At 67.7% G+C, this 55,720-nt stretch carries 53 protein-coding genes, 1 tRNA gene and 1 riboswitch (1 of these 55 cut by a window edge); of the genes, 28 read left to right on the forward strand and 26 right to left on the reverse strand.

What is annotated here, in order from left to right; genetic code table 11:
- The coding region (locus tag AQY21_RS05530; protein ID WP_203416402.1) for an aminopeptidase P family N-terminal domain-containing protein at window positions 1-414 on the reverse strand (414 nt) is incomplete at its 3' end.
- A 103-nt stretch (window positions 415-517) separates the two neighbouring features.
- Between AQY21_RS05530 and AQY21_RS05535 the strand changes: the two genes are divergently transcribed.
- Window positions 518-1,417, forward strand: coding sequence for a LysR family transcriptional regulator (locus tag AQY21_RS05535; protein ID WP_058096817.1), 900 nt, complete (start codon window positions 518-520; stop codon window positions 1,415-1,417).
- Between the two features lie 151 nt (window positions 1,418-1,568).
- Here the strand turns inward: AQY21_RS05535 and nrdF are convergent, their stop codons facing one another.
- From nrdF to AQY21_RS05565, 6 genes are all read right to left on the reverse strand, one after another.
- Window positions 1,569-2,540: a class 1b ribonucleoside-diphosphate reductase subunit beta gene (gene nrdF / locus AQY21_RS05540; protein WP_058096770.1), complete on the reverse strand. Its 972-nt coding sequence runs from the start codon at window positions 2,538-2,540 to the stop codon at window positions 1,569-1,571.
- Window positions 2,541-2,602: 62 nt separating this feature from the next.
- Window positions 2,603-4,729 carry a class 1b ribonucleoside-diphosphate reductase subunit alpha gene (gene nrdE, locus AQY21_RS05545; protein ID WP_058096771.1) on the reverse strand — a complete coding sequence of 709 codons (2,127 nt, stop codon included), beginning with the start codon at window positions 4,727-4,729 and terminating at the stop codon, window positions 2,603-2,605.
- Complete coding sequence (gene nrdI / locus AQY21_RS05550; protein ID WP_058096772.1) at window positions 4,711-5,127, reverse strand: class Ib ribonucleoside-diphosphate reductase assembly flavoprotein NrdI; 417 nt, start codon at window positions 5,125-5,127, stop codon at window positions 4,711-4,713. Before nrdI ends, nrdE begins: the two co-directional genes overlap by 19 nt.
- A gap of 9 nt (window positions 5,128-5,136) precedes the next feature.
- Window positions 5,137-5,358, reverse strand: a complete 222-nt coding sequence (gene nrdH / locus AQY21_RS05555; RefSeq protein ID WP_011750601.1) for a glutaredoxin-like protein NrdH — start codon at window positions 5,356-5,358, stop codon at window positions 5,137-5,139.
- A 92-nt stretch (window positions 5,359-5,450) separates the two neighbouring features.
- Window positions 5,451-5,643, reverse strand: a riboswitch (cobalamin riboswitch).
- 180 nt (window positions 5,644-5,823) lie between these two features.
- Window positions 5,824-6,648: a DUF6635 family protein gene (locus tag AQY21_RS05560; protein WP_058096773.1), complete on the reverse strand. Its 825-nt coding sequence runs from the start codon at window positions 6,646-6,648 to the stop codon at window positions 5,824-5,826.
- A gap of 60 nt (window positions 6,649-6,708) precedes the next feature.
- Complete coding sequence (locus AQY21_RS05565) at window positions 6,709-7,728, reverse strand: YeiH family protein (RefSeq protein ID WP_058096774.1); 1,020 nt, start codon at window positions 7,726-7,728, stop codon at window positions 6,709-6,711.
- A gap of 102 nt (window positions 7,729-7,830) precedes the next feature.
- On the opposite strand from AQY21_RS05565, the gene AQY21_RS05570 reads away from it, so the two are divergent.
- The gene (locus AQY21_RS05570) at window positions 7,831-8,733 is read left to right on the forward strand and encodes a LysR family transcriptional regulator (protein ID WP_028712314.1); all 903 of its coding nucleotides are present in this window, start codon (window positions 7,831-7,833) and stop codon (window positions 8,731-8,733) included.
- Window positions 8,734-8,839: 106 nt separating this feature from the next.
- Here the strand turns inward: AQY21_RS05570 and AQY21_RS05575 are convergent, their stop codons facing one another.
- A complete protein-coding gene (locus AQY21_RS05575) occupies window positions 8,840-10,159 on the reverse strand; it encodes a C4-dicarboxylate transporter DctA (RefSeq protein WP_058096775.1) in 1,320 nt (439 codons plus the stop codon).
- A 181-nt stretch (window positions 10,160-10,340) separates the two neighbouring features.
- Between AQY21_RS05575 and AQY21_RS05580 the strand changes: the two genes are divergently transcribed.
- The 3 genes from AQY21_RS05580 (at window position 10,341) to AQY21_RS05590 (ending at window position 14,122) form a co-directional block, all read left to right on the forward strand.
- Window positions 10,341-11,237 carry a LysR family transcriptional regulator gene (locus AQY21_RS05580; protein WP_058096776.1) on the forward strand — a complete coding sequence of 299 codons (897 nt, stop codon included), beginning with the start codon at window positions 10,341-10,343 and terminating at the stop codon, window positions 11,235-11,237.
- Between the two features lie 51 nt (window positions 11,238-11,288).
- Window positions 11,289-11,849: a DinB family protein gene (locus AQY21_RS05585; RefSeq protein WP_058096777.1), complete on the forward strand. Its 561-nt coding sequence runs from the start codon at window positions 11,289-11,291 to the stop codon at window positions 11,847-11,849.
- A 146-nt stretch (window positions 11,850-11,995) separates the two neighbouring features.
- Window positions 11,996-14,122 (forward strand): DEAD/DEAH box helicase, encoded by a 2,127-nt coding sequence (locus AQY21_RS05590; protein WP_082657993.1) that lies wholly within the window; start codon window positions 11,996-11,998, stop codon window positions 14,120-14,122.
- Here AQY21_RS05590 and AQY21_RS05595 read toward each other — a convergent pair.
- The 6 genes from AQY21_RS05595 to AQY21_RS05620 all read right to left on the reverse strand — a co-directional run bounded on the left by AQY21_RS05595 (window position 14,119) and on the right by AQY21_RS05620 (window position 19,140).
- Window positions 14,119-15,357 (reverse strand): Hsp70 family protein, encoded by a 1,239-nt coding sequence (locus AQY21_RS05595; protein ID WP_058096779.1) that lies wholly within the window; start codon window positions 15,355-15,357, stop codon window positions 14,119-14,121. The genes AQY21_RS05590 and AQY21_RS05595 overlap by 4 nt on opposite strands.
- Window positions 15,358-15,420: 63 nt before the next feature.
- Window positions 15,421-16,158: a sulfite exporter TauE/SafE family protein gene (locus AQY21_RS05600; protein WP_058096780.1), complete on the reverse strand. Its 738-nt coding sequence runs from the start codon at window positions 16,156-16,158 to the stop codon at window positions 15,421-15,423.
- Between the two features lie 165 nt (window positions 16,159-16,323).
- Window positions 16,324-16,749, reverse strand: coding sequence for a heme-binding protein (locus tag AQY21_RS05605; protein ID WP_058096781.1), 426 nt, complete (start codon window positions 16,747-16,749; stop codon window positions 16,324-16,326).
- A 27-nt stretch (window positions 16,750-16,776) separates the two neighbouring features.
- A complete protein-coding gene (locus tag AQY21_RS05610; protein WP_082657991.1) occupies window positions 16,777-17,988 on the reverse strand; it encodes an MFS transporter in 1,212 nt (403 codons plus the stop codon).
- Window positions 17,985-18,458: a nucleoside deaminase gene (locus AQY21_RS05615; protein WP_058096782.1), complete on the reverse strand. Its 474-nt coding sequence runs from the start codon at window positions 18,456-18,458 to the stop codon at window positions 17,985-17,987. Before AQY21_RS05615 ends, AQY21_RS05610 begins: the two co-directional genes overlap by 4 nt.
- 10 nt (window positions 18,459-18,468) lie before the next feature.
- Complete coding sequence (locus AQY21_RS05620; RefSeq protein ID WP_058096783.1) at window positions 18,469-19,140, reverse strand: ankyrin repeat domain-containing protein; 672 nt, start codon at window positions 19,138-19,140, stop codon at window positions 18,469-18,471.
- 325 nt (window positions 19,141-19,465) lie between these two features.
- Between AQY21_RS05620 and AQY21_RS05625 the strand changes: the two genes are divergently transcribed.
- Window positions 19,466-20,854 (forward strand): L-cystine transporter, encoded by a 1,389-nt coding sequence (locus AQY21_RS05625; RefSeq protein WP_058096784.1) that lies wholly within the window; start codon window positions 19,466-19,468, stop codon window positions 20,852-20,854.
- A gap of 232 nt (window positions 20,855-21,086) precedes the next feature.
- On the opposite strand, the gene AQY21_RS05630 is transcribed toward AQY21_RS05625, so the two are convergent.
- Window positions 21,087-22,553, reverse strand: coding sequence for a PLP-dependent aminotransferase family protein (locus AQY21_RS05630; RefSeq protein WP_058096785.1), 1,467 nt, complete (start codon window positions 22,551-22,553; stop codon window positions 21,087-21,089).
- A gap of 62 nt (window positions 22,554-22,615) precedes the next feature.
- Window positions 22,616-23,995, reverse strand: coding sequence for a hypotaurine--pyruvate aminotransferase Tpa (tpa, locus tag AQY21_RS05635; protein WP_058096786.1), 1,380 nt, complete (start codon window positions 23,993-23,995; stop codon window positions 22,616-22,618).
- Between the two features lie 335 nt (window positions 23,996-24,330).
- On the opposite strand from tpa, the gene AQY21_RS05640 reads away from it, so the two are divergent.
- The 8 genes from AQY21_RS05640 to AQY21_RS05675 all read left to right on the forward strand — a co-directional run bounded on the left by AQY21_RS05640 (window position 24,331) and on the right by AQY21_RS05675 (window position 32,438).
- On the forward strand, window positions 24,331-25,542 hold the full coding sequence (locus tag AQY21_RS05640) for an ABC transporter substrate-binding protein (RefSeq protein ID WP_152988119.1): 1,212 nt from the start codon (window positions 24,331-24,333) through the stop codon (window positions 25,540-25,542).
- 66 nt (window positions 25,543-25,608) lie between these two features.
- A complete protein-coding gene (locus tag AQY21_RS05645) occupies window positions 25,609-26,463 on the forward strand; it encodes a branched-chain amino acid ABC transporter permease (RefSeq protein WP_082657992.1) in 855 nt (284 codons plus the stop codon).
- A gap of 2 nt (window positions 26,464-26,465) precedes the next feature.
- On the forward strand, window positions 26,466-27,437 hold the full coding sequence (locus AQY21_RS05650; protein ID WP_238986697.1) for a branched-chain amino acid ABC transporter permease: 972 nt from the start codon (window positions 26,466-26,468) through the stop codon (window positions 27,435-27,437).
- Window position 27,438: 1 nt separating this feature from the next.
- Window positions 27,439-28,206, forward strand: coding sequence for an ABC transporter ATP-binding protein (locus AQY21_RS05655; protein WP_058096788.1), 768 nt, complete (start codon window positions 27,439-27,441; stop codon window positions 28,204-28,206).
- Window positions 28,203-28,907, forward strand: a complete 705-nt coding sequence (locus AQY21_RS05660) for an ABC transporter ATP-binding protein (protein ID WP_058096789.1) — start codon at window positions 28,203-28,205, stop codon at window positions 28,905-28,907. The genes AQY21_RS05655 and AQY21_RS05660 overlap by 4 nt, the downstream gene beginning before the upstream one ends.
- Before the next feature lie 11 nt (window positions 28,908-28,918).
- Window positions 28,919-30,178, forward strand: coding sequence for a Zn-dependent hydrolase (locus AQY21_RS05665; RefSeq protein ID WP_238986698.1), 1,260 nt, complete (start codon window positions 28,919-28,921; stop codon window positions 30,176-30,178).
- Window positions 30,175-31,659: a M81 family metallopeptidase gene (locus AQY21_RS05670; RefSeq protein ID WP_058096791.1), complete on the forward strand. Its 1,485-nt coding sequence runs from the start codon at window positions 30,175-30,177 to the stop codon at window positions 31,657-31,659. Before AQY21_RS05665 ends, AQY21_RS05670 begins: the two co-directional genes overlap by 4 nt.
- Window positions 31,660-31,667: 8 nt before the next feature.
- Window positions 31,668-32,438, forward strand: a complete 771-nt coding sequence (locus tag AQY21_RS05675; RefSeq protein WP_058096792.1) for a FadR/GntR family transcriptional regulator — start codon at window positions 31,668-31,670, stop codon at window positions 32,436-32,438.
- 37 nt (window positions 32,439-32,475) lie between these two features.
- On the opposite strand, the gene ssb is transcribed toward AQY21_RS05675, so the two are convergent.
- Window positions 32,476-32,976 (reverse strand): single-stranded DNA-binding protein, encoded by a 501-nt coding sequence (gene ssb / locus AQY21_RS05680; protein ID WP_058096793.1) that lies wholly within the window; start codon window positions 32,974-32,976, stop codon window positions 32,476-32,478.
- Between the two features lie 211 nt (window positions 32,977-33,187).
- Between ssb and AQY21_RS05685 the strand changes: the two genes are divergently transcribed.
- Window positions 33,188-33,835, forward strand: a complete 648-nt coding sequence (locus AQY21_RS05685) for a lytic transglycosylase domain-containing protein (RefSeq protein ID WP_058096794.1) — start codon at window positions 33,188-33,190, stop codon at window positions 33,833-33,835.
- 59 nt (window positions 33,836-33,894) lie between these two features.
- Here AQY21_RS05685 and AQY21_RS05690 read toward each other — a convergent pair whose 3' ends face one another.
- Both AQY21_RS05690 and hemB read right to left on the reverse strand, forming a co-directional pair.
- On the reverse strand, window positions 33,895-34,467 hold the full coding sequence (locus tag AQY21_RS05690) for a YSC84-related protein (RefSeq protein WP_058096795.1): 573 nt from the start codon (window positions 34,465-34,467) through the stop codon (window positions 33,895-33,897).
- A 71-nt stretch (window positions 34,468-34,538) separates the two neighbouring features.
- Window positions 34,539-35,537, reverse strand: coding sequence for a porphobilinogen synthase (gene hemB / locus AQY21_RS05695; protein WP_058096796.1), 999 nt, complete (start codon window positions 35,535-35,537; stop codon window positions 34,539-34,541).
- Window positions 35,538-35,698: 161 nt separating this feature from the next.
- Between hemB and AQY21_RS05700 the strand changes: the two genes are divergently transcribed.
- Together AQY21_RS05700 and mfd are read left to right on the forward strand one after the other, a co-directional pair.
- Window positions 35,699-36,265: a hypothetical protein gene (locus AQY21_RS05700; protein WP_058096797.1), complete on the forward strand. Its 567-nt coding sequence runs from the start codon at window positions 35,699-35,701 to the stop codon at window positions 36,263-36,265.
- Window positions 36,266-36,307: 42 nt separating this feature from the next.
- Window positions 36,308-39,772: a transcription-repair coupling factor gene (gene mfd / locus AQY21_RS05705; RefSeq protein ID WP_058096798.1), complete on the forward strand. Its 3,465-nt coding sequence runs from the start codon at window positions 36,308-36,310 to the stop codon at window positions 39,770-39,772.
- Window positions 39,773-39,962: 190 nt separating this feature from the next.
- Here mfd and clpA read toward each other — a convergent pair whose 3' ends face one another.
- Window positions 39,963-42,284, reverse strand: coding sequence for an ATP-dependent Clp protease ATP-binding subunit ClpA (gene clpA / locus AQY21_RS05710; protein ID WP_058096799.1), 2,322 nt, complete (start codon window positions 42,282-42,284; stop codon window positions 39,963-39,965).
- Window positions 42,285-42,546: 262 nt separating this feature from the next.
- Window positions 42,547-43,293, reverse strand: coding sequence for a hydroxyacylglutathione hydrolase (gene gloB / locus AQY21_RS05715; protein WP_058096800.1), 747 nt, complete (start codon window positions 43,291-43,293; stop codon window positions 42,547-42,549).
- Between the two features lie 51 nt (window positions 43,294-43,344).
- Here gloB and AQY21_RS05720 point away from each other — a divergent pair, with 51 nt between their 5' ends.
- The 7 genes from AQY21_RS05720 (at window position 43,345) to AQY21_RS05750 (ending at window position 49,775) form a co-directional block, all read left to right on the forward strand.
- On the forward strand, window positions 43,345-44,127 hold the full coding sequence (locus AQY21_RS05720) for a methyltransferase domain-containing protein (RefSeq protein ID WP_058096801.1): 783 nt from the start codon (window positions 43,345-43,347) through the stop codon (window positions 44,125-44,127).
- A 323-nt stretch (window positions 44,128-44,450) separates the two neighbouring features.
- Entirely contained in the window at window positions 44,451-45,011 is a 561-nt protein-coding gene (locus tag AQY21_RS05725) for a F0F1 ATP synthase subunit delta (RefSeq protein WP_203416408.1), read from the forward strand.
- The gene (gene atpA, locus AQY21_RS05730; protein WP_058096803.1) at window positions 45,011-46,546 is read left to right on the forward strand and encodes a F0F1 ATP synthase subunit alpha; all 1,536 of its coding nucleotides are present in this window, start codon (window positions 45,011-45,013) and stop codon (window positions 46,544-46,546) included. The genes AQY21_RS05725 and atpA overlap by 1 nt, the downstream gene beginning before the upstream one ends.
- 12 nt (window positions 46,547-46,558) lie before the next feature.
- Complete coding sequence (locus AQY21_RS05735) at window positions 46,559-47,431, forward strand: F0F1 ATP synthase subunit gamma (protein WP_058096804.1); 873 nt, start codon at window positions 46,559-46,561, stop codon at window positions 47,429-47,431.
- 17 nt (window positions 47,432-47,448) lie between these two features.
- Window positions 47,449-48,873, forward strand: a complete 1,425-nt coding sequence (atpD, locus tag AQY21_RS05740) for a F0F1 ATP synthase subunit beta (RefSeq protein ID WP_058096805.1) — start codon at window positions 47,449-47,451, stop codon at window positions 48,871-48,873.
- Between the two features lie 9 nt (window positions 48,874-48,882).
- On the forward strand, window positions 48,883-49,329 hold the full coding sequence (locus tag AQY21_RS05745; RefSeq protein WP_058096806.1) for a F0F1 ATP synthase subunit epsilon: 447 nt from the start codon (window positions 48,883-48,885) through the stop codon (window positions 49,327-49,329).
- Window positions 49,330-49,424: 95 nt separating this feature from the next.
- On the forward strand, window positions 49,425-49,775 hold the full coding sequence (locus AQY21_RS05750; protein WP_058096807.1) for an H-type lectin domain-containing protein: 351 nt from the start codon (window positions 49,425-49,427) through the stop codon (window positions 49,773-49,775).
- Between the two features lie 6 nt (window positions 49,776-49,781).
- Here the strand turns inward: AQY21_RS05750 and AQY21_RS05755 are convergent, their stop codons facing one another.
- Window positions 49,782-50,558, reverse strand: coding sequence for an alpha/beta fold hydrolase (locus tag AQY21_RS05755; RefSeq protein WP_058096808.1), 777 nt, complete (start codon window positions 50,556-50,558; stop codon window positions 49,782-49,784).
- Entirely contained in the window at window positions 50,555-51,154 is a 600-nt protein-coding gene (locus AQY21_RS05760; RefSeq protein ID WP_058096809.1) for a 2-hydroxychromene-2-carboxylate isomerase, read from the reverse strand. Before AQY21_RS05760 ends, AQY21_RS05755 begins: the two co-directional genes overlap by 4 nt.
- 81 nt (window positions 51,155-51,235) lie before the next feature.
- Here AQY21_RS05760 and AQY21_RS05765 point away from each other — a divergent pair, with 81 nt between their 5' ends.
- Window positions 51,236-52,255, forward strand: a complete 1,020-nt coding sequence (locus tag AQY21_RS05765) for a ribose-phosphate pyrophosphokinase (RefSeq protein ID WP_058096810.1) — start codon at window positions 51,236-51,238, stop codon at window positions 52,253-52,255.
- A gap of 69 nt (window positions 52,256-52,324) precedes the next feature.
- Here the strand turns inward: AQY21_RS05765 and AQY21_RS05770 are convergent, their stop codons facing one another.
- The 3 genes from AQY21_RS05770 to rlmB all read right to left on the reverse strand — a co-directional run bounded on the left by AQY21_RS05770 (window position 52,325) and on the right by rlmB (window position 54,273).
- Window positions 52,325-52,777, reverse strand: a complete 453-nt coding sequence (locus tag AQY21_RS05770) for a CoA-binding protein (protein ID WP_058096811.1) — start codon at window positions 52,775-52,777, stop codon at window positions 52,325-52,327.
- Between the two features lie 184 nt (window positions 52,778-52,961).
- Window positions 52,962-53,303, reverse strand: coding sequence for a YHS domain-containing (seleno)protein (locus AQY21_RS05775; protein ID WP_304438414.1), 342 nt, complete (start codon window positions 53,301-53,303; stop codon window positions 52,962-52,964).
- Between the two features lie 172 nt (window positions 53,304-53,475).
- Window positions 53,476-54,273: a 23S rRNA (guanosine(2251)-2'-O)-methyltransferase RlmB gene (rlmB, locus tag AQY21_RS05780; protein WP_058096813.1), complete on the reverse strand. Its 798-nt coding sequence runs from the start codon at window positions 54,271-54,273 to the stop codon at window positions 53,476-53,478.
- A 164-nt stretch (window positions 54,274-54,437) separates the two neighbouring features.
- Here rlmB and AQY21_RS05785 point away from each other — a divergent pair.
- The 3 genes from AQY21_RS05785 to AQY21_RS05795 form a co-directional block, all read left to right on the forward strand.
- Window positions 54,438-54,521: transfer RNA gene (locus tag AQY21_RS05785), tRNA-Tyr, on the forward strand.
- Window positions 54,522-54,754: 233 nt separating this feature from the next.
- Window positions 54,755-55,612, forward strand: coding sequence for a hypothetical protein (locus AQY21_RS05790; RefSeq protein ID WP_058096814.1), 858 nt, complete (start codon window positions 54,755-54,757; stop codon window positions 55,610-55,612).
- On the forward strand, window positions 55,605-55,720 hold the start of the coding sequence (locus AQY21_RS05795; protein ID WP_058096815.1) for a plasmid recombination protein. 1,246 nt of this gene lie beyond the right edge of the window; the window shows 116 of its 1,362 coding nt (coding positions 1-116); the start codon lies at window positions 55,605-55,607; its stop codon lies beyond the right edge, outside the window. The genes AQY21_RS05790 and AQY21_RS05795 overlap by 8 nt, the downstream gene beginning before the upstream one ends.

Consider the following 55,720-nt stretch of genomic DNA (forward strand, 5'->3'; position numbering starts at 1 on the left):
CTTCAGCAGGTCGAGCAGGTCGATATTGACATGGTCGAACTCGATGCCGATGCGCCTGGCGCTGCCGGCGAGCTGGCGCAGGGCATGAAAATAATTGTCCTTCTGCCAGTCGGTATAGGTGATGTTGCCGCCGAAGCTGCGCCGCCAGGGCTGGCCGCCGTCGATGCCGGCGCTGATGGTGGTGGCCTTGTCGTGGTCGATCACCAGCCCGTAGCGGCGGCCGAACTGGCAATAGAGGAAATCGGCGTAATAGTTGATGTTGTGATAGGAGGTGAACAGCGCCGCATCGATGCCCGCCTGCGCCATATGCGCCCGGATCGCATCCTGCCGGCGCTGCATCTCCGCCGCCGTGAAGGTCGGCGACGCCTTCTCGCCATTGCCGACGAAACTTTGAAGCCTGTCGCGGTGGGTCATTGATCCCTCATTGCGTTACATTCCCTAATGATGCGGGGATGGCTTGCGCAGGTCAAAAGAGGTTTTATAATCGGCACATTAGGTTTTCTAATTCTTGTGCTCCATGTCCCAGCCTCCGCTGAACGCCCTGCGCGCCTTCGAGGCGGTCGCCCGGCTCGGCAGTTTCCGCGCCGCCGCCGAAAGCCTGTTTGTCACCCAGCCTGCGGTCAGCCATCAGATAAAGCACCTGGAACAATGGCTTGGTGCACCGCTGTTCGACCGTAGCGGACGGGTGCCGACGCTTTCGCCGCGCGGTGCTTCGCTGGCGCGCGACCTGACGATCGCCTTCGACGGCATCGATGCGGCCTGTCGCCGGGCTCGCCCCGCCGTCCTGGACAGCACGCTGGTCGTCGCGGCGATCCCATCCGTGGCGGTCTGCTGGCTGATCCCGCGTCTGCCCGGCTTTCGGGCACGGCATCCAGAAATCCAGCTGCGCGTGATTTATGCCCATCACGGGCACAATATCGATTTCACGGCCACCGATCTGGCGTTCACCTTCGCCGATTCCTGTCCCGCAGGCGAAGGCATCTCGGCCGAGCCCTTCCTGTCCGGACGCAGCGTGCCCGTGGCCAGCCCGGCCTTGATCGGCTCGGGCCCGCCCGAACTGTCATCCGGATGGCTGCTCGAGGTCGGGCTTTTGCATGACACCGATCTGTCGGGCTGGCAGACTTGGCTGACCCGGGCAGGCCTGCCTGTGCCTGACCGGTTGCCCGGCGCGATTTTCGAGGATTTCAACCTCTTGCGCGCCGCCGCTCTGGCCGGGCAGGGCGTCGCGCTATGCTCCTTGGCGATGATCGGCCCGGACCTGGCGGAAGGGCGGCTTCTGCAACTGTCCGAGGTCTCGGTTCTGGAGGATTTCGACTATTACCTGACGCAATCCAGCCTGACCCCGCGGGACGCCGCCCGACGCAAGGCGCGGCAGGCTTTCCTGTCCTGGATCCGGTCCGAACGGGCCGCAGCCTAGCACACCCGCCAGCAATGTGACTCGGTCGCACGAGGGCACTGTGACAGTGTCGGGAGTTGCCTCTGCCGCGCCCAGCCAGAAGCATGGCGGCCCCCTTGTCCACGCGCATCACGCAACACCTTGGGAAAAGGGAGGAGTTATAGGATTCAGCCTAGAAATCCCAATCCTCGTCCTCGGTCGCGACCGCCTTGCCGATGACATAGCTGGACCCCGAGCCGCTGAAGAAGTCGTGGTTCTCGCTGTCCGGCGACAGCGCGGCCATGATCGCCGGGTTGACCTCGCAGGCCTGCGGCGGGAACAGCGCCTCGTAGCCCAGGTTCTGCAAGGCCTTGTTGGCGTTGTAATGCAGGAAGGACTTCACGTCCTCGGTCAGCCCGATGCCGTCGTAAAGCTCGGCGGTGTATTTCGCCTCGATATCGTAGAGATCGAAGATCAGCGAGAAGGCGAAATCCTTCAGCGCCGCGCGCTCGGCCTCGTCCAGCCGATCCAGCCCGCGCTGGTATTTGTAGCCGATGTAATAGCCATGCACCGCCTCGTCGCGGATGATGAGGCGGATCAGGTCGGCGGTATTGGTCAGCTTGGCGCGGCTCGACCAGTACATCGGCAGGTAGAAGCCGGAATAGAACAGGAAGCTTTCCAGGAACACGCTGGCGACCTTGCGCTTCAGCGGGTCCGATCCGGCCTTGTATTCCTCCAGGACCAGCCGCGCCTTCTGCTGCAGGTGCGGGTTCTCCTCGGCCCAGCGAAAGGCCGCGTCCACCTCGGGCGTCAGGCACAGTGTCGAGAAGATCGAGGAATAGCTGCGCGCATGCACCGCTTCCATGAAGGCGATGTTGGACAGCACCGCCTCCTCATGCGGGGTCAGCGCATCGGGCATCATCGCCGGCGCGCCGACGGTGTTCTGGATGGTGTCCAGCAGCGTCAACCCGGTGAAGACGCGGATGGTCAGTTCGCGCTCCTCGGGGCGCAGCGTGGCCCAGCTCTGCACGTCGTTCGACAGCGGCACCTTCTCGGGCAGCCAGAAGTTGACGGTCAGCCGGTTCCAGACCTCCAGGTCCTTCTCGTCCTCCAGCCGGTTCCAGTTGATCGCCCGCAGGGGCGTGCGCGGCGCATGGTCCTTCATCCGAAGACCCTTTCTTTCGTGTGCAAATATCCTCGGGGGTGCGGGGGCAGACAGCCCCCGCCTCAAAGCGTGCAGGAAACGCAGCCCTGCACCTCGGTGCCTTCCAGCGCAGTCTGGCGCAGCCGGATGTAATAGATCGTCTTGATGCCCTTCTTCCAGGCGTAGATCTGGGCGCGGTTGATGTCGCGCGTCGTGGCCTCGGCCGGGAAGAACAGCGTCAACGACAGCCCCTGGTCGACATGCTCGGTCGCGGCGGCATAGGTGTCGATGACCGCCTCGGGGCCGATCTCATAGGCGTCGCGGTAATAGTCCAGGTTCTCGTTGGTCATGAAGGCGGCGGGGTAATAGACCCGGCCGATCTTGCCTTCCTTGCGGATCTCGATCTTGGCCACGATCGGGTGGATCGAACTGGTGGAGTTGTTGATATAGCTGATCGAGCCGGTGGGCGGCACCGCCTGCAAGTTGCGGTTGTAAAGCCCGTGCTGCATCACCGATTCCCGCAGCGCCGCCCAATCCTCGCGCGTGGGCAGGCTGATGCCCTCGAAGACCCGCGCGACATCGGGCAGCGTGGGCAGCCAGTCGCGCGTGACGTATTTGTCGAAGAACGAGCCGTCGGCATATTTCGACTTCTCGAAATCCTTGAAGCTGCGGCCCTTTTCCTGCGCAAGCCCGTTCGAGGCGCGGATGGCGTGATAGGCCACGGCGGCGAAATAGACCGAGGTGAACTCGATCCCCTCGGGGCTGCCGTAATGGATGCGCTCGCGCGCCAGGAACCCGTGCAGGTTCATCTGGCCCAGCCCCACGGCATGGGCCTCGTCGTTGCCGCGCCGGATCGAGGGCACGGCCTCGATGGCCGACATTTCCGACACCGCGGTCAGCGCGCGGATCGCTGCCTCGACGGTGGCGCCGAAATCCGGCCCGTCCATGGTCGCGGCGATGTTGAGCGAGCCGAGGTTGCAGGAAATGTCGGTGCCGAGGTGCCGATAGCCCAGATCCTCCTCGAACTGGGACGCCTCGTTGACTTGCAGGATCTCGCTGCACAGGTTCGACATGCTGATGCGGCCGGCGACCGGGTTGGCGCGGTTCACCGTGTCCTCGAACATGATATAGGGATAGCCGCTTTCGAACTGGATCTCGGCCAGGGTCTGGAAAAAGGCGCGGGCGTTGATCTTTTTCTTCTTGATGCGCTTGTCGTCCACCATCTCGGCATATTTCTCGGTGACCGAGATTTCCGAGAAGGGCACACCATAAACCCGTTCGACGTCATGGGGCGAGAACAGGTACATGTCCTCGTTCTTCTTTGCCAGCTCGAAGGTCACGTCGGGGATCACCACGCCCAGGGACAGCGTCTTGATGCGGATCTTTTCGTCGGCATTCTCGCGCTTGGTGTCCAGGAAGCGCAGGATGTCTGGGTGATGCGCGTTCAGATAGACCGCCCCCGCGCCCTGCCGCGCTCCAAGCTGGTTGGCATAGGAAAAGCTGTCCTCCAGCAGTTTCATCACCGGGATGACGCCCGAGGACTGGTTCTCGATCCCCTTGATCGGTGCGCCGGCTTCGCGCAGGTTGGTCAGCATCAGGGCGACGCCGCCGCCGCGCTTGCTGAGTTGCAGCGCCGAATTGATGCCGCGGCCGATGGATTCCATGTTGTCTTCCAGCCGCAGCAGGAAGCACGAGATCAGCTCGCCCCGCGATTTCTTGCCGGCGTTCAGGAAGGTCGGCGTCGCGGGCTGGAACCGGCCCGACAGGATTTCCTCCATGAAGCGCATGGCCAGGTCCTGGTCGCCGCGTGCCAAGGCCAGCGCGACCATCACCACCCGGTCCTCGTAGCGTTCCAGATAGCGCCGCCCGTCGCGGGTCTTCAGCGTGTAGCTGGTGTAATACTTGAAGGCGCCCAGGAAGGTCGGAAAGCGGAATTTCTTGCGAAAGGCCGTGTCCCAGATCCGGTGCAGGAATTCGCGCGGATACTGGCCGAGGACTTCGGCCTCGTAATAGCCTTCGTCCACCAGATAGCCCAGCTTTTCGTCCAGCGAGTGGAAGAAGACGGTGTTCTGGTTGACATGTTGCAGGAAATATTGCCGCGCGGCCTTGCGATCCGCGTCGAAGCGGATGCGGCCCTCGCCGTCGTAAAGGTTCAGCATCGCGTTCAGCGCGTGATAGTCCAGCTCGGCCTTTACGCCATCGTCAAGCATTCCGTCCCCCAGAATTTCTCAAGCCCCGCCTGCACGCGGGAAATGTCCAGATCAGTCCCCGCCAGCTCGAATCGATACAGCACGGGGACGTTGCACTTGTCAGAAATCACCCGACCGGCCAAGGCGTATGTCGCCCCGAAATTCCGGTTGCCGGCGGCGATGACGCCGCGCAGCAGGGCCCGGCGGTCAGGATCGTTGAGAAAGCGGATCACCTGCTTGGGCACCGCGCCCCGACCCGTGCCATCGGCATAGGTCGGGCAGATCAGCACATAGGGCCGGGCGGGGACGGGCATCTCGTCCTTGGGCGAGACCGGGATGCGCCCGGCCGGCAGGCCGAGCCGCGTCACGAAACGCGCCGTATTCCCCGAGGCCGAGGAGAAATAGACCAGCCCGCCCATGGTCCCGGATCAGGACAGGCGGCCGATCATGTCCGGGCGGAACCCGGCCCAATGGGCCTCGCCGGCGATGACGACGGGAGCCTGGCGATAGCCGAGTGAGGCGACCAGTTCCATCGCCGCGTCATCCTCGGTCAGGTCCACCAGATGGTAATCCAGGCCGCGCGCGTCCAGGGCGCGGGTCGTGGCGGTGCATTGCACGCAGGCGGGCTTGGAATAAACGGTGATGGTCATGCCTCGGCTCCTTCTGTTCTGTCGGCAAGAGGGGGCCGGGCCGATGGTCGCGCCATCCGGACCCTGTTCCAGCCCCGCGCCCGCCGCACGGTTTCGTCCTTTCGAGCCATGGCAGGTCTTCTGACTTGCGGGTCTCGGCTTGGCCGGCCTTCCCGGGGCGCATGGCCCCAGTGGTGTTCCAGCGTCGCTCTCCGCTTACAGCTGCGGGGGCAGTGCCGGCTTTTCACCGGCTTCCCTTTTCATCCCCGAGTCGGCCCCGGGGCAACCATGACCCTTGCAGTTAGCCACGGGGCGGGGCGCGGGTCAATCCATATTTAGTGGATAACTGACCCAGCTCTGGAATATCTGGTAGGGGTGCCGCCGCTGCCGCCAGGCCCGATTTGTGGCCTACGGCGGAAAGGTGAGGCAAAGGCCTGAAGCTGCCGCACCGCGCTTGAGGCTGTCATGGCCCGGTCGGGCGACGGCCTAGCCGCGAAAGCTGCGCCACAGGCTCAGCGCCGCATCGGACAGGTCGCCCAGCCGGGCCAGCACATGTTCGCGCTCCAGCGCCGGCCCGTCCTCGGCGCGGTCCAGCCGGCGCAGCAGCCGCAGCACCCGGCGCTTGTGGATGCCGGTCCAAAGCTGGACCGGATCGGCGACCAGCCCGGCAAAGGTCGTCAGGACCGAGGCCAGCATGGCCAGAACCACGCCGGTCAGCACCAGATCCAGTGTGGAAAGCTCGCGCGGGAAGGCGCCATACCACATGCGGCCGGCCCAGCTTCCCAGCGCGAAATCCTCGATCGCCTGCGCCTGCGCCCGCAGATGTGCGATGGGCCCGGCCAGCGAGATCACGCCGGGCGTCGCGCGGTGGAACAGCAGGAGCCCGGCCGCCAGGACCAGCAGCGAGGTGGCGATCTCGGAGACCGCGTTGCGGGTCTCGGCATAGTCCGAGACGGCGCGGGCCACGGTCTCGGGCGGCGCCCTTGGGGCCAGGCCCTTTGCCGCCAGATCGTCGAGGAAGCCGGTCAGATCCGCCTCGATCCGCTGGGCCACGTCGGATTTCAGGAAGATCTGCCGGCGCGAGAGCCAGTCGCCCGCCCGGACCAGCCCGATTCGCCGCAACAGCGGCGCGGCCAGCCGCACCAGCAGGAACAGCGGCGACAGCATGACGTTGACCGGCGCGCGCAGCAGGTCGAGGCCGAGGGCGTGGCGATGCAGCGCCAGCGTGCCGCGCAGCCCGTAGCGGGCGCGGACGAAGCGGCGCACCTCGGTCTCGCGCCGGGTCAGCGGGCGGGTGTCGGCGGGCTGCATCGCGGCTCCGGTCGGCGGGGTTTCCCCTTATCTAGGTGGTGCCGCGCCCGCGCTCAATGCCTAGATCAGCGCCACCAGTCCCAGGCCGAGGGTCGAGATGAACAGCCAGGCCAGCGCGCCGAGCGCCAGCGGCCGGATGCCCTTGGCCCGCAGCTTGCGGATGTCGGTTTCCAGCCCCATCGCCGCCAGCGCCATGGTCAGCAGGAAGGCGGTCAGGCCGACGACCTCGGCCTGCAGCGCCTCGGGCAGGGGCAGGGCGCTGTTCAGCAGCACCACCGCGACGAAGCCGAGCACGAACCAGGGCGTCGGCGCCGCGCCATGCGCCTTGCCGCCGCGGCGCCGGGCCAGCGCGCCCAGCACCAGGATCAGCGGCGCCAGCATGATGACCCGGCTGAGCTTGGCGACGGTGGCGGCCTGCCCGGCCTCGGCCCCGTGCTGGAAACCGGCGCCGACCACCTGCGCCACCTCGTGCACGGTGGCGCCGACCCAGATGCCGTAATTGGCCGGCCCCAGCGCCATCATTTCGCCCAGCAGCGGCATGGCCAGCATCGAGAGCGAGCCGAAGACCGTCACGCAGGCGATGGCATAGGCCACGTCCTCGTCCGAGCCGCGGGTGACGGTGTTGGTGGCGATCACCGCCGAGGCGCCGCAGACCGAGGTGCCGGCCGCGATCAGTTCGGCCAGCCGCGCCTCGACCCCCAGCGCCCGCCCGGCCCATCTGGTGAACAGGAAGGTCGCCGCCAGCGTCACCGAGATCACCGCCAGCCCCGGCAGGCCGACCGCGCGCAGCTGCTCCAGCGTCAGTTGGAAGCCCAGCAGCACGATGGCAAGGCGGAGTACCCGGCGCAGCGAGAAGGCGATGCCCGGCCGCGCCGCCGCGGGCGTGCCGAAGAGGTTGCGCAGCGCCATGCCCAGCACCATCGCCACCACCAGCGGGCTGAGCGCCGGGATGCCCGAGAGCCGCTGCACCGCCGTCGCAGCGACCGCGATGGCGAGGGTCAGCCCCAGTCCCGGCAGGGTGGCGCCCAGCCAGCCGGCGACGGCAAGAGAATTTTGCTGGCCCTGGTCGGTCGAGGACATGATCGTGCTCCTTTGCCTGTGGGGTGGAACATGGTCCTGAAACGATGTTCAATCCATCGCATTGTATTTGCCATACCGTTCGGTTTTTCTTATGAATGGCGCATGACCCTGGAACAGCTCCGCATCTTCCTGGCCGTGGCCGAGCGCCAGCATGTCACCCGCGCGGCCGAGGCGCTGAACCTGACGCAATCGGCGGTCAGCGCCGCCGTCTCGGCGCTGGAGGCGCGGCATGGCGTGCGGCTTTTCGACCGGGTGGGGCGGCGCATCGTGCTGACCGAGACGGGCGAGGCCTTCATGGCCGAGGCCCGGGCCGTGCTGGACCGGGCCGAGACCGCCGAGATGGTGCTGGAGGATCTGGCGCGCGAGCCGCGCGGGCGCCTGCGGGTCCATGCCAGCCAGACCGTCGCCAGCTACTGGCTGCCGCCGCGGTTGGTGGCCCTGCGCGAGATGCATCCGGGAATCGAGCTGCGCCTGACGGTCAGCAACACCACCCAGGTCGCCGATGCGGTGCAGGAGGGCGGCGCCGATCTGGGGCTGGTCGAAGGGGCGGTGGCGCATGGCGAGCTGCACCGGCAGGTGGTGGCGCGCGACCGGCTGGTGCTGGTCATGGGCGCCGCGCATCCCTGGGCCGGGCGCGAGGCGCTGCCGCCGGCCGAGCTTGCCACGCAAGGCTGGGTGCTGCGCGAGCCGGGTTCGGGAACGCGGTCGGAATTCGAGACCTGGCTGGGCGGGCAGGGGCTTTCCGTCTCCGCGCTGCCGCTGGCGCTGGAGCTGCCCTCGAACGAGGCGGTGCTGGGCGCGGTCGCCTCCAGCCGGTGTCTTGCGGTGCTGTCGCAGCGCGCGGTGGCGCGGCCGGCCGCGTCGGGCTGGATCCGCACCCTGCCGCTGCCGGGGGCCGAGCGGCCGTTCTCGTTGCTGACCAATCCGCGGCGCCACCGCACACGGGCCGCGCAGGCGCTGATCGGCATCCTGACCGACGAAGGCTTCACGACCGGGCTGCCCTGACATGAAAGGGCCTGCGCCATCGGGAGGGAAGGCGCAGGCCGTCTTCTCGGCGGGGCTGACCGGATCCGTCGCGCTGGTCCCGGCCAGCCCCGCGAGGCGACTTCGTTTAGCCGTGCTGGGGCTGCGACATGGGCGCATCCTCGTCCAGCACGTCCAGAGTCGGCATGTCCTCGCCGTCGAGGATGCGGCGGGCGCGGTCGCGGTCGATGTCCCCCACCCAGGAGGCGACGACCACGGTGGCGACGCAATTGCCCAGATAGTTCCCCAAGGCGCGGGCGATGCCCATGAACCAGTCGACCGACAGGACCAGCACCAGCCCGATGGCGGGGATGGCCGGGATCGCGGCCAGCGTCGCGGCCAGGATCACGATGGCCGAGCCCGGCACCCCATGCGCGCCCTTCGATGTCACCAGCGCCACGCCCAGGATGGCCAGCAGGTCGGTGGTGGACAGCGGCGTGTTGGTGGCCTGGGCGATGAAAACCGCCGCCAGCGTCAGGTAGATCGAGAAGGCGTCGAGGTTGAAGGAGTAGCCCGTCGGCACCACCAGCCCCACGGTCGAGTCCTTGATGCCCAGATGCTCCAGCTTGCGCATGGTCTGCGGCAGCACGGCGTCGCTGCTGGCCGTGCCGGCGACGATGCCGACCTCGGTGCGCAGGTAGCGCAGCAGCTTGACGATGCTGAAGCCCGCCAGCCGCAGCACGAAGCCCAGGACCACGAAGACGAAGACGGCGATGGTGACGTAGAACAGCCCGACCAGATAGCCCAGCTGCGCCAGCGAGCCGATGCCGTATTGCCCGACGGTGAAGGCGATGGCGCCGAACACGCCCAGCGGCGCCAGCCGGACGATGAAGAACATGATCTTGAAGGTGACGTCGCCCGTCAGCTCGATCATGTGCAAAAGCGGCTTGCCGCGTTCGCCCACCAGCGACAATGCGCAGCCGAACAGGATCGCGACCAGCAGCACCTGCAGGATGTCGCCCTGGGCGAAGCCGCTGATCATCGTGGTCGGGATCAGCTTCATCAGGAAGTCGACGGTGCCGCCGCTGGTGACCTCATGCGCGCGGTCCACATAGGCCGACAGCGCCGAGGCGTCGAGCTGGCTCACATCAATGTTCATGCCGTGGCCGGGGCCGAACAGATAGGCGACCGCGATGCCCAGGGCCAGGGCGATGGTGGTGATGATCTCGAAATAGATGATGGCGCGGACGCCGACCTTGCCGACCTTTTTCAGATCGCCCGCGCCGGCGATGCCATGCACCACGACGCAGAACACGATGACGGGGATCAGCATCTTGATGAGCTTGATGAACCCGTCCCCCAGCGGCTTCATCTTGGCGGCGAATTCGGGCGCGAAGAAGCCGGCGATGACTCCCAGCACCAGCGCCACGCAAACCTGTCCAAACAAGGACCTGGACCAATTCGGCATGTGTTTCCGTTCCTCCCTGTGACGGAAGGGGCGGGCTGCGGCCCGGCGCATTTCCGGATGCGTCTCCTCTCGCATCGGCGGCGGCCGGTCGCGGCTGACCCCTCATGCAAGGATTGTTGGCGAATGTTGCATCCATGTCTAATATCGATTTACCGCCGATCTATAGGGTAATGCTATGAGAATGCGCCAGCTCCGCTGCTTCGTCGTCCTGGCCGAAGAGCTGAACTTCACCCGCGCGGCCCGACGGCTGAACATGTCGCAGCCGCCGCTGAGCACGCAAATCCAGACACTTGAGCGCGAGGTGGGCGCCGAGCTCATCAGCCGCACCAGCCGCAAGGTGGCGCTGACCCGGGCCGGAGAGCTGTTCCTGCCCCGGGCGCGCAACATGCTCGACCAGTATGAGCGCAGCCTGCACGAGATCCGGGAAATCCAGCAGGGCCAGGACGGGTTGCTGGAAATCGGGGCAACCGGCTCGATCCTGCGCGGCGGCCTGTCCGAGCTTCTGGCGCATTTCGCCCGGCTGCATCCGCGAATCACCCTGCGCGTGCATGAGCAGACCCCCGCCGCGCAGATCACCGAGGTGCTGAGCCGGCGCACCGATGTCAGCTTCAACCGCTCGGTGCCGCGCGACGAGGAACTGGCGCATGAATACGGCTGGCGCGAAGAGATGATGGCGCTGGTGCGCAGCGACCACCGGCTGGCCGGGCGCACCTGCGTCTCGATCGACGACCTGCGCGAGGACCAGCATGTCGTGCTGCGCCCCGACAGTTCCGATTTCGCCGCCTATGTCATGGCCTGCATCGTTGCCTCGGGCTATCGGCCACGGGTCTCGCAGCAGGTGGTGGATGCGCAGTCGATCCCCAGCCTGATCGTGGCGGGCTTCGGGGTCAGCATCGTGCCGGCGGGCATCGCCAAGCTGACGGCGGGGCCGCTGACCTTCCTGCCGATCCGGCCCAACCCGCCGATCTCCGAGGTCTACATCGTCTATCACCACCGCGACCCGGTGCCGGCGCTGCAACTGTTTCTGGCCGAGATCCGCCGCAGCCTGGGCCATGACCCGGCCGGTCCGCGGCGCTGAAGGCTCGACCCGGCAGGCGCGGGGCGGCATCATCGCCGCAGGAGGTGTCCGATGACCGAGATGCTGCGCATGTTGCGCAAGCTGGCGCAGATGAACCGGCTGGCCAATGCCCGGCTGCACCGCGCCTGCGCCGCCCTGCCGCCCGGCGCATACGGGGCGCCGCGCCCGTCCTTCTTCGGCTCGATCCGCGCCACGCTGAACCATATCCTGCTGGTCGACCGCTTCTATATCGGCGCGCTCGAGGGCCGGCCGCTGGACGAGGCCGCGCTGGCCGAGGCGCGGGATTGCCCCGACCTCGCGCGGCTGACCGAATGGCAGGCGCGGATGGACGACCGCCTGCTGGCACTGGTCGCGGCGCTGACGCCCGCCGCCCTGAGGGAAATCGTGCCGGTGGATCGCGGCTCGCGCGTGCAGCACGACCGCCGCGACGACCTGCTCTCGCACCTGTTCCAGCACCAGACCCATCATCGCGGGCAGGTGCATGGCCTGTTGTCCCAAGCCGGCATGGCCCCGCCGCAGCTCGACGAATTCATCGTCGGCGACGATGCGGCGGTGCGGGCCGAGGACATGGCGCGGCTCGGCTGGACCGAGGATCAGCTGATGCGGCCCTAGTTTCGCTTTGACTTGCGGGCCGCGACAGGATAGGCGGGCGGCTTGGCTCCGCGTTCCGGGCCGGCGGGCCATGGGAGGGCCCGGCCGCAAAGGGGAATGGTGCCTTCACCCGGATGCGCCCCCGCATCCCCTTTCTGGCGAAGAAGATGAACGAACATGATATTGCCGCGCCTCTGGCCGCGGCGCTGGCGGCCAAGGGCTATGCCAGCCTGACTTCGGTGCAAGAGGCCGCCCTGGCCCCCGAGGCGCGGGGCCGCGACGTGCTGGTCTCGGCCCAGACCGGTTCGGGCAAGACCGTGGCCTTCGGCCTGGCCATGGCCGGCGACATCCTCGACGGCGACAGCCTGCCCGAAGCGGGCCAGCCGCTGGCGCTGGCCATCGCGCCCACGCGCGAGCTGGCCTTGCAGGTGGCGCGCGAACTGGGCTGGCTCTACGAACAGGCCGGCGCGCGCATCGCCACCTGCGTCGGCGGCATGGACTACCGCACCGAGCGCCGGGCGCTGGAGCGCGGCGCCCATATCGTCGTCGGCACCCCCGGCCGGCTGCGCGACCATATCGAGCGCGGTTCTCTGGACCTGACCGCCTTGCGCGCCTGCGTGCTGGACGAGGCGGATGAGATGCTGGACCTGGGCTTCCGCGAGGATCTGGAGTTCATCCTCGGATCGGCGCCGGCGGAACGGCGCACGCTGCTGTTCTCGGCCACCGTGCCGCCGGCCATCGAGGCGCTGGCCCGCGACTTCCAGCGCGACGCGCTGCGCATCCAGGCGATGGGCGAGGCGCGCCAGCACGGCGACATCGAATATCGCGCCCTGTCGGTGACCACCCGCGACCGCGAGCATGCGATCTTCAACACCCTGCGCTATTACGAGGCCAGCCGGGCGATCATCTTCTGCAAGACCCGCGCCAATGTGAACCACCTGCTGGCGCGCATGGGCAATCGCGGCTTCAAGGTGGTGGCGCTGTCGGGCGAGCTCAGCCAGCAGGAGCGCAGCCACGCCTTGCAAGCCCTGCGGGACGGGCGGGCGCGGGTCTGCATCGCCACCGACGTCGCGGCGCGCGGCATCGACCTGCCGGGGCTGGAGCTGGTGATCCATGCCGATCTGCCCACCAATCCCGACACGCTGCTGCACCGTTCCGGCCGCACCGGCCGGGCCGGGGCCAAGGGCACTTCGGTGCTGATCGTGCCCTCCTCGGAATACAAGCGGGCGCAGCGTCTGCTTCAGCGCGCCAAGCTGGTCGCGGACTGGGGCAAGGCGCCCTCGGCCGACGAGGTGCAGGCCCGCGACGACGAACGGATGCTGGACCATCCCGCCCTGGCCGAGGTGCCGGGCGAGGAGGCGGGGCTGGCCGCCGCGCTGCTCGACCGTTTTGGCGCCGAGCGGGTCGCCTCGGCCTTCGTGCGGCTGTGGCGCGAGGGGCGCCCGGCGCCCGAGGAGCTGTCGGAAAGCACCGCCCCCGCGCCTTCGGCGCCGCGCGAGCGGGGCGAGTTCGGCCCGGCGGTCTGGTTCCTGCTCTCGGTCGGCCATTCCGGCCGGGCCGAGGCGCGCTGGCTGCTGCCCAAGATCTGCGAGGCGGGCAACATCACCCGCGACGCCATCGGCGCGATCCGGGTCAAGACCGACCAGACCTTCGTGCAGATCGCGGCAGCCGTCGCGCCGAATTTCGGCGAGCGGATCGAGCTGGAGCCCGGCCTGACCATGCGCCGGATCGAGGGCGAGCCGGTTTTCGAGACTGCCGCCGGGCGCGACAAGCGGCCCGGTCGGCAGGAGTATTTGCAAAACGGTGAAACGGCAGGGGCGGCGTCCCCCGCGCGCGAGAAGAAGCCGCATCGCGGCCAGGCGCCGCGCCCCGCACGGCCCGAGACGCTGGAGCCGCGCTTCGAGAACAGGCCCAAGCCCGAGCCGAAGCCCAAGCCCAAGCCGGCCCGGCGTCCGGCGCTGCTGGACCCGGAGGAGGTGAAACCCCGCGCCGCCCGTCCCGCGCCCGGCCGCGAGCCCGCGCCGGACGCCGAGGCGGCGGAAGCGCCGCGCAAGGCCCGCTGGAGCAGCGAGAAGAAGCAGGCGCAGAAGGCTGCGCCGAAGCCCGGCCTGCGTGCCGCAGGCTTCAAGTCGCATGGCGGCGCGGCGCGCGACGACCGCCCGGCCCGCGGTGAGGGCGCCGAGGCGCGGCCGAAACGGGCCACCGGCTTCAAGTCGCACAAGGCGGCCGGCGGCTGGCAAGGCAAGGGCGGCGACAAGCCCTTTCGCCCCGGGCCGAAGCCCGGCAAGCGTTAACCCGCCGTCGCCAGCGCCAGCCCGTCCACCACGGCGGTGAAGGCCCCCGCGCGCAGGAGCTGCGCGCCGGGGCAAAGCCGGAGCGCCTCGTCGGCGACGAAACCCATCAGGCTGGAGCCGCCGACCAGGATCACGCTGCCGACCTGCCCCGGCGCGATGCCCGCCAATCGCAGCGTCTCGGCTGCGGCCCGGTGCAGCTCCGTGCGGTGGTCCGCCAGCGCCGCGTTGAGCGAGGCGGGCGAGATCGCCGGCGCCAGCCCCGGCGCGACGAAGCCCATGGCGATGCGCGCGCCCGCGCCGGCATTGGCGGCGATCTTGCCGCGCTCGACGGCAAAGGCCAGTTCGTGGCCCAGCTCCTCGTCCAGCACCGCGACGAGGCGGTCCATAGTGGCGCGGTCAACTGCCATGCGGGCCATCTCGGCGGCCATGCGCCGGATCTCGGGGACATAGAGGAAGGGGATCTTGGCCCAGGTTGCCAGATCGACATAGATCGCGTTCGGCACCGGCAGCAGGCCCGGCCCCATGGCGCGGCGCAGTTCGCCGCCATGACCCAGCGCCGGCATGGCATGGCTCAGCGAGACCTGCTGGTCGAAATCGGTGCCGCCCAGCCGGATGCCGTGATTGGCGAGGATGTCCAGCCCCTTGCCCCGACTGCGGAAGACCGAGAAATCCGAGGTGCCCCCGCCGATATCGACGATCAGCCCGATCTCGCCCGCGCGGCCCAGGCCGTGGCTGGCCAGTGCCGCTGCCTCGGGTTCGGGCAGGAAGGCGACCTCATCGAAGCCCGCCGCCAGATAGCAGCCGCGCAGGTCGGCCTCGGCCTGCGCGTCGCGGGCCGGGTCGTTCGAGTGGAAATGCACCGGCCGGCCGGAAAGCGCGCGGCGGAAGCGGCGTCCGGTCGCCGCCTCGGCCCGCTCGCGCAGCGTGGCGAGGAAGGCGGCGACGATCTCGGACAGGGTGCGGCGCTTGCCGGAGATCAGCCGCGATTCATGAAGCAGCGCGGTGCCCAGCACGCTTTTCAGCGCCCGCATGTAGCGGCCCTCGTCCCCCTGGATCAATGCCTCGGCTGCCGCGGCGCCGATGCGCATGATGCCGCCGCGCGCCGGAAAGAAGACGGCGGTCGGCAGGGTCTCGGCCCCCGGCTCGATGGCGATGCGCAGCGGCCGGCCGTCATGCAGGATCGCGGCGGCCGAGTTCGAGGTTCCGAAATCGATGGCGAGCGTGTCGTTCCGCATCCCTGTGTCCCTGTCCGCAAAACGCGCGCTGGTAGCCCTTTGCGCGGCAGGGCGCAAGCGGGGTCAGAGCAGCCCGGCCAGCGCCCGCGCGCCGGCAAGCCCGGCCGACAGCGCCATCACGCCAAGCGCCAGCCCGCGATAATGCCGCGCCTCCAGCCGCAGGAACAGCCGCCTGCCGATCCAGGTGCCCAGGATCAGGCAGGGCAGCACGGCAAGGCTGAGCCCCAGCGTGCCCGGATCGACCGCCCCGGCGATCGCCAGCCCCGGCAGGGTGATGAGCGCCGAGACGAAGAAGAAGATCATCATCGAGGCGCGGGCGCGCGCGGCGGGCGTGCCGCTGGCGACGAAATAGGCCACGGTGGGCGGGCCCGGCATGGCGGCGAGGCTGCCGAACAGGCCCGACAGCGCCCCGGCGGCCAACGCCACGCCGCGGCCCGGCGCTCGCTGGCGCTGCGGCCGGCGCAGCATCATGCCGAGCCCGGCCAGCGAGACCGCCGCGATGGCGAGCCGCCCGGCATCGGGATCGAACAGCGCCAGCGCCGCGATGCCGAAGGGCATGCCCAGGACCGAGCCCAGCGACAGGCGCAGCACCTCGGCCCGGTCATAGCTGCCGTGCAACTGCACGAGGTCGCGAAAGCCGATGATGACCTGCAACAGGATGGCGCTGGCCACCGCCTTTCGCGGCTCGATCGTCAGCGACATCAGCGGCACGGCCGCCAGGGCGAAGCCGAAACCGGTCAGGCCCCGCAGGATGGCTGCGCCGAAGACGGCTGCGGCGAGGGGCAGAAACCAGAGCAGCATGTTCTCTTGCAGGCGGGTGGGGCAGGCGCGGCCCGGCAAGCAGGGCCGTGCCTGCCTTATCCGGGATGCCGGCCGGCGTCCAGCCCGGGCCGGCGGGGCAGGGGCGCGCTGTGGCCGAAGGGAAACGGGCCGCCGGCGCTTGGCTGGCCCGCCCCGTTCGGGCGATCAGAGGCAATGCGCCCGCCAATGATCGATGCCGGCCTGCGCAACCGCCTGGTCCTGCGCCGGCGTGCCCGAGGACACGCCGATGCCGCCGACGGTCTGGCCGTCGTGATCGACCGGCAGCCCGCCGCCCACCACCATCAGCCGGCCGCCGATGGCCGAGGAAATGCCCCAGGCCGGTGCGCCGGGCTGGCTGGCGGCGCCGTATTCATGCGTGGCCTTGCGCGCGGCGGCGGCGGTGAAGGCCTTGTCGATGGCGATGGTCGCCGAGGTGACCTTGCCGCCGTCCATGCGCGAAAAGGCCAGCAGCTGGCCGCTTTCGTCGGCGACGGCGATGCACATGGGCACGCCGATCTTGCGGGCATGGGCCTCGGCGCCGGCGATCAGCAGGCGCGCGTCCGCCTGGTCCAGTCGGGTGATGGTCAGCATGGGTTTCTCCTCCTTGTCGAAAATCGTTCACTCGGCCGGAGCGGCGCCGGCGCCTTGCGGGGCGGGATGGCGCAGGGCGTGCCGGTAGCTGGCCGGCGACAGGCGCAGCGCCAGGACACCGACCGTCAGCACGGCGGCAAGATGCAGCGCCCAGCCAGGGGTGAAGCTGCCGGTCAGATCGTGCAGCAGCGCCAGGATCCAGGGCGGGATCGCGGCCAGCAGGAAGCCCCCGCCCTGCATCAGCGCCGCCAGCGCCCCGGCCTGCGCCGGATCGGACAGGTGGTCCAGCGCCACGATCATCATCAGCGAAAAGCAGCCGCCAAGCCCGGCGCCGAGCAGGAAGGCGACGGGATGGGGCGCGGCCTCGGGGCGCAGGACCAGCATGGCAAAGCCGAGCGCCTGCATGGCCAGGCAGATCCCCAGCCACGGCCTGCGGTCGCTGCCGCGATTGGCCAGCGCCGGTGTGACCAGCGCCGAGACCGCCTGTCCGACCGCCAGCACCGCCAGCAGCCCGCCGCTGGCGCCCGCCGACCAGCCCAGGTCCTGGAACGCGGGCGAGAGCCAGGCCACCGACGAGGAATAGCCGCCGTTGATCAGCCCGAAACAGGCCATGAGCAGCCAGACCCGCGGCAGGCGCAGCCAGTGCCGCAGCCCCTGCCGGCCGCCCTGCGGCTTGCGCGGCTCGCGTGGCAGGGCCAGCGCGACCAGCAGCGCGGTCAGCGCAGCGGGCAGCGCCAGCCAGCCAAGCGCCAGCCGCCAGCTTCCCGACCAGGCGGCGATCAGCGGCGCGGCCTGCGCGCCAAAGGCGCCGCCGCCCATCATCATCGAGGCGTAAAGCCCCATGGCCAGGTTGATGCTGCGCGGGAATTCGCGCTTGATGATCGCCGGGAACACCGCCTGCACCACCGCCGCGCCCAGCCCCAGCAGCACCGCCGCGCCCAGCATGTCCAGGGCCGAATCCGCCCCGAGCCGCAGGCCCGAGCCCAGGCTCAGCACCAAAAGCGCCAGCACGGTGGCACGTTTCGCACCCAGCCGCGCCTGGATCGCCGGCCCGAAGAAGGCGCCCGCCCCCATCAGCAGGATTGGCAGCAGCGTCAGGGCCGACAGGCCCTGCATGGTCAGGCCGGTTTCGGCCGAGATCGGTGCCGCGACCGGGCCGACCCCGGTCAGGAAGGGTCGCAGCGCCAGCCCGACCATGGCCACCACGGCCAGCATCAGCGGCTGCCGGTTCGCCCTCACGCCCGGCCCTGCCGTGCCTTCCAGTCGGCATAAAGCTCGCCTGCGCCTTCGGGCCGCACCGGCATGTGGCGGATGGTCATGGATTGCTGCGCCAGGGGCTTGGCCAGTTCCTCGTAGAGCGCGGCGGTGGACAGGCCATAGGGCGCGCCGTCCTGGTTCGAATAGGCGAAATGCACCTCGGCCACGCCGGCAAGCCGCATGGCGGCCAGGCACATCGGGCAGGGCTGGCCGCTGGCGTAGACCGTGCAGCCCGAAAGATCGGGCGAGCCCAGCCGCAGCGCGGCGGCGCGCAGGGCCACCAGTTCGGCATGGGCGGTCGGGTCGTGGGTGGCGACGGTTTCGTTGACGCCGGTGGCCAGCACCTCGCCGTCCCGCACCACCACCGCGCCAAAGGGTCGGCCGCCGGCCTCCACGTTGCGATGCGCCAGCATCACCGCCTGCTCCAGATAATGCCTTGCCTGATCGGACATCGCCTTCCCTTCACCTTGCGCCGGCGGCCGCCAGCCGCGCCGCGATCGCCTCGAATCCCATGCGGCGGGCATGGGCCAGCGGGGACACCCCCTCGGCATCGGGCAGGTTCACATCGGCGCCGCCCGCGATCAGCAGATCGACGATCTGCTGCTGGCGTGCGCCGCCATCGCTCAGGAGGATCGCCTCCAGCAATGCGGTCCAGCCCAGCCGGTTGACGTGATCGACATCGACCCCGGCCTCGATCAGCCGGCGGACGGTCTCGACATGGCCGCGCTCGGCCGCCGGGATCAGCGCCGTGCCGCCGAAGCGGTTGGTGCTTTTCAGATCGGCGCCACGGGCCAGCGTCAGCTCCAGGATCTCCAGATGCCCGCGCGCCCCGGCATAGAGATAGGGGCTGTCCTGGATCTGGTCCTTGGCGTTCACGTCGGCGCCGGCCTCGATCAGCGCCCTGGCCGCCTCGACCCGGTTGGCATGGGTTGCGACCAGCAGTGGCGTGCGCCCCTCGGCGTCGCGGGGATCGACCGGCGTGCCGCGGGCCAGAAGATCGCGGATGGCCGCGACATCGCCATTGGCCGCGGCGGCGAACAGGGCGGTCTCGTGCATGGCCTGTCCCCAGCCTGCCAGGGGGCCGGCCATCACGCCCAGAAGGACGGCGGAAAGGATTGCAAGAAGCCTGTGCATGGCCTGCCTTCATGCTGCGATTGGGCCGCGCGGGCGGCGGGCCGATCCTTACAGAGCAACGAGGGATCGCAATGGCCCGCAAGGATCGGCTCGGTCGCAAGGTATCGCAGCAGGGCGTGCAGTATAATATCCAATATCCGAATACAGTTTCAATAATTCATATAATATATGCGTCAAGCCGCGGTCAGAGGGCTTGCATCCTGAGTCCAGGCCCTCTTTATCGGCAAATGACCGCAAGACTGCATGCCTCCTGCACCGGCCATGCCTATACGCCGGACGTGCATTGTGGCTTGATGGGTCAATCTGAAATTGCCGGAGATGCGCGATGGCATCCGTTCTCATCAACCTCCTGATCTTTGTCGCGCTGATCGTGGTGCTGGTCCGTCTCCAGGGCGGACAGCTCTCGCTGTCGGTGCGGGTCTTCATCGCCCTGATCCTGGGCACGCTGTTCGGGATCGGGCTGCAACTCATCTATGGCAACGGCTCGCCGGCGCTGCAAACCACGATCGACTGGATCAACGTGGCCGGCAACGGCTATGTGCAGCTGTTGCAGATGGTGGTGATGCCGCTGGTCTTCGCGGCGATCCTCAGCGCGGTGGCGCGGCTGCACGACGCCTCGGCGCTTGGCCGGATCTCGGTGCTGACGCTGGGCACGCTGCTCATCACCACGACGATCGCGGCCTTCGTCGGCGTGGTCATGTCGCTGGCCTTCGGCCTGACCGCCGAGGGTCTGGCCCAGGGCGCGGCCGAGACCGCCCGGCTGACCACGTTGGAGACCACCTATGCGCCCCGGGTCGCCGATCTGACGGTGCCGCAGCTGCTGTTGTCCTTCATCCCGAAGAACCCCTTCGCCGACCTGACCGGAGCCAACCCGACCTCGATCATCGCGGTGGTGGTCTTTGCCGCCTTCCTCGGCGTCGCCGCCATCCGCCTGCTGCGCCGCGACCCGGAAAAGGGCCGCAACCTGCTGAACCTGATCGACATCCTGCAAGCCTGGATCAGCCAATTGGTGCGGCTGATCATGGTGCTGACCCCTTACGGCGTCATGGCGCTGATGACCAAGATGGCGGCGACCTCGAACGCGGCCGACATCCTGAACCTCGGCAAGTTCGTCGTTGCCTCCTATCTCGGCCTGGCGATCATGTTCGTGGTGCATGCCGTGCTGCTGAGCCTGACGGGGGTGAACCCTCTGACCTTCTACCGCAAGATCGTCCCGGCGCTGACCTTTGCCTTCTCCAGCCGCTCCAGCGCCGCGACCATCCCGCTGAATGTCGAGATCCAGACCCGCCGGCTGGGCGTGCCGCAGACCATCGCCTCCTTCTCGGCCTCATTCGGGGCGACCATCGGCCAGAACGGCTGCGCCGGGCTCTATCCGGCGATGCTGGCGGTGATGGTGGCGCCGACCGTGGGCATCGACCCGCTGGATCCGGCCTGGATCATGACGCTGCTGGCCATCGTCACGCTGTCCTCGGCGGGGGTCGCGGGCGTGGGCGGGGGCGCCACCATGGCGGCGCTGATCGTGCTGCCGGCCATGGGCCTGCCGGTGACGCTGGTGGCGCTGCTGATCTCGGTCGAGCCGCTGATCGACATGGGCCGCACGGCGCTGAACGTCTCGGGCTCGATGACCGCCGGCACCGTCACCTCGCAGATCCTTGGCCAGACCGACAAGGCGATCCTGCAAAGCCGCGAAGAATCCGGCCTGCAAAACGCCTGATCTCCCGCCCGGCGCCGTCTTTTCCGCGCGGCGCCGGGTTTCACCGTTTCCCAAATACTCATGCGACGGTGCCGCAGGCCTCGCCCTATCCCCGGATGCCATCGCCGCGCCGTATCGCCCCGGATCGGTTCGGTGCCACACGAGCCTGCCCTGACCAGCCGGCTACGGCATCGCCGCCGCACCCGCCCTCACCGCAACCCAGGCCGGGACAGAGGCGCACCCAGGCCCCGCTTCAGCCCACCATCTCCCGCAAGACCTCGCCGATGCGGCGAATGCCCTCCGCGATCCGCTCCGCAGAGATGGACGAATAGGCAAGCCGAAAGAAGCCCTTCCCGCGCGCGGGAACCGCAAAGAACGGTGCGCCGGGTTCGATCAGCACGTCGCGCGCCTTGAGCCGCGCCGCGAGCTCGGCGGAATCCACCCCCTCGGGCACCGCCAGCCACAGGCTGGAGCCGCCGGTCGCCTCGGGCGAGGCCAGTTGCAGCCCCTCGCGCGCGATGGCGGCCAGCATCACCTCGCGCCGCCGGGCATAGGCGCGGCGCATCCGGTTGGCCTGCGCGTCGTAATGGCCGAGCGACAGGAAATGCGCCAGCGTGCGCTGCATATGGCCGGGCGGGTGGCGCAGCACCATGCCGCGCAGCGCCCGCGCCTCGGCGATGAAACGGGGATCGGCCACGACATAGCCCAGCCGCACGCCGGGAAAGACCGATTTCGAGAAGGAGCCGATATAGATCACCGCGCCCGCCCGGTCGATGGCCTTGAGCGCGGGCGAGGGCGCGCCGGCAAAGGACATCTCGAATTCGTAATCGTCCTCGACCACCGCGAAGCCCTGGGCCTGGGCGCGGGCCAGCAGCTCCTTGCGGCGGGCCAGCGGCATGGTGGAATTGGTCGGGCATTGGTGACTCGCCGTGGTGAAGACCGCAGCGACCCCGGGCGGGACGGCGTCGGGGGGCAGGCCGCGCGCATCGACCGGCACCGGCAGGATGCGGGCGCGGCTGGCCAGCAGGATCTCGCGCTGGCCGGGATAGGAAGGGTCCTCAACGGCGCAGGAGGCGCCGGGCCGCAGCAGCACCTGCGCCACCAGCCACAGCGCATTCTGCGCCCCCATGGTCAGCAGGATCTCGTCGCGCCCGGCGCTGATGCCGCGCCGGGGCAGGATCTGGCGGGCGATGTGATCGACCAGTTCCGGGTCGTCGGCGTCGTAGAGATCGCCGGTCAGGCTGTCGAACTCGCGCCGGCCGAGCGCGCGCATGGCGCAGTCGCGCCAGGCGGCGTGATCGACCAGCGCCGGATCGGCCTGGCCGTAGACGAAGGGATAGGCGAAGCGGCGCCAGTCGCGCTCGCGATCCCCGCGCGCCGCCCGCGCGAAGCGGCCCTCGAGCTGGCTGTCCCAGTCGAAGCGCGGCGTATCCGGGGCGGGGGGCTCGGCCTCCAGCCGCCGCTCGATGCTGTCCGAGATGTAATGGCCCGAACGGTCGCGGCTGGCCAGGTAATCGGTCGAGACGAGCTCCGCGAAGGCCTGCGCCACCGTCACCCGCGCCACGCCCAGATGCCGGGCCAGCGCGCGGGTCGAGGGCAGTTTCTCGCCCGCGCGGAAGCGGCCGGCGGTCACCGCGGCGATGATCTGGCGCCGCAGCTGCACCTGCAAGGGCAGGCCGGCGGCATGGTCCAGGAAGAAGGCGTCGGGGGGAATCGGCATGGGGTGATCCGGGGCGGCATTCGGGGTTCATCAGTTCCCCGAATGCCGCCGCGGATCAAGGGTCAGGCAAAGACCTTGGTCAGCGCGTTGTCGATGGCATCGGTGATGCGGTCGATGTCGTCGGCGGTGGCGATCAGCGCCGGCGACAGGCAGAGCGTGTTGTTGAAGCCCGGCAAGGACCGGTTGGTGGCGCCGATGATGACGCCCTGCGCCAGGCAATCCGCCACCACGGCCTGCACCTTCTTCTCGTCCATCGGCTCCTTGCTGGCGCGGTCGGCGACCAGCTCGGCGCCGCAGAACAGGCCCTTGCCGCGCACGTCGCCGATGACCTTGTGCTTCTCCATCAGCGCGTTGAGGTTCGCCAGCGTGCGCTCGCCCATGGCGACGGTGTTGTCGAGCAGCCCCTCGTCCTCGATGATGCGCATGTTCTCGATCGCCGCCACCGGCCCCGAGGTGCAGCCGCCGAAGGTCGAGATGTCGCGGAAGAAGCTCATGCCGTTCTCGGGCGCGTCCTTGAACATCTCGAAGACGCGCTCGGTGGTGACGGTGCAGGAGATCGCCGCATAGCCCGAGGCGACGCCCTTGGCCATGGTCACGAAATCCGGCTCGATCCCGTATTGCTGATAGCCGAACCAGGTGCCGGTGCGGCCGAGCCCGCAGACCACCTCGTCGATATGCAGCAGGATGTCGTATTTGCGGCAGATCTCCTGCACGCGCTGCCAATAGCCTTCGGGGGGCGTGATGACGCCGCCGCCGGCGGTCACCGGCTCCAGCACGATGGCGCCGACGGTGTCGGGTCCCTCGCGCAGGATCACCTCCTCGATGGCGTCTGCGGCACGCTCGCCATAGTTTTCCACGTCCCATTGCTTGCGGTATTCAAGGCAATGCGGCACGCGCACGAAGCCGTCGGGGAAGGGGCCGTAGGCGATGGCGCGCTGGTCCTGGCCCGAGGTCGCGAGCGTGCCGATGGTGGTGCCGTGATAGTCGCGGTCGCGGTAGAGGATCTTCCATTTCTTGCCGCCATGGTGGCGCGCCGCGATCTGGCGCACCATCTTGTAGACCTTCTCGTTCGCCTCGGAGCCCGAGTTCGAGTAATAGACCCGGGTCATGCCCGGCATCTTCTCGATCAGCTTCTGCGCGAAGATCGCGCCCGGCACGGTGCCGGCGGCGCCGGCGTAATAGTTCAGCTTGACCAACTGGTCACGGATCGCATCGGCGATGCTTTCGCGGCCATAGCCCACGTTGACGGTCCAGACGCCGCCCGAGACCGCATCGAGGAATTCGCGCCCGGTGGCATCCCAGAGCCGCATCCCCTTGCCCTCGACGAAGACGCGCGGGTCGATGGTCTCATACTGCTTGTGCTGGCTCAGGTGGTGCCAGACATGGGCGCGGTCGGCGGCGACCACATGCGACATGTCGTTGGGGTTCAGATCGAGCGTCATGGCCGGACTCCTGCGGGTGAAGGGCGTTTCCCCTTGACTGCGCCCGAACGCGGCAAAGGGATAGAGCCAGATTATGCCAATAGATGGGGCCAGTTCTGGTCAGGCGGGGCCGAATCGGGGTGCTTGGCGTGTTGCTGCGCGCGTTTTTCCAACGCTGGTTCTGCGAGTGCGAAAAATCATGCCGCGCTGCAAAAACTGTCATCATGTTATTTTAAATAGAAAAATATTCATAAGACGTAGCGAAACGGATTATAGACAGATAATCCTATCTATACGTATAGTTTTGAAAGTTGCCTCCCCAAGAACCAATGCAACGCCAACAACAGGGTTTCCCCATGATCAATCGTCGTCGTTTTCTGACCACATCCACGCTGGCCGCCGCCTCGCTGGCCGCGCCGGGGCTTGTCACCCGTGCCCTTGCCCAGGGCGAGGCGCTGAAGATCGGCGTGCCGGTGCCGATCTCGGGCGCCTTCGCCGCCAACGGCAAATTCGCCACCATCGGCGCGGTGATGGCCGCCGAAGAGGTCGCGGCCGCGCATGGCGTACAGGTCTCGACCCTCGACCTCGATACCGAGGGCAAGCCCGCGACCGCGGTGCGCAAGGTACAGGACGCGCTGGCGCAGGACGGGGTGAAGCTGTTCGCGGGCGGCATCCTGTCGTCGGAATCGCTGGCCATGGGCAAGGAGGTCGAGCGCGGCGGCGGCGCCTTCATGACCACCGCCGGCGCGGACGAGATCACCGGCGTCGATTGCAACAAGGCCACCTTCCGCTGGTCGGTGCCGACCCATGGCGCCATCAACGAGACGGTTCGCCCGATCATCGACGCGCTGCCCGACGCGAAGAAATGGTATACGATCACCCCGCAATATGTCTTTGGCGACGGCCTGCTGAACGCCGCCAAGGCCGTGTTCGAGGAAAAGGGCATCGAGCATGTCGGCAACAGCTACCACTCGCTGACCGACAAGGAATTTTCCGGCTACCTGACCAATGCCATCGCCGCGCAGCCCGACGTGCTGCTGCTCCTGAACTTCGGCGCGCAAAGCTCGGACACGCTGCGGCAGGCGGTCAGCTTCGGGCTGAAGCAGCGCATGACCATCGTCGTCGCCTGGGCCTCGGGGCTGGAGCAGTTCGAGGCACTGGGGCCGGATATCTGCGAGGGCGTCTATTTCGGCGCGCAATACTGGCACGGCGCCGATTCGGCGCTGAACCGCGAGCTGGTCGCCAAGGTGCAGGAAAAGCACGGCTTCAACCCGAATTACTCCTTTGCCGGTTCCTATATCTGCGCGAAACTGCTGCTGGAGGCGGCGGTCCAGGCCGGCTCGCCGGATGGTGCAGGCGTCGCCGCGGCGCTGAACGGGCTGAAATACCAGGGCCTGACCGGCGAGGAGGAGATCCGCGCCGCCGACCACCAGGTCATCAAGGACTATTACCTGCTCAAGGGCAAGGCCAAGGCCGACATGGCTGACAAGGACGATTACGCCGAGATCATCAGCGCCGGCAAATCCTTCCTTTCGCCCGAGGATGCCGGCTGCACCATGCCCGCCTGATCCCCCGCCTCCCCGCGCGGCCGCCGGTCGCGCGGGGCCTTTTCGCCCGGTTTCAGGGAGAAGCCCGTGATCTACCTTTTTCAGGTTCTGAACGGCATCGGTCTGGGGATGCTGTATTTCCTGCTCGCCGTCGGCCTCAGCGTCATCTTCGGCCTCTTGCAGTTCGTGAACTTCGCCCATGGCGCCTTCTACCTGCTGGGCGCCTATCTGACCTATGACCTGACCATGCGCGGCTTCAGCTTCTGGGCCGCCATGCCGCTGGCCACGCTGATTGTCGCCGGCCTTGCCGCGCTGATCGAGGCAGTGCTGCTGCATCGCATCTACAAGCTGCCGCATACCTTCCACATCCTGGTGACGGTCGGCCTGGCGCTGGTCGTGCAGGAACTGGTCATCATCGCCTGGGGGCCGCTGGGCGGCTCGGTGCCGGCGCCCGAGGGGTTGCAGGGCGTCGTCATCCTGGGCGATTTCATCTATCCGCAATATCGCCTCTTCACCATCGGCTTCACCGCCGTCCTGGCCGGGCTGCTGTGGTGGCTCTTGGAGGGCACGCGGCTGGGCGCCATCGTGCGCGGCGGCTCCGAGTCGCCCGCGAACATGGCGCTGCTGGGCTACAACACGCTGCGCATCAACACCGCCGTCTTCGGCTTCGGCGCCGGGCTTGCCGGGCTGGCGGGCGCGCTGGCCGCGCCGATCCGCGGCGTCGAGCCCTTCATGGGGATCGAGGCGCTGTCGGTGGCCTTCGTCGTCGTCGTGATCGGCGGCATGGGCAGCTATACCGGCGCGCTGGTCGCGGGCCTGCTGGTGGGCGTGGTGCAAAGCGTCATGACCACGCTCTGGCCGGAAGGCGCGCGGCTGATGATCTATGTCGGCATGGCGCTGGTCATCGCGCTGATGCCCCGCGGCCTGTTGGGGAGGGCATGAGCATGAACCCGCTCGACAAACCCTATGCGCAGCTGGCGCTGGCGCTGCTGACCGTGCTGGTCCTGCCGCTGTTCCTGAAATCCGGCATCCTCGCGACCGAGATCCTGATCTTCGCCATGGTCGTCGCCGCCTGCAACCTGCTGCTGGGCTATACGGGCCTGCTGTCCTTCGGCCAGGGCATCTTCTTCGGCATCGGCACCTATGTCGCGGGTATCTGCCTGACGCGCTGGCAGGTCCCGGTGCCCCTGGTGCTGGCCGGCGCGGCGGTGCTGGGCGCGGCCACGGCCACGCTGGTCGGTTGGCTGTCGATCCGCCGGCAGGGGGTCTATTTCGTCATGCTGACGCTGGCCTTCTCGCAGCTGTTCTATTTCGTCGCCTATACGTTCAGCGGCGTGACCGGCGGCGACAACGGGCTGCTGGGCGTGCCGCGCCCCTCGGTCGGCGGCACGGCGCTGAACGCGCCCTGGTCCTATTACACTTTCGTCGCCATCTGCTTCGTGGCGGTCTTCGCGGTGCTGGTCATGGTCACGCAATCGACCTTCGGCCGCACCCTGCTGGCGATCCGCGAGAACGAGGGGCGGGCGGCCGCCATCGGCTTTCCGACCCGGCTGTTCAAGATCGAGGCCTTCGCCATCTCGGGCGCGGTCACGGCCTTCGGCGGCGCGCTGCACGCGATGCTGATCGGCGTCGCGCCCCTGTCCAACATCGAATACCACACCAGCGAGCTGATCCTGATCATGACCATCATCGGCGGCAGCTCCAGCCTGTTCGGCTCGGTTCTGGGGGCGGGGTTCTACCTGCTCTTGGCCGATGCGCTGTCCACCGTCTGGCCGCGCTGGCTGCTGCTCTTGGGCCTGGTGCTGGTCACCGTGGCGCTGTTCCTGCAACGCGGGCTCTGGGGTCTGGTCGAGCGCGGCTATGACCTGGTCTTCCGCCGCGAGCGCGCGCCCGAAACCCCGGCCGAGGAGCATTGAGATGACCGACATCGCATTGCAGACCCGCGGCCTGGGCGTCAAATACGGCACCTTCCACGCGCTGGCCGAAGTGGACTTGCAGATCCGCCGCAACTCGGTCCATTCGATCATCGGGCCGAACGGCGCCGGCAAGACCACGCTGTTTCACGCGCTGACCGGGCGGGTGCGGGCATCCTCGGGCCGGATCGAGCTGGACGGGCGCGACATCACCGACACTTCGGACGACGACCGGGTGCGGCTGGGCATCGCGCGCTCGTTCCAGGTGACCAGCCTGTTCCCGAACCTGGCCCTGCGCGAGAACCTGCGCCTCGCCGCGCAGGGCCGCACGCCCTGGCAGGCGCTGGCCCCCTGGCGGCGGGCGGAATCGAATGCCGAGGCGCTGGCCATCGCCGATGAGGTGATCGAGCGGCTGGCGCTTGCCCCCGTGTCGAACCGGCTGGCGGGCGAGCTGTCGCATGGCCAGCAGCGCCGGCTGGAGGTCGGCATGGCCATGGCGGCGCGGCCGCGCGTCATCCTGCTGGACGAGCCGACATCCGGCATGGGCATCGACGACATCGAGGCGATGAAGCAGCTGATCCGCGACCTGGGCCGCGACCATACCGTGCTGTTCATCGAGCATAACATGGGCATCGTCATGAACATCTCGGACGTGGTCACGGTGATGCGGCTGGGCCGCAAGCTGGTCGAGGGCACGCCCGCCCAGGTCCGCGACGACCCCGAGGTGCAGCGCGCCTATCTGGGCAACATGATCACGGGGGACATCGCATGACCGCCGCGCTGAAACTGACCGATCTGCACAGCTATTACGGCAAGAGCCATATCCTGCAAGGCGTCACGCTGGAGGTCGGGCCGGGCGAGATCGTCACCCTGCTGGGCCGCAACGGCGCCGGCAAAAGCACGACGCTGAAGACGGCGGTGGGCCTGATCACGCCGCGTCAGGGGCGCGTCGAACTGGCCGGCCGCGACATGACCGGCCAGCCGGCGCATCGCATCGCCTCGGCCGGGCTGTCGCTGGTGCCCGAGGATCGCGGCATCTTCCAGCTGCTGACCGTCGAGGAGAACCTGCGCATCGCCGAAAAGCGCGGCTCGCCATGGTCGCTTGGCGACATCTATCGCATCTTTCCGCGGCTCGAGGAGCGCAGGAAGAACGGCGGCGGCCAGCTGTCGGGGGGCGAGCAGCAGATGCTCTCGATCGCCCGGGCGCTGCTGAACAGTCCCAAGGTGCTGATGCTCGACGAGCCGGTCGAGGGCCTCGCCCCGATCATCGTCGAGGAGATCGTCGCCCAGATCCGCCTGATCCGCGAGGCCGGCGTGCCGATCCTGCTGGTCGAGCAGAACCTTGCCGTCTGCAGCCAGCTTGCCGACCGGCATTACATCCTGGAACTGGGCCGCATCGTGCATTGCGCCAGTGCCGACGAGTTCCGCAGCGACCCGGACACCATCGACCGCTATCTGGGCGTGAAGGCATGAAGGAAAACACCATGTCCAACCTGACAATCGACGCCGAAAGGCTGTGGGACAGCCTGATGGAGACGGCGCGGATCGGGGCCACGCCCGACGGCGGCATCGCCCGGCTGACGCTGTCCGAGGACGACCGCCGCGTGCGCGACTGGCTGCGCGCCCAATGCGACGCGCTGGGGCTGGAGATGGTGGTGGACGAGGCCGGCAACATGTTCGTCACCCGTCCCGGCGCCCGTCCCGATCTGCCCGCCATCGCCATGGGCAGCCATCTGGATACCCAGCCCACGGGGGGCAAATTCGACGGCGTGCTGGGGGTGCTGGCGGGGCTCGAGGTGCTGCGCACGCTCGACGCCGCCGGCTACCGGACCGAGGCGCCGCTGATGCTGGTCAACTGGACCAACGAGGAGGGCTCGCGCTTTTCGCCGGCCATGCTCGGCTCGGGCATCTGGGCCGGGGTCTATAGCCGCGAATACGGCGACGGGCGCACGGACGCCCGCGGCGACAGCTTCGGCGCCAGCCTTGACCGCATCGGCTATCGCGGCGAGGCCAAGGCGGGCGCGGTCCGCTTCGGCGCCATGTTCGAGCTGCATATCGAGCAGGGGCCGATCCTGGAGGCCGAGGGGGCGCAGATCGGCGTGGTGCAGGGCATCCAGGGCATGCGCTGGTTCGAACTGACGCTGACCGGTACGGCGGCGCATACCGGCTCGACGCCGATGGGGATGCGCCGCAACGCGCTGCTGGGCATGGCGCGGGTGATCGAGGGCATCGACCGCATCGCCAAGGCGCATGCGGACGCGGTGGGCAGCATCGGCTTCCTGGAGATCAGCCCGAACTCGCATAACGTCATCCCCGGCGAGGTGCGCGCGACCATCGACCTGCGCCACCCCTCGGACGCGGTGCTGGACCGGATGCAGGCCGAGGTCGAGGCGCTGGTGCAGGAGGCCGCTGGGGCGGTCGGGCTGGAAAGCCGGCTGGAGCAGATCTCGCGCACCGCGCCGGTGGCGTTCGACGCCGAATGCATCGCCTCGGTCAGGGCGGGAGCGCAGGCGGCGGGCTATTCGACGCGCGACATCATCTCGGGCGCCGGCCATGACGCGGCCCATGCGGCGGCACTGGCGCCGACGACGATGATCTTCGTGCCCTGCAAGGACGGGCTGAGCCACAACCCCGCCGAATCGACCGAGCCCGCGGAATGCGCCGCCGGGGCGCAGGTGCTGCTCGAGGCGGTGCTGGACTACGACCGCCGCATGGCCGAGACCCGCAAGGGGGTCGCCGCATGACCCGCCTTGTCCTGGCCCGGCTGAACCACGAGACCAACAGTTTCTCGCCGGTCAAGACGCCGCTGGCCGCCTTCGCCCCGAAATGGGGCGAGGACGCGCTGGCGGCGGCCGAGAATTATCCCGCCGCCATCGGCGCCTTCCACGCCTTCGCCCGCCGCATCGGCGCCGAAACCGAGGTGCCGGTGCTGGCCCATGCCATGCCCTCGGGGCCGGTCGAGGACGAGGCCTTCGAGGCCATGGCCCAGGCGATCCTCGCCGCGGTGGAAAAGGGCTGCGACGGCATCCTGCTGGACCTGCACGGCGCCATGGTCACCCGCAGCCATGACGACGGCGAGGGCGAGCTGCTGCGCCGCATCCGCGCCGCCGCGCCGGGCGTGCCCATCGGGGTGGCGCTGGATCTGCATGGCAACATCACCGAAGGCATGCTGGATCATTGCGACGTGATCGCGGGCTTCAAGACCTATCCGCATGTGGACATGGTCGAGACCGGCGAGCATGTCCTGCGCCTGTTCGAACCGCTGCTTTCCGGCGCTCCGCGCCCGGCGATGGCGCTGTGCCATCCGCCGATGCTGGCTGCGACGCTGTGCATGAACACGACGACCGACTGCGCCATGACCGACCTGATCGCGCTGGCGCGGCAGGCCGAGGCGCGGCCGGGCGTGCAGGCGGTGACGGTCTTCGGCGGCTTTCCGATCTCGGATCTGGCCGAGACCGGCCTGTCCATCGTCAGCGTCGCCGACACGCCCGAGCTTGCGCGCGCGGTCGCGCGGGAACTGGGCCGCGAGGCATGGCGGCGGCGCGCCGAATATGTCTATGCCGAAGAGCCCTTGCCGCAATCCATCGCCCGCGCCGCGGCGCTGGCCAATGGTTCGGCGCCTGTGCTGCTGCTGGACCATGGCGACAATTGCATGTCGGGCGGCAGTTGCGACGTGATGGATGTGCTGGAGGAGTTGCTGGCCGCCGGCCATGAGGGGATCATGGTCGGCCCCATTGCCGACCCGCAGACCGTGGCCCAGCTTGTCGCGGCGGGCGAGGGGGCCGCGGTCGAGATCGCGCTTGGCAACAAGACCCCGGCCGAGGGCCTGCCCGCGCCCCGCCCGCCGCTGCGGCTGACGGGCCGGGTCACGGCGCTGTCGGATGGGCGCTACCGTGTCGCCGGACCGATCTACAACGGGCAGGAGCTGTCGATGGGCCGCGCCGCCGCCTTCGACACCGGCGCCGCGCGCATCGTGATCTGCGAGGAACCGCATGAGCCGCTGGACCTGGGCGTGTTCGCCAGCCTCGGCCTCGATGCCACCTCGGCACGCTTCCTACACCTGAAATCGCGCATGTATTGCCGTCCGGTGTTCGAGCCGCTTGCGAAAGCCGTGGTGGAATGCGCAAGCTCGGGCGTAACCGCCTCGGATTACGATCTCTTTGCTTTCAAAAAACTCGTCCGGCCCATATATCCGCTGGACCCCGGGACAATCTGGCAAGGCTGAAGGACCGCATGGATCAGGACGCGCCGGCAGGCAAGGAACGCAGGCTTACCCGCATCAAGCTGTCGGACCAGGTGGCCGAGGACATCCGCCGCCGCATCGCCCGCGACGGGTTGCTGCCAGGCGACCGCCTGCCGCATGAGCGCGCGCTGATGGAGCATTACGGCTGCTCGAAAGGCACCATCCGCGAGGCCCTGAAGGCGCTGGAGGTCGAGGGGCTGGTGCGCATGCTCTCGGGACCGAACGGCGGGCCCGAGATCCAGCCCGCCTCGATCGACATCGTCACCCAGCAGCTGCGGCAATACCTGCATTTCCAGAAGATCGACTTCGCCCAGGTCTATGAGCTGCGCCAGTCGCTGGAGGTCAGCCTGGCCCGCAACGTCATCGGCAAGCTGACGCCCGAGCATTTCCGCCGGCTCGAGGAGAACATCCGCGTCTGTGAAGCGGCGAACGCGGCGCAGGACCGCGCCGTGGTCCGTCGGGCCGAGACCGAGTTTCACGACATCCTCTGCGAGGCCTCGGATAACGTGATCCTGGTCTTCATGTGCCGCTTCCTGAACAGCATGCTGCGCGATCTGGTCAGCTATCGCAGCGAAAGCATGCGCGAGCACGAGATCTTCGGCGAGGCGAATATCGAGAGCCACCGGCAACTGCTGGCCGCCTTCCGCGCCGAGGACGGCGATGCCGCGGCCCGGATCATGCACGATCACATGTGCTGCGCCGAAAGCTACATGCGCCGGCTGGACGCTTCGTTCCGCTCGGACCTGCTGAGCCGGTTCTGAAACGGAAAATCCCGGCCGCGAGGGGCCGGGACCGGGATCAGAACGGGATGTCGTCGTCGAAATCGGGCCGGCTTTGCGACTGCCCGCCACCGGACGAACTGCCGCCCGACGCGCCGCCTCCATAGCCGCCGCCGCCGTAGCTGCCGCCACCATAGCCTTCATCGCGACCACCGCCGCCCGCGCCGCCACGGCCGTCGAGCATGTGCAGTTCGCTGCGGAAGGGGCGCAGGGCAACCTCGGTCGAATAGCGGTCGTTGCCGCTTTGGTCCTGCCATTTGCGGGTTTCCAGCTGGCCCTCGACATAGACCTTACTGCCCTTTTTCAGGAACTGCTCGGCCACGCGGACCAGCGGCTCGGAATAGATAGCCACCGTATGCCATTCGGTGCGCTCGCGCCGCTCGCCGGTGTTGCGATCCTTCCAGGTTTCCGAGGTCGCGATGCGCAGGTTCGCGACCTTGCCGCCGCTGGGAAAGGTGCGGATTTCCGGGTCCTGCCCCAGATTGCCGACCAGGATCACCTTGTTCACGCTGCCTGCCATGCCGCGGGTCCTTTTCTTTGCGTTTATCCTGCGCGGGTGTAGCGCGGAGGCCCTGCTTAAGGTAGCGCGGCGACAAGCGGAAGATGATATCGGCGGAAATCCGCCGAATAATCCGGCTGCGGGTGCGTCATGAAATCCTCTTGCGGCGCCCGCCCGGCTTTGCGCTATAGTGCCGCCTAAAAAAGACAACGGCATGCATGAGGGACCAGCGATGCTTTCACGCGATCGGGCGATGCTGCGCCAGTTGGGCCGGGCCGTCATGGCCCTGACGCTTTCGGCCGGCTTGGCCGCACCCGCTGCGGCCGAGGGGCTGCGGCTGCAAGTGAAAAGCGGCAAGTCGCGGCTGGCGCAGTTCGAGCGCCAGACCCGGCTGATGGATTCGCGCCTGGCCGGTCAATATCAGCAATCGGCCCGGCTGCGCCCCGGCGGCACCTCGACCAAGAGCGTGGTCGAGTTGGACCTGCCGACCGCGGTTCCCGCCTACAGGGGCAGCCGGCGCAGCCAATATCTGCCCCATGCCCGCGCCATGGCCCGCAAGCATGGCATCCCCGAGGACCTGTTCCTGCGCCTGGTGCAGCAGGAATCGGGCTGGAATCCCTCGGCCCGCTCGCACAAGGGGGCGCAGGGGCTGGCGCAGTTGATGCCCGGCACGGCGGCGAAGCTGGGCGTCGATCCGAACGACCCGATCCAGAACCTGGAGGGCGGCGCGCGCTATCTGCGCATGATGTACAACACCTTCGGAAACTGGCGGCTGGCGCTGGCGGCCTATAATGCGGGGCCGGGGGCGGTGGCGAAATATGGCGGCGTGCCGCCCTATCGCGAGACGCGCAACTACGTCCGCATCATCCACGGCAGTTGAAACGGAAAAGGCCGGGCAGGGCGCCCGGCCTTTCCGATTCCGCCCGCAGGTTCCGCGCCTCAGAAGGTCGAGGGGATGATGCGGGTGTATTTCGTCCCGGCGATCGAGGCGCCGGCCATCAGCCCCGACTGGCCGAAGACCATCGCCACCACCGGCTGCTGCGAGGTGATGGTGTCGGTGCCCATGGAGACGCCGCCGGCGGGCAGGGCGTAATAGGCCCCGGCCTCGGCCACCCAGCCCGGCGCCTTGCGGAAATCGGCCAACGCGGCATCGGTCTGGAAGATCAGCACATGGGCATATTGCTGGGCGCCGATCTGGAAGCCGACGCTGGCCTGGGTCGCCGAATAGTAATCCACCGTCACGTCGTTGATGCGCAGCGCGCCCTGGCCATAGGCACCGCCCACGCCGAACCCCGCCTCGGTCATCAGCGGCATGTAGAGCACGCCCTTGGCGTTCTGCACCATGGGGGCCACGTTGGGATAGGTGCGCCGCAGGAAATCCCGCGTCGCATCGACGCGCGCGTCCAGCCGCGACGGCGCATCCTGCCCGACCGCGTTCGAGCAGCCCGCCAGCCCCAGCGCCGCACCGCCCAGCAGCACCAGGCGCCGGCTCATCCGCGTGGAATCCATCATCTTTTTCCCTCGTTCCCTGATCGGCGGCTGGCCCGCCTGTCAAGGCCGCGATGATAAAGGAGCCGGCGGCCTCACGCCAGCCTTTCGGCCACCTGCGGCGCGTAATAGGTCAGGATGCCGTCGCAGCCGGCGCGGCGGAAGGCGAGCAGGCTTTCGATCACCACATCGCGAGACAGCCAGCCGTTGCGGATCGCGCCCTCAATCATCGCATATTCGCCGCTGACCTGGTAGGCGAAGGTCGGCGCCGCGAACTGGTCGCGTACCATGCGGCAGATGTCCAGATAGGGCATGCCGGGCTTGACCATGACCATGTCGGCGCCCTCGGAGAGGTCGCGGGCGACGCAGCGCATCGCCTCCTCGCGGTTCGCCGGATTCACCTGATAGGTCTTCTTGTCGCCCACCAGCCGCCCCGAGGCGCCCACCGCGTCGCGGAACGGGCCATAGAAGCCGCTGGCGAATTTCGCCGCATAGGACAGGATCGCCACGTCCTTGTGCCCCTGGCTTTCCAGCAGGCTGCGCAGCGCGCCGATGCGCCCGTCCATCATGTCCGAGGGGCCGAGGATGTCCGCCCCCGCCTGGGCCTGCACCAGCGCCATGCGGCCAAGCGCTTCGACCGTTTCGTCGTTCAGGATCACGCCGTCGCGCACCAGCCCGTCATGGCCGTTGGCGTTATAGGGGTCCAGCGCGATATCGGTCATCACCGCCAGCTCGGGCGCCACCTCCTTGATGGCGCGGATGGCGCGGTTGCCGATGTTCTCGGGGTCCCAGGCGCGCTCGCAGCTCTCGGTTTTCAGGTCCGGGTCGGAATGCGGGAAGATGCAGATCGCCGGGATGCCCAGCCGCATCGCGGTTTCCGCGGCGCGCTTCGCGCCGTCCAGCGTCAGCCGCTCGACCCCGGGCATCGAGGGGATCTCGCCCTCGCCCCCCGCGATCTCGGTCACGAAGATCGGCCAGATCAGGTTGGCGGGGGTCAGGTTCACCTCGGTCACCATGGCGCGCAGCGCCGGCGTGCGGCGCAGCCGGCGCAGGCGGGCGGCGGGGAAGGGGGCGGCGATCGGGGTCGGGGACATGGCGGGGCCTGTGGCTGCGGGGATCTGGACCCGAAACTGCACCCTGGGCCGGCAGCGTGCAACCCCCGTGGCGCCCTCCGCCGCCGGTGGCGGAAAATCGTGGTTTTCCTTTGCGCCACGCCCGGTTAGTTTGCCTTGCGCAACCGCTGCAAGGAGAAGACGTGCCCCGACCCGAGGGAATCCTCGCCCTGCTGGACAGCCGGTCCTTCGGCTCGATCTGGTTCTGGGTGATCCTGACTCTGGCCTGGACCATGGCGGGGCGGCGCATCCTGGGCGTGCCCTCGGACGTGATTGCCGGGGCGATCGGCGCCGAGCCGGGCCCCGAGGACGATCCGGCGGCGCTGGCATTGCTTGACTGGCTGTCGTTGACCCTGCCGCGCTGGCGCATCGACCGGCGCGAGGGCGCGATCCTGCTGGGGCTGGGCTCGTTCCTGCTGACGACGCTGGCGATCCTGGGCTTTGGCTACGGGCTGGAGATGGCGCAGGCGCTGGTGCTGCTGGTCCTGCCCTTCGCCTTGCTTTTTGCGCTGGAGATGCGGCTGGCGCGGCGGCTGCGGGCGGTGCTGGCCCGGGCCGAGGTGGGCATGCCGGTGAACGAGGCCGGGGCCGAGGCGGCACGTCTGATGCGCCGGCACAAGGCGCTGATCCTGGCGATGTCGATCCTGGCGGTCGCGCTGACCGCCTTTTACGGGGCGATCTGGATGATCGCCCATCCCTTCGGCTTCTGAACCGGTCTTGACTTCGCCCGTTCCGGCTTTACCTCGGGGCGCATGGCATCGCATCCCGAACACCTGATCCTGTCCGGCGCGCCCGAAGGCATGGACGCCGCGTTGATCGCGCGCGAACTGGCCCGCGGCCAGCCGGTCATCCATATCGCCCGCGACGACCGGCGCATGGCCGCGATGCGGGCGGCGCTGGGGTTCTTTGCGCCCGCCGCCGCGGTGCTGGAGTTCCCGGCCTGGGACACCACGCCCTATGACCGCGTTTCGCCCGCGCCCGGCGTGATGGCGGCGCGCATGGCGGTGCTGACGGCGCTGGCGCATGGCGCGCTGAAGGGGCCGTTCGTGCTGCTGACCACGCTGTCTGCCGCCATGCAGCGCGTGCCGGCACGCGAGGTGCTGCGCGACGCCGGCTTCTCGGCCGCCGTGGGCGACCGCATGGACGAGGCCGCGTTGCGTGCCTTCCTCGCCCGCATGGGATTTTCCCAGGCCCCGACCGTGACCGAGCCCGGCGATTTCGCGGTCCGGGGTGGCATCATCGACATCTTTCCGCCCGGCGAATCCGGGCCGATCCGGCTGGACATGTTCGGCGACGTTCTGGATGGCGCGCGAAGATTCGACGCAGAAACACAGCGTTCCGTCGGAAAGCTCGACCGAATCGAGCTTGCGCCCATGTCCGAGGTGATCCTGGACGAGGCCGCCATCACCCGCTTTCGCCAGAACTACCGCGCGGAATATGGCGGCGGCGCCAATGATCCGCTTTACGAGGGCATCAGCGCCGGTCGCAAGATGGCGGGCATGGAGCATTGGCTGCCCTGGTTCCATGCCCGGCTGGAAAGCCTGTTCGACTACCTGCCCGGCGCCTCGGTGGTGACGGACGATCATCTGGATCAGGTCCGCGATGCGCGCTGGCACACGATCACCGAGCAGTTCGAGGCCCGGCGCGAGGCACTGGCCCGCAAGGGCGGCACCGACACGGTCTATCGTCCGGTCCCGCCCGCCGAGATGTTTCCGGACGAGGCCGAATGGGCGCGTTGGCTGGCTGCGCATCGGGTGCTGCGCCTGTCGGTGCTGCCGCAACCGCCGGGGCCGGGGGTGCTGGATGCCGGCGGTCGGGTCGGGCGCAATTTCGCCCCCGAACGGCAGGCCGAGAAAGGAAATCTTTTCAAGGCGCTCGCCGATCATATTCGAAGCCTTCAAGCTTCGCGCCGGGTGGTGATCGCCAGCTTTTCAGAGGGCGCGCGCGAACGGCTTGCCGGGCTGATCGCCGACGAGGGCCTCAAGGGCGCCAAGCCTGTCGCCGACCTGCGCGAGTTGTCCGACCAGCCCGGCGCGCTGGGGTTGGCGGTCTGGCCGCTGGAGGAGGGTTTCACCTCGGACGGTTCGGCCACCGGGGCCTTGGCGGTGATCTCGGAACAGGACGTGCTGGGCGACCGGCTGATCCGGGGCGCGAAAAAGCGCCGCAAGGCCGAGAACTTCCTGCGCGACACCACCACCCTGACCCCCGGCGATCTGGTCGTGCATGTCGAACACGGCATCGGCCGCTATACCGGGCTGGAAACCGTCAAGGCGCTTGGCGTGCCGCATGATTGCGTGGCGCTGGAATATGCCGGCGGCGACCGGCTTTACCTGCCGGTGGAAAACATCGAACTGCTCAGCCGCTATGGGCATGAGGAGGGGCTGCTCGACAAGCTGGGCGGCGGCGCCTGGCAGGCTCGCAAGGCCCGCCTCAAGGAACGCATCAAGCTGATCGCCGACCGGCTGATGCGCGTCGCGGCCGAGCGGCTGCTCCGCCCCGCCCCGGTGCTGGAGCCTGAGCATCACGAGATCGAAAGCTTCGCCGCCCGCTTTCCCTATGCCGAGACCGAGGACCAGGCCGCCGCCATCGCCGACGTGGCCGAGGATCTGGCCGCCGGCCGCCCGATGGACCGGTTGGTGGTGGGCGACGTCGGCTTCGGCAAGACCGAGGTGGCGATGCGCGCCGCCTTCATCGCCGCCTCGCAAGGCCGGCAGGTGGCGGTGGTGGCGCCGACGACGCTGCTTGCGCGCCAGCATTTTCGCACCTTTGCCGAGCGTTTCCGCGGCACCGCGATCAATGTCCGGCCGCTGTCGCGTTTCGTCTCGGCCAAGGACGCCGCCGAGACCCGCAAGGGCTTGGCAGAAGGCACCGTCGACATCGTCGTCGGCACCCATGCCGTGCTGTCCAAGCAGGTGCGCTTCAAGACCCTGGGCCTTTTGATCGTGGACGAGGAGCAGCATTTCGGCGTGGCGCATAAGGAGCGGCTGAAGGCGCTGCGCAGCGACATCCACGTCCTGACCCTGACCGCGACGCCGATCCCGCGCACCCTGCAACTGTCGCTGACCGGGGTGCGGGATCTTTCGATCATCGGGACGCCGCCCGTCGATCGGCTGGCGATCCGCACCTATGTGTCGGAGTTCGACAGCGTGACCATTCGCGAGGCGCTGCTGCGCGAGAAATATCGCGGCGGGCAGAGCTTCTTCGTCGTGCCGCGCCTGGCCGACCTGCCGGAGGTCGAGGAATGGCTGCGGGAGCATGTGCCGGAAGTGAACACCATCGTTGCCCATGGCCAGTTGGCGGCGGGCGATCTGGACCAGCGGATGAATGCCTTCTACGATCGTGGCGCGGATGTGCTGCTGGCGACGACCATCGTCGAATCGGGCCTCGACATCCCGACCGCCAACACCATGGTGGTCTGGCGTGCCGACATGTTCGGCCTGGCGCAGCTTTACCAGATCCGCGGCCGGGTCGGACGCTCGAAAACCCGGGCCTATTGCTACCTGACCACCAAGCCGCGGGTGCCCTTGACGCCGCAGGCGATGCGGCGGCTGAAGTTCCTGGGGGCCATCGACAGCCTCGGCGCGGGTTTCAACCTCGCCTCGCAGGACCTGGATCTGCGGGGCGCGGGGAATCTGCTGGGCGAGGAGCAGTCGGGTCATATCAAGGAGGTCGGCTTCGAGCTTTACCAGCAGATGCTGGAGGAGACCATCGCCAAGCTGAAATCCGGCGAGATCGAGGGCACGCCCGAGGACGAATGGGCGCCGCAGCTGAACCTGGGGGTGCCGGTCACGATCCCGGAAACCTATGTGCCGGATCTGGACGTGCGGCTGGGCCTTTATCGCCGGCTGGCCGAGCTGACCAGCAAGGTCGAGCTCGAGGGCTTCGCCGCCGAGTTGATCGACCGTTTCGGTCCCCTGCCGCGCGAGGTGAACACGCTTCTGCTGGTGATCCGCATCAAGGCCATGGCCAAGCGGGCGAATATCGCCAAGCTGGATGCCGGGCCGAAGGGTGCGACCATTCAGTTTCACGGCGACAAGTTCTCGAACCCGGCCGGGCTGGTGGAGTTCATCCACGATCAGCGCGGCCAGGCCAAGGTCACGGATAACCGCATCGTGGTGCTGCGCGACTGGCCTACGGACGGCGACCGCATCAAGGGCAGCTTCGCCATCGCCAAGGATCTGGCCGCGAAGATCAAGGAAGGCAAGGCGAAGGGGTAAGGCCGGCAGGCGTCGAGATCGTGCCTTGCCGCTGTGGATCGGGTGCGGCTGAATTGCACGGCCGCACCGGGGGCGCTGCCCCCGGACCCCCGGGATATTTCCACACGAAAGAAGCACCAAGGCGGGACGCGCGGCAGAAAAGAAAGGCGGCGCAGGGGGCGCCGCCTTTTTGTTTTTCCGGGATCAAGGGTCAGTCGGCCGTCAGCAGGGGCGGCTTGGAATTGCTGATCCTCGGCGTCTCGGGACCGGTGATGTCGAAGACGGGCTTGTCGTCCTCGATCCGGACCCGGACCACGCCGCCCTTGGTCAGGCGGCCGAACAGCAACTCCTCGGCCAGCGGCTTCTTGATCGATTCCTGGATCACCCGGCCCAGTGGGCGCGCGCCCATTTTTTCGTCATAGCCGCGTTCCGCCAGCCAGTCTGCGGCTTCCGGGCTCAGCTCGATATGCACGCCGCGGTCGATCAGCTGGGCTTCGAGCTGGAGGACGAATTTCTCGACCACCTGGACGATGATCTCGCGCGAGAGCGGTGCGAAGCTGATGACCGCATCCAGCCGGTTGCGGAATTCGGGCGTGAAGGTGCGCTCGATGGCGGCGGTGTCCTCGCCCTCGCGCCGCTCGCGGCCGAAGCCGAAGGCGGCCTTGGCCTGGTCCGCGGCGCCGGCGTTCGAGGTCATGATCAGGATCACGTTGCGGAAGTCCACCTGACGGCCGTTATGGTCGGTGAGCTTGCCGTGGTCCATGACCTGAAGCAGGATGTTGTAGACATCCGGATGCGCCTTTTCGATCTCGTCGAGCAGCAGCACGCAATGCGGGTGCTGGTCCACGCCATCGGTCAGAAGCCCGCCCTGGTCGAAGCCGACATAGCCCGGAGGCGCGCCGATCAGCCGGCTGACCGCGTGTTTCTCCATGTATTCGGACATGTCGAAACGCAACAGCTCCACGCCGAGGGTCGCGGCGAGCTGCTTGGCGACCTCGGTCTTGCCGACGCCGGTCGGGCCGGCGAAGAGATAGTTGCCGATGGGCTTTTCGGGTTCGCGCAGCCCGGCCCGGGCCAGCTTGATCGCCGAGGACAGCGCCTCGATCGCCGCATCCTGGCCGAAGACCAGGCGTTTGAGCGTCGCGTCCAGGTCCTTGAGCACCGCCGCGTCGTCCTTGGAGACGCTTTTCGGCGGGATGCGGGCGATCTTGGCCACCACTGCCTCGATCTCCTTGGGGCCGATGGTCTTGCGGCGCTTGCTTTCCGCGACCAGATGCTGTGCGGCGCCGGCCTCGTCGATCACGTCGATGGCCTTGTCGGGCAGCTTGCGGTCGTGGATGTAGCGCGCCGAAAGCTCGACCGCCATCTTGATCGCGTCATTGGTATAGCGCAGGTCGTGATGCTTTTCGAAGCTGGGCTTCAGCCCCATCAGGATCTTGATCGTGTCGGGCACGGTGGGCTCGTTCACGTCGATCTTTTGGAAGCGGCGCGAGAGCGCGCGGTCCTTCTCGAAATGCTGGCGGAACTCCTTGTAGGTGGTGGAGCCCATGCAGCGCAGCTTGCCGCCGGCCAATGCGGGCTTCAGCAGGTTCGAGGCGTCCATCGCGCCCCCGGAGGTCGCGCCGGCGCCGATCACCGTATGGATCTCGTCGATGAAGAGGATGGCGTCGGGATGATCCTCCAACTCCTTCACGACGGCCTTCAGCCGCTCTTCGAAATCGCCGCGATAGCGGGTGCCGGCCAGCAGCGCCCCCATGTCGAGCGAGAAGATGGTCGAACCCGCCAGCACGTCCGGCGTCTCGCCGCGGGTGATCTTGAGCGCCAGCCCCTCGGCGATGGCGGTCTTGCCGACGCCGGGATCGCCGACCAGCAGCGGATTGTTCTTGCGCCGGCGGCAGAGCACCTGGATGCAGCGCTCGACCTCGTCGGCGCGGCCGATCAGCGGATCGACATCGCCCTTGGCGGCCTTCTTGTTCAGGTCGACGCAATATTTCGCCAGCGCGGATTCATCCTTGGGCTGGGCGGTTTCCGCCTGGGCCTGCTCGGCCTGCTGCTCGGCGCCCTGGACCGGGCGGTTTTCCGAGAAGGAGGGGTTCTTGGCCACGCCATGGGCGATGAAATTCACCGCGTCATAGCGCGTCATGTCCAGCTCTTGCAGGAAGAAGGCGGCATTCGATTCGCGTTCGGCGAAGATGGCGACAAGGACGTTCGCCCCGGTCACCTCGGTTCGGCCCGAGCTTTGGACATGGATCGCGGCGCGCTGGATCACGCGCTGGAAGGCGGCGGTGGGGACGGCCTCGGAACCCTCGACATCGGTGATGAGGGTCGAAAGGTCGTCCTCGATGAACTCGACCAGCATCCGGCGCAACTCGTCCAGATCGACATTGCAAGCCCGCATCACCTTCACGGCATCGGGCTCCTCCGTCAGCGCAAGCAGCAGGTGCTCGAGCGTGGCAAGCTCATGACGATGTTCGTTGGCCAGCGCGAGCGCGGCATGGATGGCCTGTTCCAACGAGGTCGAAAAGGACGGCACTTCAAGCTCCTGTCAGTCGGCTGGCGGTATGGGCCGCCAGATTTAGCGGTCCACCTGACCAGACTGTCACGATACAGTTAAGATTTGGTGGATTGGGCCGCAATTCAAGCGGTATTTGCTTTCACACCTGCGGAATTTCCCGCGGTTGAGGCAGATGTGATATCCGCCTGGCGAGATTTCAAGCAGGCGGCCTTGCAGGATGGCCCTTGCGGGGCGGGCGGCGGCCGGGCACCGATTTTTCTTGCTGCGTTGCAGAGGCACGTCAGAACCGATCCTTCCTGGCGCGCAGCTCTGCAAAGATCCGGGCGTCGGAAGCATTTGACATGCCAAGAGAATCAGCCAGTTCCCTGACCCGCAGGAAGGGGTTGGTCGCCCGCTCCTCGGCCAGGGTCGCGGGGGCGCAGGGGCGCTGGCCCGCAGCCGTTTCGGCCAGCCTTTTCTGCAACGCCGCATTGCCGGGATCGACCGACAGGGCAAAGGCGCCATTACCGCGGCAATAATCATGCCCCGAGCAGACCAGCGTTTCGCCCGGCAGGGCGTTCAGGCGCGAGAGGCTGGCCCACATCGTCTCGGCATCGCCTTCGAACAGCCGGCCGCAGCCGAGCGCCATCAGGCTGTCGGCGGTGAATACCATGGCCGAGCCGGGCAGGTGGAAAGCAACATGGCCGATGGTGTGGCCCGGCACGTCGATGACCTCGGCTTCCTCGCCGCAAAGCGGGAAGCGGTCGCCGGGGCGGAGCGGCTGGTCCAGCGGCGGCAGCCGGGCGGCGTCCCGGGCATTGCCGAGAACCCGGGCGCCGGTTTTCTCGACCAGTTCGGGCACGGCCTGGATGTGATCGGCATGGTGATGGGTCAGCACGATCTGGTCCAGCGACCAGCCCCGCGCGGCCAGTTCCGCGAGGACGGGGGCGGCCTCGGGCGCATCGACCAGCGCGGTCCGGCCATTGTCATGCAAAAGCCAGGCGTAATTGTCGGTCAGGCAGCGGACGGGGACCAGTTCCAGCGGCATTGGCAAATTCCTCTCTTTGCCGCAGTCTGGCCTCGGGAGGCCGGAGGCGCAATGCATCATGACGTGTTCGAGCTGCGGAAATTCTATTACACCCGGGCCCTGGGCCGGGTGGTGCAGCGCGTGCTGCGCGACCGGCTGACCGGGCTCTGGCCGCCGGATCAGGTGCAGGGCATGACGGTGGCCGGCTATGGTTTCGCGGTGCCGCTGCTGCGGCCCTATCTGGCCCGGTCGCGACGGGTGATCTCGCTGATGCCGGGGCCGCAGGGGGTGATGGCCTGGCCGGCCGGGCTGCCGAACTGCTCGGCCCTGTGCGAGGAGACGGCCTGGCCGCTGGATACCGGCAGCGTGGACCGGCTGGTGCTGCTGCATGCGCTGGAGACGGCCGACCATCCCGCCGTGCTGATGGACGAGGCCTGGCGCGTGCTGGGGCCGGGCGGGCGGCTGCTGGTCATGGTGCCGAACCGGGCCGGGCTCTGGGCACGGTCGGAGACCACGCCCTTCGGCTTCGGGCGCAGCTATACCGCGGGTCAGCTGGAGGTGCAGGCCCGCGCCGCGGGTTTCGTGACCGAGCGCACGGGGGCGGCGCTTTACATCCCACCTTCGGACCGCCGGTTCTGGCTGAAAAGCGCGCAGATGTGGGAACGTGCCGGGCTGCGCATCAGCCAGGTGCTGGTCGCGGGCGTGGTGCTGACCGAATTCAGCAAGCAGGTGCAGGCGCCGGTCGGGCCGGGGCGGCGCGTCAGCGTGCCGAGCCCGCTCGACGTGCTGGAGGGCATTGCGCGGCCGCGCCCGGCGGGGCAGGGTGCGGGCCGGACGGCGCGGGATCCGGGCTAGAGCGGCGCGGCCGGCCGCCAAGGGCGAAACCGCCCGCGGACCCGGGCCGCGCCGAATCTTTCGGCAATCGGCGCGCGCGAGTGGCCGGCCGGACCGGCTGTTTGCGCAATCGTCCGCGATCCGGCCTCGGCCAAGGGTCGCAAACCCTCATTTTTCCGTGTTCAAGGCGGTTGCGGCAGGGAAAAGCACCTGCTAGAGACGCCGCAGATTTCGGGAAGGCTCCAGCCGGATTGTGCCAGGGCCAGCCCTTGACCCGCGCTCCGCGACAGACCGGCCCGCCAGCCGGCCCGCCTGCGGAGCTTGCGCTAACCGGAAGGATGACCGTGGCCAATTCCGCTTCGATTTCCGCTGATATCGCCGGGCGTTACGCGCAGGCCCTGTTCGATCTGGTCAGGGACTCGGGCGGCATCGACGCCCTGTCCGCCCAGATCGACGATCTGGCCTCGGCCTATGACGCCAGCCAGGACCTGCGCGATCTGACCCTCTCGCCCCTCTACGACCGCCAGCAGCAGGAAGCCGCAGTCGGTGTGCTTGCCGGCCGTATGGGGCTGTCGCCCGAGCTGGCCAATACGCTGCGGCTGATGGCCCGCAACCGCCGGCTGTTCACCCTGCCGCAGTTCATCGCCAAGCTGCGCAACCTGATCGCCGATGCGAAGGGTGAGGTCACCGCCGACGTGGTCAGCGCCCAGGCGCTGACCGACGAACAAAAGACCCGCCTCGCGGATACGCTGGCCGTGAAATCGGGCAAGAAGGTGAAACTGAACGCGCGCGTCGATGAAAGCCTCATCGGCGGCATGATCGTCAAACTGGGCTCGCAGATGATCGACAGTTCGATCCGCTCGAAGCTCGCCTCCCTCCAGAATGCTATGAAAGAGGTCGGATAATGGGAATCCAGGCAGCCGAAATCTCGGCCATCCTCAAGGATCAGATCAAGAATTTCGGTCAGGACGCCGAGGTGGCCGAGGTCGGGCAGGTGCTGTCCGTCGGTGACGGCATCGCCCGCGTCTATGGCCTGGACAAGGTTCAGGCCGGCGAGATGGTCGAATTCCCGGGCGGCATCCGCGGCATGGTGCTGAACCTCGAGACCGACAACGTCGGCGTCGTGATCTTCGGCGACGACCGTGACATCAAGGAAGGCGACACCGTCAAGCGCACCGGCGCCATCGTGGAAGTCCCCGCCGGCAAGGAACTGCTGGGCCGCGTCGTGGACGCGCTCGGCAACCCGATCGACGGCAAGGGCCCGCTGAACGCCTCGGAGCGCCGCATCGCCGACGTCAAGGCTCCCGGCATCATGCCGCGCAAATCGGTGCACGAGCCGATGGCGACCGGCCTGAAGTCGGTGGACGCCATGATCCCGGTCGGTCGCGGCCAGCGCGAGCTGATCATCGGCGACCGCCAGACCGGCAAGACCGCCATCGCGCTGGACACCATCCTGAACCAGGCGAACTACAACGGCCGCGAGGCCGATGGCATGAAGACCCTGCACTGCATCTATGTCGCCGTGGGCCAGAAACGCTCGACCGTGGCCCAGCTGGTGAAGAAGCTGGAGGAGACCGGCGCCATGGCCTACACGACCGTCGTGGCCGCGACCGCCTCGGACCCGGCGCCGATGCAGTATCTGGCGCCCTATTCGGCCACCGCGATGGGCGAGTATTTCCGCGACAACGGCATGGACGCGCTGATCATCTATGACGACCTGTCGAAACAGGCCGTGGCCTATCGCCAGATGTCGCTGCTGCTGCGCCGTCCGCCGGGGCGCGAGGCCTATCCGGGCGACGTCTTCTACCTGCATTCGCGCCTGCTGGAGCGTTCGGCCAAGCTGAACGAGGCCAATGGCGGCGGCTCGCTGACCGCGCTGCCGATCATCGAGACGCAGGCGGGCGACGTGTCGGCCTATATCCCGACCAACGTGATCTCGATCACCGACGGCCAGATCTTCCTGGAAACCGAACTGTTCTTCCAGGGCATCCGCCCGGCCGTGAACACCGGCCTTTCGGTGTCGCGCGTCGGCTCGGCCGCCCAGACCAAGGCGATGAAATCGGTCGCCGGCCCGGTCAAGCTGGAACTGGCCCAGTATCGCGAGATGGCGGCCTTCGCGCAGTTCGGCTCGGACCTCGACGCCGCGACGCAAAAGCTGCTGAACCGCGGCTCGCGCCTGACCGAGCTGATGAAGCAGCCGCAGTACTCGCCGCTGACCAATGCCGAGATCGTCATCGTCATCTATGCCGGCACCAAGGGTTACCTGGACAATATCCCGGTTCGCGACGTGACCAAATGGGAGCAGGGGCTGCTCCAGTATCTGCGCAACCAGAAGGCCGATCTGCTTGAGGACATGACCAAGAACGACCGCAAGGTGGCGGGCGAGCTTGAAGATGCGATCAAGGCAGCGCTGGACGGTTACGCCAAGACCTACGCCTGAGGGGAGGGATAGATGCCCAGCCTCAAGGACCTCAAGAACCGGATCGGCAGCGTCAAGAACACGCGCAAGATCACCAAGGCGATGCAGATGGTCGCCGCCGCGAAGCTGCGCCGTGCGCAGGACGCGGCGGAAGCCGCGCGTCCCTATGCCGACCGGATGGCCGCTGTCATGGCCGGGCTGACCGCTGCGGCGGCGGGCTCAGACCTGGCGCCGCGGCTGCTGGCGGGGACCGGCGAAGACCGCCGCCACCTGCTGGTGGTGATGACCTCGGAGCGCGGGCTTGCGGGCGGGTTCAACTCGTCCATCGTCAAGCTCGCCCGCCAGCGCCTGCAAGAGTTGCAGGCGCAGGGCAAGCAGGTGTCGATCCTGACCGTCGGCAAGAAGGGCCGCGAGCAGCTCAAGCGCGAATATGGCGATCTTTTCGTCCATCACGTCGATATGAGCGAGGTCAAGCGCATCGGTTATGAGAATGCGCGGCAGATCGCGGACGAGATCCTCGACCGCTTCGATGCCGGCGAGTTCGACGTGGCGACGCTGTTCTACAACCGCTTCGAATCGGTGATCAGCCAGGTTCCGACCGCAAGGCAGGTCATCCCCGCCGTGGTCGAGGAGAGCGAGGCTTCGGCTTCGGCGCTCTATGACTATGAGCCGGACGAGACCGCGATCCTGAACGACCTGCTGCCGCGCTCGGTGGCGACGCAGGTCTTTGCGGCGCTGCTGGAGAACGCGGCGTCCGAGCAGGGCGCGCGGATGACCGCCATGGACAACGCCACGCGCAATGCCGGCGACATGATCGACAGGCTGACGACGGTCTACAACCGCTCGCGTCAGGCCGCGATCACCAAGGAACTGATTGAAATCATCTCGGGCGCAGAGGCGCTCTGACACGTAGGGGTAAACACATGGCAGAGGCCAATGGAAAAATCACGCAGGTGATCGGCGCCGTCGTCGACGTGCAGTTCGACGGCCAGCTTCCTGCGATTCTGAACGCTCTGGAAACCGAGAACAACGGCAAGCGCCTGGTGCTGGAAGTGGCCCAGCACCTGGGCGAGAACACCGTCCGCACCATCGCCATGGACGCGACCGAAGGTCTGGTCCGCGGCCTGCCGGTCAGGGATACCGGCGGCCCGATTATGGTTCCGGTCGGTGATGCGACCCTGGGCCGCATCCTGAACGTTGTCGGCGAGCCGGTCGACGAGGGCGGCCCGGTCGAGGCGACCCAGACCCGCGCCATCCACCAGCCGGCCCCGGACTTCGCTGCCCAGGCGACCGCGTCCGAGATCCTGGTCACCGGCATCAAGGTCATCGACCTGCTGGCCCCCTATTCCAAGGGCGGCAAGATCGGCCTGTTCGGCGGCGCCGGCGTGGGCAAGACGGTTCTGATCATGGAACTGATCAACAACATCGCCAAGGTGCACTCGGGCTATTCGGTGTTCGCGGGCGTCGGTGAACGGACCCGCGAGGGCAACGACCTTTATCACGAGATGGTGGAATCGGGCGTCATCAAGCCGGACAACCTGTCGCAATCGCAGGTGGCGCTGGTCTATGGCCAGATGAACGAGCCTCCGGGAGCGCGGATGCGCGTGGCGCTGACCGGCCTGACCGTGGCCGAGCAGTTCCGCGACGCCACCGGCACCGACGTTCTGTTCTTCGTCGACAATATCTTCCGCTTCACCCAGGCGGGTTCGGAAGTGTCGGCGCTTCTGGGCCGCATCCCCTCGGCCGTGGGCTACCAGCCGACGCTGGCCACGGACATGGGTGCGATGCAGGAACGCATCACCTCGACCAAGAACGGCTCGATCACCTCGATCCAGGCCGTCTACGTTCCGGCCGACGACCTGACCGACCCGGCCCCGGCCACGACCTTTGCCCACCTCGACGCCACGACCGTGCTGTCGCGCGCCATCTCGGAACTGGGCATCTACCCGGCCGTGGACCCGCTCGACTCGAACTCGCGGATCCTCGATCCGGCGGTTGTCGGCGAAGAGCACTACCAGGTCGCCCGCGACGTTCAGGGCATCTTGCAGAAATACAAGTCGCTCCAGGACATCATTGCCATTCTCGGCATGGACGAGCTGTCGGAAGAGGACAAGCTGACCGTGGCCCGCGCCCGGAAGATCCAGCGCTTCCTGTCGCAGCCCTTCGACGTGGCCAAGGTCTTCACCGGCTCGGACGGCGTTCAGGTGCCGCTGGAGGACACGATCAAGTCGTTCAAGGCGGTCGTGGCCGGCGAATACGACCACCTGCCCGAGGCGGCCTTCTACATGGTCGGCGGCATCGAGGAAGTGAAAGCCAAGGCTCAGCGTCTCGCCGCTGACGCGGCGTAAGGGGGCGACATGGCCGACACGATGCAGTTCGACCTCGTCTCGCCGGAACGGAACCTGATTTCCGTCCCGGTGCGCGAGGTGCGCCTGCCCGGCGCCGAGGGTGACCTGACGGCGATGCCCGGCCATGCGCCGGCCATCGTCAACCTGCGCCCTGGTCTGGTGACCGTGGTGGCAGGCGACGGGACCGAGACGGTATTCGCGGTGACCGGCGGCTTCGCCGAGATCAACAACGAATCCGTCACCCTGCTGGCGGAACGCGGGCATCCCCGCGCCGAGATGACGCAAGAGGTCTTCAACGAGATGATGGCCCAGGCGCATCGTCGCGTTCAGGCCGCGAAGGAGCGCGAATCCGCCGGCGAGGAACTGGTCGCCGCCGCGGTCAAGCTGCTGGCCGACATGGAGGCGCTTGGCACGCATATCGGGCTTGACCCGAACCAGGCAAATTTCCCACATTAACCGGGAATTGACGAAAAGGATAGTAAGCCCCGGTTTTACCGGGGCTTTATTTATGCGCCGTCGTGGCCTTTCATGGCGAAAGGGAGGAGCGCGAATTGCGACGTTTTGGACATTTCGCCATCGGTGTGGCCAATGGCTCGACCGAGATGTTCTCGGCTTTCGAGAGCGGCGGGCCGATGTGGACCGGGCAGGGGCCGCGGGTCGAGTCCCGGGCCGTGCGTTTCGACGAACGCTTCGTCGAGCCTCCGGTCGTCCAAGTCTCGCTGAGCATGTGGGACGTGGATCGCGATGCCAACCAGCGCGCCGATATCCAGGCGGTGAACATTACCGAACAGGGGTTCGAGCTGCAATTCCGCACCTGGGGCGATACCCGCGTCGCCCGGGTGCGCGCAAGCTGGCTGGCGATCGGTCCCCTGCGGCACGAGGAAGACTGGGATCCGGACTGACCGGGGTCAGGCGCGGTCCAGGTTCAACCCGATCAGCTCGGCCACCTGCCGGGGATGGGTGATCGGCAGCATATGGCCCGCGCCGGGAACACGGGCGCGCCCGACATCGGGCAGCCGCGCCGCCAGCGCATCGGCGATCGCCGGGATCACGGCCGGCGAATCCTCGCCCATGACGATCAGCACCGGCGCGTCGATGGCTTCGAGCCCGTCCGGCCGCAGGATATTGGCGGTGTCCTGGCGCAGCGCCTGGTTGCTGGCCTGGACCAGATGGATCTGGCGTGCCAGCCGCGCCTTGCCCGAGGGCGTCTGCGACTCCCAGTCGATCCCGCCCCAGACGCCAAGAAAGGCGCGCGCCGCCTCGGCATCCTCTCCGCCGGCAAGCCGGGCCGCGACGTTGTCCATCAGCGCGTCGTTGAAGGCCTCGGGCGCGGCGGCGAACAGCACCGGCTCGATCAGGGTCAGGCTGCGCACCGCCTCGGGCGCGGCGACGGCGATGCGCAGCGCCACGGTGGCGCCCATGCTGTGGCCGATCAGGTCCAGCGGCCGGTCGATCAGCGCGGCGGCCGCGCGGGTGACGAAGGTGTGGTAGTCCGGCGCGTCCCCGTCTTCGTCCCAGTCCGGGCTTTGCCCATGGCCGGGCAGGTCCGGCGCGCTGATCCGCACCCGGTCGCGCAGCGTCTCGGCGATCGGCCCCCAATAGACGCCGTTGCCCATCATGCAATGCAGCGCCAGGGCCGGGCGATCCACGTTGCCCGGCCAGTGCCTCAGATGCAGCGCGCTCACAGGCTTGCCAGGTGGCGGTCGAGGAAATCCAGCCGGTCCTGGCCCCAGAACCGCTCGCCCGTCTCGCGCACGACATAGAAGGGGGCGCCGAAGACCCCGGCCTCGACCGCCTGCTCCAGATTGCGGGCGAAGGTCTCGGCGCCGACGAACAGGCCTTTGTCGGCCAGGTCCGGGTCGAAGCCCGCCGCGGCCAGTTTCTCGCGGATCACCGCGTCGTCGGCGATATCGGCATCCTCGGCCCAGACGGCGCGCAGGAAGCTTTGCACCAGACCCGGCAGGTCGCCGCCGCCGGCCTGTTGCGCGGCGATGATCGCATAGGATGAGGGCGCGGGGTTCACCGGCCAGAAGGCGGGCTTTGCGTTCAGGGCCATGCCCAGGTGATCGGACCAGCGGCGCAGCTCCTGGGCGCGGTATTCCATGCGCGACGGGTGGCGGTTCGCCGGGCGCACGCCGCCGGTGCGGTCGAAAAGTTGCAGCAGATCGACGGGTTTGTAGGTGATCGAGGCGCCGTGCCGGCCCGCGATCTCCTCCAGCCGGTTGCCGGCGAGATAGCTCCAGGGGCTGGGTGTGCCGAAGTAATAGTCGATATGCGCCATGGTTTCGTCCTCGGGGTTTGCGGGCAAGCTAGCCCGGTGCTAAGCGGGGTGCAATCGCACGAATCCAGACAGGGAAAGCCCATGCCGGCCATGACCGAACCCAAGCTCATCGCGGGAAATGCGAACCGGCCTCTGGCCAATGCCATCGCCCGCCGCATGTCGATGCATCGCGGGATGAACGTCACCCCCGTCGAGGCGCGGGTCGAGCGTTTCAACGATCAGGAAATCTTCGTCGAGGTCTATGAGAACGTCCGCGGCGAGGACATGTTCATCATCCAGCCGACCTCGAACCCGGCCAATGACAACCTGATGGAATTGCTGATCATGACGGATGCGCTGAAGCGTTCGTCGGCGGCGCGCATCACCGCGGTCATCCCCTATTTCGGCTATGCGCGCCAGGATCGCCGCGCCAAGGCCCGCACGCCGATCAGCGCCAAGCTGGTCGCCAACCTGCTGACCGAGGCGGGCGTGGACCGGGTGCTGACGTTGGACCTGCACGCGGCGCAGATCCAGGGCTTTTTCGACATTCCGGTGGACAACCTCTATGCCGCGCCGGTCTTTGCGCTGGACATCAAGCATCACTTCCGCGAGCGGCTGTCGGACCTGATGGTGATTTCGCCCGATGTGGGCGGCGTGGCGCGGGCCCGCGAGCTGGCGCAGCGCATCGGCGCGCCGCTGGCCATCGTGGACAAGCGCCGCGAGAAGCCGGGCGAGGTGGCCGAGATGACGGTGATCGGCGACGTGACCGGCAAGACCTGCATCATCGTCGATGACATCTGCGATACCGCCGGCACACTGTGCAAGGCGGCGCAGGTGCTGACCGAGCATGGCGCGACCGAGGTGCATGCCTATATCACCCATGGCGTGCTCTCGGGTCCGGCGGTCGAGCGGGTGCAGGGCTCGGTGATGAAGTCGCTGGTCATCACCGATTCGATCGAGCCGACCGAAAAGGTGAAATCCGCCTCGAACATCCGCATCGTGCCGACGGCGCCGATGTTCGCTCAGGCGATCCTGAACATCTGGAACGGCACCTCGGTCAGCTCGCTGTTCGAGGTGGACACGCTGGGTCCGATCTACGAAGGGCTCTATTCGGGCTTCTGATCGCATCCGTGCACGAAGCAAGGCCCCGGTCCGATGGATCCGGGGCCCTTTTCGTTCTGAAGCCGCGGCTCAAAGAAAACGCGGGAATTCGATCTTGGGGCAGCGATCCTCGATCACCGTCAGGCCGCGGGCGCGGGCGCGGCCAGCGGCCAGTGGATGGCGGATGCCAAGCTGCATCCAGATCGTGCCCAGCTGCGGCAGATGCGCCATGGCCTGATCGACGATGGCGGGCACGGCCTCGGCCCGGCGGAAGATGTCCACCATGTCGACCCCGATATCTGGCGGGACCGCCCGCAGGTCGGGATAGACTCGTTCGTCCAGGATGGTGCTGCCCGCATGGCCCGGATTGACCGGGATGATGCGATAGCCCTGCGATTTCAGGTAACGGGCGACGCCCCAGGATGGTCGGGCCTCGTTCGGCGACAGGCCGACGATGGCGATGCAGCGCGCCGTGCGGGCGATGCGCGCAATGTCGTCATCGACCGGCGAAGTGCCGATATCGCGAAGTACTGCCAGGTTCATATGATCCTCCCCCAGATCTCAACCGAAAGTGGCATGGAAAAAGCGCCCGGTCCAGTGGTCTGGCCGGGCGCAAGTCGCGGAACGAGGGACAGTGATCTGAACATGACCGTTCCGTGGTCATGTTCGGTAAATAAATGGGAACCGTGGCTAAAAAGTTCCACCCCGCTCGCAAAAAAGTGAAAATTCACGGGTTCAATCGTGCCCAGACGGCCTTGGCACGCATCAGGATATGCTGCGGATCGGCAAGAAGCCGCTCACGCGCCCGCTCGGATCGCACAAGATAGGTGCGCTGGCCGATCACCACGAAATAGCGCGGATTGCCGGGTTCCGAGCGGCCCTCGGACAGGGCGACGACGCAAAGCCCACCCAGGCCTGGGGCATAAGCCTTTGGATTGGCTTCGAAAAGATTGCGGTTGTGTTCGCTGGCGAAATGCCAGGCCTGCCCGCGCCACACCGTCACCAGATCGGTGCGGCCGGGTACGGCGGCGTTCTCCGTGCCGTAAGAGACCGGATCCATGCCATCCAATGCCCAATCCTGTGCCATTGCCCCGCAAACGGGCAGGGCAAGCAGTAGGCTGGCGAGAATCGGTCGAATCATGGCGATGCACGGGTGATGGGGCTGTGTTTCCGATCTGGCAAATCGGCAAGGGATTCTCAACCGGCGGCGGCGGTTTCTAGCGCCGATGTGAAGGCCGGGCTCAGCTCTGTGAAGCGGCGTAGAGCGCCACGGCCGCCGCATTCGAGACATTGAGCGAACCGAAATCCGCGGCAAAGGGAATCCGCAGGATGCGGTCGCAGGTCTCGCGCGTGCGTTCGCGCAGGCCCGGCCCCTCGGCGCCGAGCACCAGGCAGATCGCTCGGCCCGACAGATCCCGCAGCGCCTCGGGCAGGGTTTCCTCGCCGGTGCCGTCGAGGCCCAGCACCGTGTAGCCCATGGATTGCAGCTCGATCAGCGTATCGGCCAGGTTGGTGACCCGCAGATAGGGTTGCCGCTCCAGCGCGCCCGAGGCGGTCTTGGCCAGTGCCCCGGTTTCCGGGGCGGCGTGTCGTGCCGGTGCGATGACCGCGCGCGCGCCAAAGACCTCGGCGGAGCGCAGGATGGCGCCGACGTTATGCGGGTCGGTTACCCGGTCCAGCGCCACCAGCAGCGGACGCCCCGGCCCGGAGAGCGCCAGATCGGCCAGGCTGTCCCATTTCAGCGGCTTCACCTCCAGCGCGGCACCCTGATGCACGCTTTCGGGCGAGAGCGGCACCACCCGGTCGAAATGGCGGGCATCCACGACTTCGGGCGCGAGTTCCGGGGGCAGGGGACCCAACCGGTCCAGCGCGTTGCGCGTGACCACCAATCGCAGCCTTTCGCGCCTGGGATTGGCCAGGGCGTCGCGCACGGCGTGCAGGCCGAACAGCCAGACGGTTTCCGCCGCCGCGGCGCGGCGGGCGCGTTCCTTGTCGATGACCCAGGCGGGTTTCTTGGATTTCTGTGGTTTCTCGGCCATGTCGCATTCCCGGTTGCCCTTTCGACTGCGCAGAAAATGCTGCCGAATGCAACCGTTGCGGTCAGGCAGAGGGGCATGCAACGAAGTGCGACTTTTCCGCCGATCCCTGCTTGACGCTCCCCGCCGGGCGGGATAATCACCGCCCCACGCCGAGAGCGTTCGGCGGGCGACGTGCTGCAAGGTGCGGCAGCGGACTGTAACTCCGCCGGGGAGACCCATGCCTGGTTCGATTCCAGGGTCGCCCACCACTTCTTCTGAAAACTGAACAAAATCAACGAAGTGGTGTCCCGCATTCGTGCAATGCGGCAGCATGCAAATCAATAGGTTATGACGCAGGTGTCCCGCAGTTTTGCGGCGTGACCTCTGCGCAAAAGAAAACCGCCGGAGGAGCTGGCACTCCATCCGACGGCACTGTCAAAGGTCTTCTGCTCAAAGATTATGTCACAGTTTCCCGCCGTGCAACCCCGTGGGGAGGTGTGGCATGAGCTGGAAGGTTGCGAATCTTTGCGCCGGGCGGCGCTTCGGCAGTCCAGTCCGAAAGCAGATCATCATGTTTCTGGCGGACAAGGCCAGCGATGACGGGTCGGGCATATGGTGTTCCAAGGGAACGATCCAGCGGCACACCGAGCTTGGCGAAACCACCGTCAAGCGCACGATCAACGAGTTCCTGAACGAAGGCATCCTGATCGAGACCGGCCGCCGTGCCTGCAAGAACGGTTTTACCGTCGTCTATCGCATTTCCCTTGCCGCCGTCCGCACGCTGGAGGGCATTGCCGAACCCGATGATGAGACGGGGTCCACAGAGGACGGGGTCTGCCGTGAACCCGGAACGGGGTCCGCTGCGGACCCGGTACCCCGTCCACAGCGGACCCCAAACCATCCTGAAACCATCCATAAACCACCTTCGCGCGCGTGCGCACGCGAGGCGGCGGCGGAATCTCTGGAGATATTGAAGGCCTATCCAACCGACCGACGTCGCAACGAAGCAGCCTGCCTGCACCACGTCGAGGCTGCGATGCAGGAGGTCGGGCATGGAAAGCTTCTCTCGGCTGTAAAGCGCTATGCGCTGGAGACCACAGGCTATACGCGCTCAAAGGTCTGCTTCTCGGATAACTGGTTCAGGACGGGCCGCTGGCGCGATTATATCGGGGACGAGCCGGAACCGCCTCAGGAACCGACCCCGGCGCATGCGGTAAAAACTGCCGACTGGATCAAATCTCGTCATCCGCTGTGCCGAACCCTGAGCGTTGGACAGGTCCGCATGGCTCTGGACCTGGAGCTGGTTTCCCGCAGCGAAGTGCGCGCCGCAGGCTTCAGCGAGGGATTGCGTTATGTCTGACCGTTCAGAAAAGTCGATCTTCGCGCATAAGCAGACCTATTCGCGCAAGGGCAACAGCAAGAGCAGGTCCGTCAGCGAGATCGCGGATGAGGCCGAACGGCTGGACGG

The sequence above is a fragment of the Paracoccus sp. MKU1 genome (genome assembly GCF_001447385.1).
GTDB lineage: Bacteria > Pseudomonadota > Alphaproteobacteria > Rhodobacterales > Rhodobacteraceae > Paracoccus.

What these genes read in the sequence shown, in the direction of transcription:
- AQY21_RS05575 (WP_058096775.1), bottom strand. Translation starts at nt 10,159, where the DNA reads ATGCCGAATTGGTCCAGGTCCTTGTTTGGACAGGTTTGCGTGGCGCTG.
- AQY21_RS05585 (WP_058096777.1), top strand. Translation starts at nt 11,289, where the DNA reads ATGACCGAGATGCTGCGCATGTTGCGCAAGCTGGCGCAGATGAACCGG.
- atpA (WP_058096803.1), top strand. Translation starts at nt 45,011, where the DNA reads ATGGGAATCCAGGCAGCCGAAATCTCGGCCATCCTCAAGGATCAGATC.
- rlmB (WP_058096813.1), bottom strand. Translation starts at nt 54,273, where the DNA reads ATGGCCGAGAAACCACAGAAATCCAAGAAACCCGCCTGGGTCATCGAC.
- AQY21_RS05665 (WP_238986698.1), top strand. Translation starts at nt 28,919, where the DNA reads ATGTCCAACCTGACAATCGACGCCGAAAGGCTGTGGGACAGCCTGATG.
- AQY21_RS05675 (WP_058096792.1), top strand. Translation starts at nt 31,668, where the DNA reads ATGGATCAGGACGCGCCGGCAGGCAAGGAACGCAGGCTTACCCGCATC.
- AQY21_RS05760 (WP_058096809.1), bottom strand. Translation starts at nt 51,154, where the DNA reads ATGGCGCATATCGACTATTACTTCGGCACACCCAGCCCCTGGAGCTAT.
- AQY21_RS05685 (WP_058096794.1), top strand. Translation starts at nt 33,188, where the DNA reads ATGCTTTCACGCGATCGGGCGATGCTGCGCCAGTTGGGCCGGGCCGTC.
- AQY21_RS05590 (WP_082657993.1), top strand. Translation starts at nt 11,996, where the DNA reads ATGAACGAACATGATATTGCCGCGCCTCTGGCCGCGGCGCTGGCGGCC.
- AQY21_RS05565 (WP_058096774.1), bottom strand. Translation starts at nt 7,728, where the DNA reads ATGTCCTCGACCGACCAGGGCCAGCAAAATTCTCTTGCCGTCGCCGGC.
- AQY21_RS05765 (WP_058096810.1), top strand. Translation starts at nt 51,236, where the DNA reads ATGCCGGCCATGACCGAACCCAAGCTCATCGCGGGAAATGCGAACCGG.
- nrdI (WP_058096772.1), bottom strand. Translation starts at nt 5,127, where the DNA reads ATGGGCGGGCTGGTCTATTTCTCCTCGGCCTCGGGGAATACGGCGCGT.
- nrdH (WP_011750601.1), bottom strand. Translation starts at nt 5,358, where the DNA reads ATGACCATCACCGTTTATTCCAAGCCCGCCTGCGTGCAATGCACCGCC.
- tpa (WP_058096786.1), bottom strand. Translation starts at nt 23,995, where the DNA reads ATGACGCTCGATCTGAACCCCAACGACATGTCGCATGTGGTCGCCGCC.
- AQY21_RS05650 (WP_238986697.1), top strand. Translation starts at nt 26,466, where the DNA reads ATGAACCCGCTCGACAAACCCTATGCGCAGCTGGCGCTGGCGCTGCTG.
- AQY21_RS05560 (WP_058096773.1), bottom strand. Translation starts at nt 6,648, where the DNA reads ATGCAGCCCGCCGACACCCGCCCGCTGACCCGGCGCGAGACCGAGGTG.
- AQY21_RS05720 (WP_058096801.1), top strand. Translation starts at nt 43,345, where the DNA reads ATGCATCATGACGTGTTCGAGCTGCGGAAATTCTATTACACCCGGGCC.
- AQY21_RS05790 (WP_058096814.1), top strand. Translation starts at nt 54,755, where the DNA reads ATGAGCTGGAAGGTTGCGAATCTTTGCGCCGGGCGGCGCTTCGGCAGT.
- nrdE (WP_058096771.1), bottom strand. Translation starts at nt 4,729, where the DNA reads ATGCTTGACGATGGCGTAAAGGCCGAGCTGGACTATCACGCGCTGAAC.
- AQY21_RS05655 (WP_058096788.1), top strand. Translation starts at nt 27,439, where the DNA reads ATGACCGACATCGCATTGCAGACCCGCGGCCTGGGCGTCAAATACGGC.
- AQY21_RS05735 (WP_058096804.1), top strand. Translation starts at nt 46,559, where the DNA reads ATGCCCAGCCTCAAGGACCTCAAGAACCGGATCGGCAGCGTCAAGAAC.
- AQY21_RS05625 (WP_058096784.1), top strand. Translation starts at nt 19,466, where the DNA reads ATGGCATCCGTTCTCATCAACCTCCTGATCTTTGTCGCGCTGATCGTG.
- AQY21_RS05770 (WP_058096811.1), bottom strand. Translation starts at nt 52,777, where the DNA reads ATGAACCTGGCAGTACTTCGCGATATCGGCACTTCGCCGGTCGATGAC.
- AQY21_RS05670 (WP_058096791.1), top strand. Translation starts at nt 30,175, where the DNA reads ATGACCCGCCTTGTCCTGGCCCGGCTGAACCACGAGACCAACAGTTTC.
- AQY21_RS05640 (WP_152988119.1), top strand. Translation starts at nt 24,331, where the DNA reads ATGATCAATCGTCGTCGTTTTCTGACCACATCCACGCTGGCCGCCGCC.
- atpD (WP_058096805.1), top strand. Translation starts at nt 47,449, where the DNA reads ATGGCAGAGGCCAATGGAAAAATCACGCAGGTGATCGGCGCCGTCGTC.
- AQY21_RS05605 (WP_058096781.1), bottom strand. Translation starts at nt 16,749, where the DNA reads ATGCTGACCATCACCCGACTGGACCAGGCGGACGCGCGCCTGCTGATC.
- AQY21_RS05660 (WP_058096789.1), top strand. Translation starts at nt 28,203, where the DNA reads ATGACCGCCGCGCTGAAACTGACCGATCTGCACAGCTATTACGGCAAG.
- AQY21_RS05615 (WP_058096782.1), bottom strand. Translation starts at nt 18,458, where the DNA reads ATGTCCGATCAGGCAAGGCATTATCTGGAGCAGGCGGTGATGCTGGCG.
- AQY21_RS05620 (WP_058096783.1), bottom strand. Translation starts at nt 19,140, where the DNA reads ATGCACAGGCTTCTTGCAATCCTTTCCGCCGTCCTTCTGGGCGTGATG.
- nrdF (WP_058096770.1), bottom strand. Translation starts at nt 2,540, where the DNA reads ATGAAGGACCATGCGCCGCGCACGCCCCTGCGGGCGATCAACTGGAAC.
- AQY21_RS05595 (WP_058096779.1), bottom strand. Translation starts at nt 15,357, where the DNA reads ATGCGGAACGACACGCTCGCCATCGATTTCGGAACCTCGAACTCGGCC.
- mfd (WP_058096798.1), top strand. Translation starts at nt 36,308, where the DNA reads ATGGCATCGCATCCCGAACACCTGATCCTGTCCGGCGCGCCCGAAGGC.
- ssb (WP_058096793.1), bottom strand. Translation starts at nt 32,976, where the DNA reads ATGGCAGGCAGCGTGAACAAGGTGATCCTGGTCGGCAATCTGGGGCAG.
- hemB (WP_058096796.1), bottom strand. Translation starts at nt 35,537, where the DNA reads ATGTCCCCGACCCCGATCGCCGCCCCCTTCCCCGCCGCCCGCCTGCGC.
- AQY21_RS05690 (WP_058096795.1), bottom strand. Translation starts at nt 34,467, where the DNA reads ATGATGGATTCCACGCGGATGAGCCGGCGCCTGGTGCTGCTGGGCGGT.
- AQY21_RS05570 (WP_028712314.1), top strand. Translation starts at nt 7,831, where the DNA reads ATGACCCTGGAACAGCTCCGCATCTTCCTGGCCGTGGCCGAGCGCCAG.
- AQY21_RS05535 (WP_058096817.1), top strand. Translation starts at nt 518, where the DNA reads ATGTCCCAGCCTCCGCTGAACGCCCTGCGCGCCTTCGAGGCGGTCGCC.
- AQY21_RS05630 (WP_058096785.1), bottom strand. Translation starts at nt 22,553, where the DNA reads ATGCCGATTCCCCCCGACGCCTTCTTCCTGGACCATGCCGCCGGCCTG.
- AQY21_RS05580 (WP_058096776.1), top strand. Translation starts at nt 10,341, where the DNA reads ATGCGCCAGCTCCGCTGCTTCGTCGTCCTGGCCGAAGAGCTGAACTTC.
- gloB (WP_058096800.1), bottom strand. Translation starts at nt 43,293, where the DNA reads ATGCCGCTGGAACTGGTCCCCGTCCGCTGCCTGACCGACAATTACGCC.
- AQY21_RS05745 (WP_058096806.1), top strand. Translation starts at nt 48,883, where the DNA reads ATGGCCGACACGATGCAGTTCGACCTCGTCTCGCCGGAACGGAACCTG.
- AQY21_RS05600 (WP_058096780.1), bottom strand. Translation starts at nt 16,158, where the DNA reads ATGCTGCTCTGGTTTCTGCCCCTCGCCGCAGCCGTCTTCGGCGCAGCC.